The following is a 56,087-nucleotide window of genomic DNA, read 5'->3' as shown; positions in this document are numbered from 1 at the left end:
GTGATCCTGAGGACCACCCTCCCCCCGGCCTCCCTCCTGGAGCGCGCCCACGCCGTGGAGGAGGCCTTCCACCGCGTACGGGAGGAGCGCTGGGGCCCGCGCACCCTGGACGTCGACATCATCGCCTACGCCGACGTCGTCTCCGACGACCCGCGGCTCACCCTGCCCCATCCCCGCGCCCACGAGCGCGCCTTCGTCCTCGCCCCCTGGCACGACGTGGACCCCGACGCCACGCTCCCCGGCCGCGGCCCGGTCGCCGACCTCCTGGACGCCGTCGGGCGCGAGGGCGTGTCCCCCCGCGCCGACCTGGAACTCCGGCTGCCCGAGTAGTCGTTAAGGTCAGCACGACGACACGTGCGAGGACGGCCGGGACGACCCCGCGCGGGAACCGAAGGGACACCGTGAAAGAGCTGCGCATCAGGGTGCTGGCCGGCGTCTTCGTCGTGGCCGGGATCCTCTCCTGGGCGGGCGCCCGCCTGTGGAACTCGGTCGGGACGCTGCCCAGCGTCCCCCTGGCCGCCCCGATCGTGCTGGCCCTGATCGCCGTGGTCCTGCTGGCCACGGCCCTCTCCCTGCGCGCCCGCCTCAGGGCCCAGCGCGACCGGGTGCCCGGCGCCAAGGGCGTCGACCCCCTGATGGCGGCCCGCGCGGTCGTCTTCGGCCAGGCCAGCGCCCTGGTCGCCGCCCTGGTCGCCGGGATGTACGGCGGCACCTGCGTCTTCCTGCTGGAACAGCTCGACGTCCCCGCCCGCCGCGACCAGGCCGTCTACGCCGGCTTCGCCGTCCTGGCGGCCATCGGCGTGATAGCGGCGGCCCTCTTCCTGGAACGCGTCTGCAAGCTCCCGGAGGACGAGGACGACAACCCCCGGGGCGCGGCCTCGGCGGCGTGACGCCAGACCTCCCGCGGCCGCCTCGTCACACACCCGTCGACCGGGGACCCCGGGCCCGGGCCGAGCGGCGGCCGTGGCGGGCGAGGGGCCCGGCACCGGCCGCGGGACGGCGAGGCCGGCGTGGACGGCCCGGTCGCGACGGGCGGGCCGTCCACGCCCGCCGCCACCGCGGACACCCACCCGGCCGAGGTCCACGGCTCCCGCCCCACCGCCGCCACCGCGGACACCATCCGGTCGGTCACCACGCCGACGACCTCACGGGTCTTCGACGCCGCCGCCACCCCGACGACTCCCGTCGGCGCTGTGCGCGCCCCGTCCGGACTCCCGGGCTCGTCCCCCGCCTCGGCGCCCCCGGCCTGCCGCGCGCCCGCGACGACGCTCACCGGCTGTCCGCCCGGCCGCCCGTACACCACCGGCCCTCACCGGCTGTCCGCCCGGCAGCCCGTACACCACCGGCCCTCACCGGCTGTCCGTACACCGCCGGTCTCCCCTCGGCCGGTGAACAGCTCACCGGCCGAGGAAGGCGTCGGCTCCCCTGGCGATGGGGTCAGCGCGCCAGTATCAAACTCATCGCCTCGGCCCGGGTCGTGGAGTCCCTGAGCTGGCCCCGCACCGCGGACGTCGTGGTCTTGGCGCCGGGCTTGCGCACCCCCCGCACCGACATGCACATGTGCTCGGCCTCGATGACGACGATCGCGCCACGGGCTTCGAGGATCTTCATCAGGGAGTCGGCCACCTGCGTGGTGAGCCGCTCCTGCACCTGCGGCCGCCGGGCGAACACCTCGACCAGCCGCGCCAGCTTGGACAGGCCCGTGATCTTGCCGGTCTCGGCCGGGATGTACCCGATGTGGGCCACGCCGTGGAACGGCAGCAGGTGATGTTCGCAAAGGCTCACGATCTCGATGTCCTTCACCAGGACCATTTCGTCGTGCCCCAGATCGAACGTGGTCGTCAGCACGTCCTCGGGTTCCTGCCGCAGACCGGCCAGAAGCTCCCGGTACGCCCGTGCCACCCGCGCCGGAGTCTCCTTCAGCCCCTCGCGGTCCGGGTCCTCGCCGACCGCGATCAGCAGTTCGCGTACGGCGTTCTCGGCGCGCTTCTCGTCGAACTCGCCGATGAAACCCTCGCCGTCCAGCGTCACGGGGTCGGTCATGTGGTGCCTCGTTCCTGTCACTGTCCTGCTCGGCGGCATATGGGACTGCCGCGCCCCCCAGGCTAGAACCTGGGGGGCGCGGCAGTCATTCCGGTCCTGGTGGGACCTCGGACGGAGCGGTCAGCTCTCCGGGCGGTCCTCCGGGGCGCGCTCCGGAGCCGGGGACGGCTCCGTCGTCGTGCTCTTGACCGTGGTGCTCTTGGCGGTGATCGCCGCCGTGGAACCGTTGGCTCCGTTCGTCAGGGCCAGCTCCTTGGGGGAGAGCACCGGCGGACGGGTGGACGGCGTACGGCGCGAGGAGCCGGTCCAGGCGGGCCTGGCCGGGCGCTTCACGATCTGCGCGAAGATCTCGGCGATCTCCTCCTTGCCCAGCGTCTCCTTCTCCAGGAGGGCCAGCACCAGGTTGTCGAGGACGTCGCGGTTCTCGACCAGGATCTCCCACGCCTCGTTGTGCGCGGTCTCGATGAGCTTCTTGACCTCTTCGTCGACCAGCGCCGCGACCTCTTCCGAGTAGTCGCGCTGGTGAGACATCTCACGCCCGAGGAACGGCTCGGTGTTGTCGCCACCGAACTTGATCGCGCCGAGCCGCTCGGTCATGCCGTACTGGGTGACCATCGCGCGGGCCAGACCGGTGGCCTTCTCGATGTCGTTGGCCGCGCCGGTGGTCGGGTCGTGGAAGACCAGTTCCTCGGCCGCCCGGCCGCCCAGCATGTAGGCGAGCTGGTCGAGCATCTCGTTGCGGGTGGTGGAGTACTTGTCCTCGTCCGGCAGGACCATCGTGTAGCCCAGGGCGCGGCCCCGGGACAGGATGGTGATCTTGTGGACCGGGTCGGAGTTGGGTGAGGCCGCCGCGACCAGGGCGTGTCCGCCCTCGTGGTACGCGGTGATCTTCTTCTCCTTGTCGGACATGATCCGGGTCCGCTTCTGCGGGCCCGCCACGACGCGGTCGATCGCCTCGTCGAGCATCTTGTTGTCGATCAGCTTCTGGTCGCTGCGGGCCGTCAGCAGCGCGGCCTCGTTCAGCACGTTGGCGAGATCGGCACCGGTCATGCCGGGGGTGCGCCGGGCGACGGCCGACAGGTCGACGTCCGGGGCGACCGGCTTGCCCTTCTGGTGGACCTTGAGGATCTCCAGGCGGCCCTGCATGTCCGGGCGGTCGACGGCGATCTGCCGGTCGAAGCGGCCGGGGCGCAGCAGCGCCGGGTCGAGGATGTCGGGCCGGTTCGTCGCGGCGATGAGGATCACGCCGCCCTTGACGTCGAAGCCGTCCATCTCGACGAGGAGCTGGTTCAGGGTCTGCTCGCGCTCGTCGTGCCCGCCGCCGAGGCCGGCGCCGCGGTGGCGGCCGACCGCGTCGATCTCGTCGACGAAGACGATCGCCGGGGCGTTCGCCTTGGCCTGCTCGAAGAGGTCACGCACACGGGAGGCGCCGACGCCGACGAACATCTCGACGAAGTCGGAACCGGAGATCGAGTAGAACGGGACGCCCGCCTCGCCCGCGACGGCCCGCGCCAGCAGCGTCTTGCCGGTGCCGGGAGGACCGTAGAGCAGGACGCCCTTGGGGATCTTGGCGCCGACGGCCTGGAACTTGGCCGGTTCCTGGAGGAACTCCTTGATCTCGTGGAGCTCCTCGACGGCCTCGTCCGACCCGGCGACGTCGGCGAACGTCGTCTTGGGGGTGTCCTTGGTGATGAGCTTCGCCTTCGACTTCCCGAAGTTCATCACCCGGGAGCCGCCGCCCTGCATCTGGTTCATCAGGAACAGGAAGACGACCACGATGAGGACGAAGGGCAGCAGGGAGAGCAGGATCCCGACGAAGGGGTTCTGCTTGGACGGCGAGACGGTGTAGCCGTCCGGGATCTGCTTGTCCTGGTACTTGTTCTGCAGCGTGTTGGCGATGTCCACGCCCTGATCGCCGATGTAGCTCGCCTGGATCTTCGAGCTGCCCTCGACCTTCTCACCCTCCTTGAGCTGGACCTTGACGGTCTGCTCGTCGCCGGTGGTGAGTTTGGCCGATTCGACCTTGTTCTGGTTGATCGCCTGGACGACCTGGCCTGTGTCCACCGTCTTGTAGCCGCCGGACGAGCCGACGACCTGCATCAACACGACCACGGCAAGGACGGCCAGCACGATCCACATGACCGGCCCACGGAAGTATCGCTTCACGTCCATCCACACGGAGCGGTGCCGCCCCGTCCCTCCTGCCATAGTGAGTTTGATAAGACAGTTCTTCTGACGGTACCCCAGCATGGCGGCCCGCAGCCGCACGGGATGACTGGCATCCCCGTCTGCATGCTCCAACGGCGCGAGGGGCTCCGGGGTTCCCGGCCGCCCCGCGTGGGCCGGTCAGCCGCCGTAGACGTGGGGCGCGAGCGTACCGACGAACGGCAGGTTCCGGTACTTCTCGGCGTAGTCGAGGCCGTAGCCGACGACGAACTCGTTGGGGATGTCGAAGCCGACCCATTCCACGTCGATGGCGACCTTGGCGGCGTCGGGCTTGCGCAGCAGCGTGCACACCTTCAGGGAGGCGGGCTCGCGCGAGCCGAGGTTGGACAGCAGCCAGGACAGGGTCAGCCCGGAGTCGATGATGTCCTCGACGATCAGGACGTGCTTGCCCTTGATGTCGGTGTCGAGGTCCTTGAGGATGCGTACGACCCCGGAGGACTGGGTGCCCGCGCCGTAGGAGGACACGGCCATCCAGTCCATGGTGACCGGGGTGGACAGGGCCCGGGCGAGGTCGGCCATGACCATCACCGCGCCCTTGAGGACCCCGACGATGAGCAGGTCCTTGCCCGCGTACTCAGCGTCGATCTTCGCCGCCAGCTCGGCCAGCTTCGCGTCGATCTCTTCCTTGGTGATGAGTACCTGCTGGAGATCGGCACCCATGTCGTTCGCGTCCACCCGCATCACTTTCGGTCGTCCCGCACTTACGGCCTCCGGCTGTCCGGTCCGGCCGCCGGGGTCTGTTCCGGGCGGTCGGCCTCAGCCTTGCCGGATCACCAGTCTGCCACCCTGGCGCCGGGCGACGACCTTGCCGGGCAGGTTGATGGCCCCCTGGCCGCGCCAGCCGGTGATCAGCTTGTCGACTTCCTCGATGTGGCGGGCGAAGAGGGAGCCGGCCGGGGCGCCCGCCTCGATGGCGGCCCGGCGCAGGACGCGGCGGCGCACGGCGGGCGGCAGGGCGTGGAGCTTGCCGCACTCCAGGAACCCCGCGGCGTCGCGGACGCCGGCCTCGGCCTGCCGGGCCCAGCCGTCGAGCGCGTCGGCGTCGTCGCGGGAGAGCCGGGCGGTGCGGGCCAGGGCCTCGACGACGCCCTTGCCGAGGGCTTTCTCCAGGGCGGGCAGGCCCTCGTGGCGCAGCCGGGAGCGGGTGTAGGCGGGGTCGGTGTTGTGCGGGTCGTCCCAGACCGGGAGGGACTGGGCCATGCAGGCCTTGCGGGCGGTCTGCCGGTCGAGCTGGAGGAAGGGGCGCCGGTAGCGGCCGCCGGCCCCCGAGACCGCGGCCATGCCCGACAGGGAGCGGATGCCGGAGCCGCGGGCGAGGCCCAGCAGGACCGTCTCGGCCTGGTCGTCCCGGGTGTGGCCGAGCAGGACGGCGGCGGCGCCGTGCCGTTCGGCGGCGGCGTCCAGGGCGTCGTAGCGGGCGTCGCGGGCCGCCGCTTCGGGGCCGCCGTCGCGGCCGACGGTCACGGCGACGGACTCCACCGGGTCGAGGCCGAGCGCGCGCAGCCGCTGGACGACCTCCTCGGCGCGCAGGTCGGAGCCGGGCTGGAGGCCGTGGTCGACGGTGACGCCGCCGGCGCGGACGCCGAGCCGGGGCGCCTCGAAGGCGAGGGCGGAGGCGAGCGCCGTGGAGTCGGCGCCGCCGGAGCACGCCACCAGCACGAGCGGGGGCGGTGCCGGGCGCCCGGGTGCCGGGGAGCAGGCGTGGGCGGGATGCCGGCCGTGGTGTTCGGTGAGGATGTCGTGGAGGACGCGGCGGACCGCCAGGCGTATCGCCGCGACCGCAGGATGGGGACCCATGTCCGGTGCCCTTCATGAAGTTTTCTTGGGGGGATGCCCGCTGACCGGTCACGCAGAGTGTGTAGATGGTGACAGAAACGGGCCGTTCCCCGAGCATCGCACGCCCGCCGGGGCCTCACGGTCCCTCGGACGGGTGATTGATAGGGGTGTTGCTCTGCCGCGCACTCCCCGTTTCACGACGCGGGCCCGGTTTCACGACTCCGGCTTGCGGTGCACCCGTGCGATCCAGTCCGCCGGTTTGGCGATCTCCGTCCTGGTGGGGAGGGTGTTGGGCGAGGTCCACACGTGGTTGAAGCCGTCCATGCCGACCTCGTCGACGACGGCCCGCACGAAGCGTTCGCCGTCCCGGTACTGGCGCAGCTTGGCGTCCAGGCCGAGCAGTTTGCGCAGGGCCTGGTCGAGGCGGGAGGCGCCCTTGGCGCGGCGCTGCTGGAACTTCTCGCGGATCTCGCCGACGGTCGGCACGACCTGCGGCCCGACGCCGTCCATGACGTAGTCGGCGTGGCCCTCCAGCAGGGACATCACGGCGGTGAGGCGGCCGAGGATCTCGCGCTGGGCCGGGGTCTGCACCAGTTCGACGAGCGAGCGTCCGCCGTCGTCCTCCTCGCCCTCGGGGCGCCCCCCGGCCAGGGTCTGGGCGGCCTCGCGGACGCGTTCGAGGACGGTCATGGGGTCGACGTCGGTCTCCCCGAGGAACGACTGGATCTCGCCCTGGAGGTGGTCCCGCAGCCAGGGCACGGCCGTGAACTGGGTGCGGTGGGTCTCCTCGTGCAGGCACACCCACAGGCGGAAGTCGTGGGGGTCGACGTCGAGTTCGCGCTCGACGTGGACGACGTTGGGGGCGACGAGCAGGAGCCGCCCGCCGCCGTCGCCGGCGGGCAGGTCGCGGGTGGCGGGGGCGAAGGTCTCGTACTGGCCGAGGACCCGGGAGGACAGGAACGACAGCAGCATGCCCAGTTCGACGCCGGTGACCTTGCCTCCGACGGCGCCGAGGACCGCGCCGCCGGCCGAAGTGCTCCGGCGCTCCTCCATCTTGTCCAGCAGGGGTTTGAGCAGTTCCCTGAAGCCCGCGACGTTGGCCCGCACCCAGCCGGGGCGGTCGACGACGAGGACGGGGGTGCCGGCGTCCTCCTCGGAGACCATGCGGGTGAACCCGCGGACGTGTTCCTCGGATGCCTTGGCGTGCCGGCGAAGTTCCGCGACGACGGCCCGGGCCTCGTCGCGGCTGACTTCGGGGCCCGGCCGCACCAGGCGGGTCGCGGTCGCCACCGCGAGGTTCCAGTCGACCATCCCGGAAGAAGCAGCACCACCGATGCTCGTCATGCGTCAACCGTACGTGAGCCCCGGCGCCGGGGGCAGGCCGTGCGCGGCGGACGGGAGCCCGCCCCGCTCAGCGGCAGCCGCACTCCGCGAGGGCGGTCGCCATGCGGTCCAGGGCCGCCTGGGCGGCCTGGGCGTCGGTGGTGCCGGAGGCCAGGAAGGCGAAGCCGAGCGCCCGGCCGTCCTGGGTGACGACGGTGCCGGCCAGGGTGTTGACGCCGGTCAGCGTGCCCGTCTTGGCGCGTACGAGGCCGGCGGCGCCGTCGGTGTAGCGGCTGCTGAGCGTGCCGGTGAAGCCGGCGACGGGCAGCCCGGTGAGGACGGGGCGCAGCTCGGGGCGGCCGGGGTCGGCGGCGGCGGCCAGCAGGCCGGTGAGCAGGCCGGCGGTGAGCCGGTCGGCGCGGTCGAGCCCGCTGCCGTCGTGGAACGAGGCGCCCGCGACGGACACCCCGGCCTGTTTCAGCCGGGCGGCGACCGCGGCGGCGGCGCCCTGGAAGTCGGCCTTCTTCCCGCTCGCCACGGCGGTGTGCCGGGCCAGGGCCTCGGCGAGGTCGTTGTCGCTGTCGGTCAGCATCCGCTCGACCAGGGCCGACAGCGGCGGGGAGGAGACGGTGGCGAGGGTGTCGGCGCGGCCGGTCGCCTTGGAGGGGCCGGGCGGCGACGCCTCGATGCCGCGCTCGGCCAGGAGGTCCGCGAAGGCGCGGGCGGCGGCTTGCGCCGGGTCGCTCTCGCGCGGGGCGGGGCCGCTGGTGGAGCCGTCGGTGCGGGCCTCGTCGGCCATCAGGGCGGTGACGGTGGCGAGGTTGTCGTTGACCCCTATCGGGTGCGCCCCGGAGCCGGCGTAGAGCGTGGTGTCGTAGGACAGCGTCACCTCGCGCACGCCGCGCTTCTTGAGGGCCTCGGCCGTCTCGGCGGCGAGGGTGCGCAGGCTGGCCGGGCCCTCGGCGTCCTCGCGGGCGGTGAGGGTGGGGTCGCCGCCGCCGACCAGGACGAGTTCGCCGGTGTCGGCCTCCAGGGCGGTGCGGGTGGTGAGGCGGTGGTCGGGGCCGAGGGCGGTGAGGGCGGCGACCGCGGTGGCGATCTTGGTGGTGGAGGCGGGGGTGAGGGAGGCGCCGGCGCCGGTGCCGTACAGGCGCGCGCCGGTGGCGAGGTCGACCACCGAGGCGGCGCGGCCGTCGCCGAGCGCGGAGTCCTCCAGCAGGGGGTCCAGGACGTCGGCGAGGGGGGTGCCCCCGGCCGCCCGGCCGGCGCCGGTGGCGCGGTCGCCGTCGAGGCCGGCCAGGACGGCGCCGGCGCTCGGGGCGGGCCGGGGCGGGCCGTGGGCGGCGGTGCCGCCGTGATCCGCGTCACCCGTGTGCCGCTGGGCGACGGCCCGGTCACGCTCGGCCGTACGCTGGCCGGTGGAATCCCAGGGGCCCGCGACGGTCACCGCGCCGGCGGCCAGCGCCAGCCCCGCGGTGGCGGCACCCGCGGTGTACCGCCAGGTCCGCGGCCCCGTGATCCGGGCCGCCGCGGCCCGGGCCGGCCGCGCGATCCGCGGTCCGGCGGCCCGCGCGGCGCGTGCGAGACGCGGACGCACCGCGTCCACGGCGCGTGCCACACCCGGGCGTACCGCGTCCACGGCGCGCGCCACACCCGGGCGTACGGCGTCCACGGCGCGCGCGACACGCGGTCCGGCGGACCGCCACGGTCTCGGTTCCGGCACGGTCGACCAGCCCCTTTCGCGATCATGTACCTGCGTGAGGGACACTTAACCACCAGAACTGTGTGCTGATCATGGAGGAGCGTCCGGTGGAGTTCGACGTCACGATCGAGATCCCGAAGGGTTCGCGGAACAAGTACGAGGTGGACCACGAGACCGGTCGTATCCGCCTGGACCGCCGCTTGTTCACCTCGACCGCCTACCCGACCGACTACGGCTTCGTCGAGAACACCCTCGGCGAGGACGGCGACCCGCTGGACGCGCTGGTCATCCTGGACGAGCCGACCTTCCCGGGCTGCCTCATCACCTGCCGCGCGATCGGCATGTTCCGGATGACGGACGAGGCCGGCGGCGACGACAAGCTGCTGTGCGTGCCGTCGACCGACCCGCGGGTGGAGCACCTGCGCGACATCCACCACGTCTCGGAGTTCGACCGGCTGGAGATCCAGCACTTCTTCGAGGTCTACAAGGACCTGGAGCCCGGCAAGTCGGTCGAGGGCGCCAACTGGGTGGGCCGCACGGACGCCGAGGCCGAGATCGAGCGCTCCTACAAGCGGTTCAAGGAGCAGGGCGGTCACTGACCCCCGCCGCCTCTGACGCCTCGCGGGGCGTGAGACGGGTAACGGGCCGTACGCGGACGCGTGCGGCCCGTTGGTGTTTATGTGCGCATACTGAGGGCTATCGGAGGTTGTGGTCGCAGGGAGCTTGGGACAGGTGACGGACGCGGAGGACCGAAAGCCGCAGTCGGACGAGGCGAGGAGCGCCTTCCGGCCGCCCAGCGGGGTCGCGGCACCGGCCGACGGGGAGTCGTCGACGACGTCCGAGTTCGCGGTGCCCGAGGGGCTCGCCGTGCCCCGGACGGGCCCGAGCGAGTCCGAGGTGACGTCGGAGTTCGCGATCCCAAAGGGGCTGGACGCGCCGCAGCCGGCGTCCGCGGAGCCGTACGGCGCGAGCGCCTTCACGCCGCCGAGCGGCATGCCCGCGGTGAACCTCGCCCAGGACGTGCCCTGGCAGGACCGGATGCGCACGATGCTGCGGATGCCGGTGGCCGAGCGGCCCGCGCCGGAGGCGCCCCAGCGGCACGACGACGAGACCGGCCCGGCCGTGCCGCGCGTGCTGGACCTGACGCTGCGCATCGGCGAGCTGCTGCTGGCGGGCGGCGAGGGCGCCGAGGACGTGGAGGCCGCGATGTTCGCGGTCTGCCGCTCCTACGGCCTGGACCGCTGTGAGCCGAACGTCACCTTCACCCTGCTGTCGATCTCGCACCAGCCCTCCCTGGTGGACGACCCGGTGACGGCGTCGCGGACGGTGCGCCGCCGGGGCACCGACTACACGCGGCTCGCGGCGGTGTTCCAGCTGGTGGACGACCTCAGCGACCCGGAGACGCACGTCTCGCTGGAGGAGGCGTACCGGCGGCTGGCGGAGATGCGCCGCAACCGGCACCCGTACCCCACCTGGGTGCTGACCTCCGCGAGCGGTCTGCTGGCCGGTGCGGCCTCGCTGCTGGTCGGCGGTGACCTGGTGGTCTTCGTGGCGGCGATGCTCGGCGCGATGCTCGGCGACCGGCTGGCGTGGTACTGCGCGGGGCGCGGGCTGCCGGAGTTCTACCAGTTCGCGGTGGCCGCGATGCCGCCGGCGGCGCTCGGGATCGCGCTGACCCTCGCCCACGTGGAGGTGAAGGCGTCGGCGGTCATCACCGGTGGGCTGTTCGCGCTGCTGCCGGGGCGGGCGCTGGTCGCGGGGGTGCAGGACGGTCTGACCGGCTTCTACATCACCGCGGCGGCGCGGCTCCTGGAGGTGCTGTACTTCTTCGTCAGCATCGTCGCCGGGGTGCTGGTGGTGCTGTACTTCGGGGTCCAGCTCGGCGCCGAGCTCAACCCCGACGCGGCGCTGGGGACCGGGGACGACCCGGTGGTGCAGATCATCGCGTCGATGCTGCTGTCGCTGGCGTTCGCCATCCTGCTCCAGCAGGAACGGTCCACCGTGCTGGTGGTGACCCTCAACGGGGGTGTGGCCTGGTGCGTGTACGGGGCGATGCACTACGCCGGGGACATCTCGCCGGTGGCGTCCACGGCCGCGGCGGCGGGTCTGGTGGGGCTGTTCGGGCAGTTGATGTCCCGGTACCGGTTCGCGTCCGCGCTGCCGTACACGACGGCGGCGATCGGGCCGCTGCTGCCGGGCTCGGCGACGTACTTCGGGCTGCTGGCGATCGCGCAGAGCGAGGTGGACCGGGGACTGGTGTCCCTGTCGAAGGCGGTCGCCCTCGCCATGGCGATCGCCATCGGGGTGAACCTGGGGTCGGAGATCTCGCGGCTGTTCCTGAAGGTGCCGGGGGCCGCGAGCGCGGCGGGGCGCCGGGCGGCGAAGCGGACGCGGGGTTTTTAGGGGCCTTCAGGCGGGCGGGCGGTGGGCGGCGAGCCCCGCGCCCGCTCCGGGGCGGTTCAGTACCCCTGGTTGTACGGGTTCTGTCCGTTCTGGGGGTGCTGCTGCTGGCCGTGGCCCTGCGGGTGCTGCGGGTGCTGCGGGTGCTGCTGCTGACCGTGGCCCTGCGGGTGCTGCTGCGGATACTGCTGCTGACCGTGGCCCTGCGGGTGCTGCTGCTGCGGATACTGCTGCTGACCGTGGCCCTGCGGGTGCTGCTGCGGGTACTGCTGCTGACCCTGGCCCTGCGGATACTGCTGCTGACCCTGGCCCTGCGGATACTGCTGCTGGCCGTGACCCTGCGGGTACTGCTGCTGCGGGTACTGCTGGGCGTACGGCTGCTGGGCGTACGGCTGCCGGTCGGGGGTGGCGTTCCCGTGGTGCTGCTGCCGCGGGGGCTGGTCGGCCTGGGGGACGCGGCGCAGCTGGGTGGTGGCGTCGTCCATGACCGGCGGTTCGTGGCGGGCCGGGGGCTCGTGGCGCTGCCGCGGGTCCTGCGGCGGGTTCTTCTTGTTCTTGGAGCGGGCGCGCAGGAACTCGATCGCGATCGGGACGACGGAGACCAGGACGATCAGGATGAGGATCGCCTCGATGTTCTCCTTGACGAAGTCGATGCCGCCCAGCCAGGAGCCCAGCAGGGTCACGCCCGCGCCCCACAGGACGCCGCCGATCACGTTGAAGGTCAGGAACGAGCGGTACCGCATGCCGCTGACACCGGCGATGATCGGCGTGAACGTGCGCACGACGGGCACGAAGCGGGCCAGGACCAGGGACTTGGGACCGTACTTCTCGAAGAACTCGTGCGCCTTGGTGACGTTCTCCTGTTTGAACAGCCGGGAGTCCGGGCGCTTGAACAGGGACGGCCCGACCTTCTTGCCGAACATGTAGCCGGCCTGGTCACCGAGGATCGCGGCGACGCAGATCAGCGCGATCGCCCCCCACAGCGGGAAGTCGAGCTGCTCGGAGGTGATCAGCAGTCCCGCGGTGAACAGCAGTGAGTCGCCCGGCAGGAAGAACCCGATGAGCAGGCCCGACTCGGCGAAGACGATGAGGAGCAGGCCCCAGATGCCGAACGTGTCGAGGAGATAGTTCGGATCCAGCCAGCTCGGGCCGAGGGCAAGCGTCGTCACGGTTCCGGGCTCCTGAGGGATGAGGGCGGTGAGGCGTTCGGATACGGCCGCACAAAGCTATCAACGCCTTGTGCCCACCCCGGGTTCCACCGGTGGGGCCAGGATGCGCTGTGGCCCCCTCGGACCGGGCTGTGAGTGGCCGGGATCACCCGGCGCGGCGGTCCGCGTCCGCCGTGACCGCGTCCTCGAGGTGCTCGGCGAGGCCGGGGCGCGTCGCGTCGTGGATCCGGTCGGGGACTCGCGGAAGTGCGTCGACGCCGGCGGGACCGGCCCTGGGACGGCCCGCGGCGGTGTTCAGCGCCACCGGTTCCCGGGCGGTCTCCGCCAGGTCGCCCGCCCCTCCCCGCCACGATGGGGGTACGCGGCAAAGGCGCGTCCACTGTGCGGCACGGCGCGTGTCCGCTCCGTGGCTCCCCCGGCAGCCGCGGCGGCCCTCAGAACGGGAAGCCGCTCCGGCCGTGCTGCACCGAGATCCACTTGTGGGTGGTGAAGGCGTCCAGCATGGTGTCGCCGTTGAGCCGGCCCAGGCCCGAGTGCTTCTCGCCGCCGAACGGCACGATCGGCTCGTCGTGCACGGTCCCGTCGTTCACGTGGAACATCCCGGAGTCGATCCGCTTGGCGAAGCGCACCCCGCGCTCGACGTCCCCGGTGTGCACGGCGCCGCTGAGGCCGTAGGGGGTGTCGTTGACCAGGCGCACCGCCTCCTCCTCGTCGTCGAAGGGGACGACGAAGGCGACCGGTCCGAAGACCTCCTGGCGCAGCAGGGCCGAGTCGGCGGGGACGCCGGTGAGCACGGACGGCTCGACCAGGTTGTCGGTGCGCCCGCCGCGCACCAGGGCCGTCGCGCCCTGGGCGAGCGCCTGCTCGACGACGCCCGCGACGGCGTCCGCCTGGCGGGAGTTGATCAGCGGGCCGATGACGGTCTCGGGGTCGCTCGGGTCGCCGGCCTTGAGGGTCTTCACCTTGGCGACGAACTTCGCCGTGAACTCCTCGGCCACCGAGCGGTCGACCAGGACCCGGTTGGCGGCCATGCAGACCTGGCCCTGGTGGACGTAGCGGCTGAAGACGGCCGCGTCGACGGCGTAGTCGAGGTCGGCGTCGTCGAGGACCACCAGGGCGCTGTTCCCGCCCAGTTCGAGGACGGAGCGCTTGAAGCGCGCGGCGCAGACGGTGGCGACGTGGCGGCCGACCTCGTCGGAGCCGGTGAAGGAGATGACCTTGGGAACCGGGTGTTCGAGGAAGGCGTCGCCTATCTCCGCTATGTCGGTGACGACGACGTTGAGCAGGCCGCCGGGCAGTCCGGCGTCCTCGAAGATCTTCGCGAGCAGGGTGCCGCCGACGACCGGGGTGTTCTGGTGCGGCTTGAGGACGACGCCGTTGCCCAGGGCGAGGGCGGGGGCGACCGACTTCAGGGAGAGCAGGAAGGGGAAGTTGAAGGGGCTGATGACGCCCACGACGCCGACCGGGACGCGGTAGACGCGGTTCTCCTTGCCCTCCGTCGGGGAGGGCAGGATGCGGCCCTCGGGGCGCAGCGCCAGGTGGACCGCCTCGCGCAGGAACTCCTTGGCGAGGTGCAGTTCGAAGCCGGCCTTGGTGCGGGTGCCGCCCAGCTCGGCGGTGATCGCCTCGGCTATCTCGCCCTCGCGCTCCTCCACGATCCGCAGCGCCTTCTCGAACACCGCGCGGCGGGCGTACGGGTTGGTCCGCGCCCACTCCCGCTGGGCGCGCTCGGCGGCCCGGTAGGCGGCGTCGACCTCGTCGACGGTGGCTATCGTGATCGCGGCGAGCTTGGTGTCGTCGTACGGGTTGAAGTCGATGATGTCCCAGGACCCCGAGCCGGAGCGCCACTCGCCACCGATGTACTGCTGGGCCAGGTCGGTGAAGTACGACGACGACATGCGATCCCTCAATCCCTTGCTGCCGGGGCAGGCGGAGCCGGCGACCGGTCACCTTCACGGTCCGTCCACGCGGCATCCTACTTAGGAGCAAAGGGAGTTGGCGCTTCCTTCCGCCATCAGGCGCCGTCGCGCACCGGCACGCGCCGCCAGGCACCGGCGGGAGCCGTCGCACGCCGCCGGGAGCCGTCGCATGTCGCCGGGAGCCGCCGGGAGCCGTCCGGCGCCCTCAGGAGAGCTGGAGCAGCCCGCGCAGGATGTCGCGGCTCTCGTCCGGCCCCGGACTGTCCCGCTGGAGCTCCTCGAGGGCCTTCTCGTACTGGGCGACGTCCTCGGGCTTGTCCAGGTACAGCGCGCTGGTGAGCTGCTCCAGGTAGACCACGTCGGAGAGGTCCGACTCGGGGAAGCTCAGCAACGTGAACGCGCCGGACTCGCCGGAGTGGCCGCCGAAGCCGAACGGCATCACCTGGAGGCGGATGTTGGGCCGCTCGGACATGTCGATCAGGTGCTGGAACTGGCCGCGCATCACCTCGCGGTCGCCGTAGGGGCGGCGCAGCGCGGCCTCGTCCAGGACGATGTGGAACTCCGGCGCGTTCTCGGCCACCAGGTACTTCTGGCGCTCCAGGCGCAGCCTCACCCGGCGCTCGACGTCGGCATCGCTCGCGCCGCGCGCCCCGCGGCGCACCACCGCGCGCGCGTACTCCGGCGTCTGCAGCAGCCCGTGCACGAACTGCACCTCGTAGACGCGGATGGCGGAGGCCGCGCCCTCCAGGCCCACGTAGGTGGGGAACCAGCTGGGCAGCACGTCCGAGTAACTGTGCCACCAGCCCGCAACGTTGGCCTCCTTGGCCAGTGACAGAAGGGACGCGCGCTCCTGCTCGTCGGTGATGCCGTACAGCGTCAACAGATCTTCCACATCGCGTGTCTTGAAGCTCACCCGGCCCAACTCCATGCGGCTGATCTTCGATTCCGAGGCGCGGATCGAGTAGCCCGCCGCCTCCCGTGTGATCCCCCGCGCCTCACGCAGTCGCCTGAGTTGTGATCCGAGCAGCATGCGCCGCACCACCGATCCGGGCTCTCCCGCGCTCACGTTCGCCAGCCTCCCCAACCGTCTTCAGAGGCCGAAGTCTGCCACTAAAACACTTCGAGCAGTACTCGTCCGGTTACGGAAACGGAGACCTCGCCAAGAAAACGCACAGGCAGTGGCAAGGAGTCTCGGAGGCGGCACTCAGGATGAGAGGTGAAGATGGTGGAAAATTTGACCAACAAGCGGTACGCGCAGGCCCATTTCGGTCACGTGCACGTGCATCTGCCCTTGCATCTGCCCTACGCATCCGAAACCATGGTGCCGCACCACCGCGCCGCATCGCTACGACCGCGAACTCCCGGGAGTGCCTCGCATGGGGACGAATGGATCGACCATGCTCGAGCCGTTGAGGCAGGGCCTTCCGCCGCTGGACCCCGCCCACGTCTCCAGCGCCGCCTCCTGCGCCCTGCCGTCCCGTTACGAAGCGGTGCGCGAGGCCCGCCGGTTCACCCGCCGCACCCTCGACGGCTGGCACACGGGCGACCGGTTCGACGACATCTGCCTGGTCGTCTCCGAACTGGTCACCAACGCCCTGCGGCACGCGCTGCCGCCCTGCGGCACACAGCCGGCGGACGGGCCGGGCCAGGTGCGGCTGCATCTGATGCGCTGGACCGAGCGACTGGTGTGCGCGGTGCGCGATCCGAGCCACGACAGCCCGGTGACCCACGGGACGGAGGACTTCGTGGCGGAGTCCGGCCGCGGCCTGTTCCTCGTCGAGTCCTTCAGCGACGGCTGGGGCTGGTACCCGCTGGCGGGCACGTTGCACGGCAAGGTGGTCTGGGCGCTGTTCCGGCTGCCGGACCCGCCCGTCGAGTGACCCGCCGCACCCCTTCGCCGCGCCGGGTTTCTACGCGCGTCGCGGCGGACGCATCCGGGCCGCGTGTTCCTGCGGGCGGCATGGCGGACGCGCCCGGGCCGTCTCGGGAGCGGTGACGGCGGTGACGGCGGTGACGGCGGGAGCGTCGCGGGGCTGACGGGCGGGCGCGGCAGGCGCGGCGGGCGCCTCACAGCGGGCGCGTCGCGGCGAGTACGCCCCGGCGGGCCCGGGTCACGGCGGGCGCGGGCCGGGGCAGGCTGGGGCCGGGGCAGACACGCGTCGCGGGGCCGACGGGCGTACGCGGCGCGCGCCGCCGGGGCGGTGCGGTGCGGTCAGCCCGCGACCAGGTGGTCGAACTCCCCGTCCTTGACACCCAGCAGCATCGCCTCGATCTCGCCGCGCGTGTAGACCAGCGCCGGACCGTCGGGGAAGCGGGAGTTGCGCACGGCGACGTCCCCGCCGGGCAGCAGCGCGAACTCCACGCAGGACCCCTGCGAGTTGCTGTGCCGACTCTTCTGCCAGGCCACTCCGTGCAGTCGCGTCGCGGCGATGCCGTTGTACACCTCGTGGTTCACAGGCCGCTCCCCGGAGTCGCACTAGTGGCTGGTGTGGCCATTGATGCATTGGTCAACTGATGCGGATCATAGCTCTGTTCACGTGCATCTGCATGCGCAAATGCACGTGCACGGGGGGTGGTCCCTCGGTTACAGCCCCGTCCTGTGGAGGACGCCGGGCCGTCGCCGGTCGTTCCCGCGTCTGCCCCGGCTTTTGTTGATCATGCAACAACATCAGGGACCCGCCTGGTCAGGCGGGTCCCTGATGCGAACGGGGCCGCGGTGACGACGCCGCGGCGGTCAGCGACCGGCGTAGGGCAGCAGCGCCATCTCCCGCGCGTTCTTGATCGCCGCGGCGAGCCGCCGCTGCTGCCGGGAGGTGACGCGGGTGACCCGGCGGCTGCGGATCCTGCCGCGGTCGGAAATGAACTTCCGGAGCAGATCGACGTCCTTGTAGTCGATGTACGTGACCCCCGCCTGGTCCAGAGGGTTCGGGCGGGGCCCGGCGGGCTTGCGGTCGCTCTTGCGGGGCACGGCGGTTCAGACCTCCAGGAGGGTGTCGAAGCCGGACGGCAGCCGCTTCCAGGCGCCCGGTCCGGCGGCGTACTCGGCGTCGGTGAGCAGGCAGGACTCCAGCAGCCGTACGAGCCCCTCCCGGTCGAGGCCGGGTGAGGTGAAGACCAGGTGCTGGCAGCGGTCGCCGTGCTCGGGGTGCCAGTCGAGGGCGGCGGCGGCCCGGCGTACGGGAGGCACCATCTCCCAGGCCGCGTCCGGCAGCGAGGCGAGCCACGGGCCCGCCCCCTCCACGCACAGGGCCCCGCCCGCGGCGTCCCAGTGCAGCAGCGTGTCCGGCTTGTCGGCCAGCCAGAACCGTCCCCGGCTGCGGGCCGCGGCGCAGGTGAGGTCCTCCAGCGCGGCGTACAGCCGTTCCGGGTGGAAGGGCCGGCGCCGGCGCCACACCAGGGTCGCGACGCCGTGCGCGTCGGCCTCGGCGGGCAGCAGGGCGCAGGCCGGGTGCTGGGCCGCCGCCGCGGCCTCCACGTCGAACCCGGCGAGCGCGGCCCGCACCAGGTCCGGGGAGGAGCCCGCCGGGTCACCGTGGCCGATGGGGACCCGGCGGGCGGTCGGGTGGAGCTGCGCCAGCAGCTCACGGTCCTCGTCGTCGGCCTCCGGGGAGTCGGCGACGGCCAGGACGGGGGCGTACTCCAGTTGCCGCGCGAAGGTGTCGGCGACCGTGCGCCGGTCGGTGGCGGCCGCGGCGAGGCCGCCCTCGGCGAGGTCGTCGCCGTTGCCGAGGTACGGCAGCACCAGCGCCGGGTCGACGGCGGTGATCACGCCGGTGACGGTGAAGCCGCCGGCCGTGACCGCCTCGGCCATCGCCTTGGGCTCGACGGAGTCCCACAGTTCGACGACGGCCAGCGGGGCGGTCCCGGCGTCCGCGAGCCGTTCCAGCTCGGGGACCAGGTCCTCGCGCAGGGCGCAGCAGGCGCAGTCGTCGACCAGCGGCGCCTCCCCGGCGGAGAGCAGGCCGGTGGCGTCGCGGACCGTGCGCACGACCGTGCCCGCGGTGGCGGTCGCCAGGTCGTGATGGAGGACGACGCTGCCGGGGACGTCGGCCAGCAGCCGGGCGACGGCGGCCTGACGGGCGTCGGAGTGCAGTCCGCCGACGATGACCACGGGGAGCATCAGCCCTGCTTTCCGGTCCGGCCGTACCGGCGCTCGAAGCGCTCCACGCGGCCGGCGGTGTCCAGGACGCGGGCGGTGCCGGTGTAGAAGGGGTGACTGACGTTCGAGATCTCGACGTCGACGACGGGGTAGGTGTGCCCGTCCTCCCACTCGATCGTCTTCTCGCCGGCCATGGTGGACCGGGTGAGGAAGGCGTAGTCGGCGGCGCGGTCGCGGAAGACGACCGGGCGGTACTCGGGGTGGATTCCCTCGCGCATGGCGGTGCTCAGCGCTCCTCTCGGAAGTCGACGTGGCGGCCGGCGACCGGGTCGTACTTGCGCAGGGTGAGCCGGTCGGGGTCGTTGCGGCGGTTCTTGCGGGTGACGTAGGTGAAGCCGGTCCCCGCGGTGGACCGCAGCTTGATGACCGGGCGGAGTTCGTTGCGTGCCATGCTGCTATCTTACTGAAAATGAATTCCATTAACAGCCGTGTCCGTCAGGACTGACCGAGAGGTACGTCACCGTGTCCGCGCACTGCATGCTGACCGGCGCCCAGCCCGGCTTCGGCAACCGCATCTCCCACTCCCACCGGCGCACCTCGCGCCGCTTCGACCCCAACATCCAGACCAAGCGCTACTGGCTGCCGAGCGAGAACCGGCACGTACGGCTGCGGCTGAGCACCAAGGCGATCAAGACCGTCGACACGATCGGCGTCGAGGCGGCCGTGGCCCGGATCCGCGCCCGGGGAGTGAAGGTCTGATGGCGAAGAAGAGCAAGATCGCGAAGAACGAGCAGCGCCAGGAGACCGTCGCCCGGTACGCCGCGCGCCGCGCCGAGCTGAAGGAGATCATCCGCCGCCCGTCCTCCACGGACGCCGAACGCCTCGCCGCCCAGCGGGAACTGCGCCGCCAGCCCCGGGACGCCAGCGCCACCCGCGTCCGCAACCGCGACCAGACCGACGGCCGCCCGCGCGGCTACTTCCGTACGTTCGGGCTCTCCCGCGTCTCCCTGCGCGAACAGGCGCACGCCGGGCATCTCCCTGGGGTACGCAAGTCCTCCTGGTAGCTTGCGACTTGTCGTGGGGCGCCCTCGGCCGTCCGCTACAGCAGCTTGGAGCTTCCGGTGACATGGATGACGTGGGTGACTGTGGACGGTATGGCGTGTACGGGGAGTACGGGGAGTACAGAAATTCCCAGGGGTGCGACGCGTACAGGGGCTCCCGGGGGCGCGGCGCGTACGGCGACTTCCGGGAGCAGGGCGCGTACGGGGACCAGGGCTGGGGGCGGGCGTCCCGCGCCTCGGCGGGGGCGGGGGCGTCCGCGGGGCGTGGCGGTGGCCGCCGGGGTGGCGGGTGCGCTGGTGCTCACCGGGTGCGGTGACAGCGGCGGTCCGGACGAGGGGGCGGCGGGGGGCGCGTCCGCCTCCGCCTCCGTGTCCCGCTTCGCGTCCGCGGCTCCTTCCGCGTCCGTGTCCGCGTCGGCGTCCGCGCCCACGTCCGCCTCCGCTCCGGCGTCCGCTCCGGCGTCCGCTTCGGCACGGGCGTCGGCACGGGCATCGGCGTCTGCGTCGGCGTCCTCCGGTGGCGGGGCGGGCGGCGGAGCGGGCGGCGGGGGCGGCGCCGGGGGACCGTCGTCCGCCGCCGTCGGCGCCGACGAGGTGGAGGGCAGCTGGCTGACCACCGGCGGGGGCAAGGCGGTCGCCCTGGTGGTCACCGGGAAGCGGGCCGGGCTCTTCGCCACGGGCGGGACCGTGTGCAGCGGCAGTGTGGACGAGGCCGGCGGCACCCTCGCGATCCGTCTCTCCTGCACCGACGGGACGGCCGACCGGGCGTCCGGAACGGTCGCGTCGGTCGACGGCTCCACCCTGGAGGTCGACTGGGCGGGCCGCCTGGGGACGGAGACGTACCTCAAGGCCGAGGGCGCCGGGCTGCCGAGCGGGCTGCCGACGGAGGGGCTGGATTCCTGAGCCGGGCCGGGCCGGTAACCTCTGCTGATCCCTGTCCCTCTCCCGGCGACCGCCGGGACTCCGTTCACACCCGTCTCCAGAGGAACCCGTTCATGCGCGCCACCCGGCCGACCGTCGCCCTCGCCGCAGCCTCCGTCGCCGCGGCGCTCCTCCTGACCTCCTGCGCCGACGAGAGCGGCGGCGCCGACGAGAGCGGTGACGGCTCCGCCTGCCGGATCGGCGGGTCGGGCACGGAGGTCGCGGCGAGCCCGGCGCCGGCCGCCGGGGACACCGGCACCGTCACCGTCACCCTGACCAACCGCGGCACGGAGTGCGTCCTCGAGGGTTTCCCGACCGTGACGCTCCTCGTGGACGGCGCCTCGAAGGAGACCGGCCGGGAGGAGGGCGCCTCGGCGCGGCGGCTGACCCTGGCCGAGGGCGCCGCCGCCTCCTTCACCATCACCTACGTGCGCGGGGAGGAGGACGGCACGAGCCTGGACGTCCGTACGGCGCGCTTCGCCCTGCCCGGCGCCTCCGCCACGCAGGACATCCCCTGGTCGTACGGCGCCGTCGCGACGAAGGACGGCGAGGACGGCGAGGACGGGCCGGACGCGACGGTGAGCGCGTTCCAGCAGATGGGCGACTGACGGCCGCTCCCACGTCTCCTAAGGCAGCGGGCGCCGGCGGCCGACCCGGGCCCGGTCGGCCGCGCGGACGCCCTCCGCCCAGCCCGCCTCGTCCGAGACGCCCCGCAACCGGGTGGTGGTCGTCTCCGGGAACATCCGCTCCAGGCGGCCGGTCACCGCGGCCTCGCGGGAGGCGAGCACGGGCAGCAGACCGGCGTCCTCGCTGACCGGGGCTTCGGCGGCGGCCCGCAGCCGGGCGCCCACGCGGTGCGCGTAGGCCGCCAGGAACGACTGGCGGAACGTCTTGGTCCGCTTCCGCCCGCCCGCGCGCTGGGCGGCCTCCGCCCGGGTCATGGCCGTCTCGGCCTGCACCAGCAGCGACGTGTGCAGCAGCTCGACCGCCGCGAGGTCGGTCTCGAAGCCGACCACGGTGGAGAAGCCGAGTTCCTCGTTCCACACCGCGCGGCAGTGGTTGGCGGCGGCCACCGCGTCCAGCAGTACCGCCTTGGCCTGCTCGTACGGCGGCTCCACCCCGATCCGGCAGGCCCCGGGGGTGCCGGGCGCGGGCGCGCGGGCCGCCAGCAGCGCCTCGTCGACGCTGTGCCGGGCCATCAGCTCCTGCGCCTTGGCGCTCAGGGCCTCGGCCTCCTCCGGGTACCCGGTCGCCTCCGCCTTGGCCAGCAGGGCCCGGATGCGGGCGAGGGCGCGTGACTCGGGGCGGTCGTCGGCGTGGCCCCCGGGGGACGGCGTACCGGGCTCGGGCTCGTCCAGCGGCTCCAGGCGGGGCAGGCGCAGCAGCAGGCGGTACAGCTCCAGGACGGTGGTGGCGCGCGAGAAGCGGTCGCCGCGGGCCGCCGGGCGCGCGGGCGGTCCGGCGGGGAGGTCGTCGAGCTGGGCGCTCCAGCGCGGGCCGCGCGGACGGTCGTGTGCCGCCTGCGCCCGGATCAGGTCGGCGGCCAGCCGCAGGTGCGCGTCCCCGAGTTCGCGCCGCACGACGCGTACGACGTCGGCGGGCTGCCAGCCGCGCCGCCAGGCGCCGGCCACGAACTCCTGTCCGCGCCGGGCCAGTTCGGCGTCGGCCGCCGGATCGGCCGCGAGCAGGGAGGCCGCCGTGTCGAGGGCGGTGCCGGCGGTGTCCGCGGCGGCGTACAGGGCGGTCCGGAAGGCGCTGTCGACGGTGCCGGGGGCGCCGGCGGCTCCGGGGGCGCTGGACGTACCGGGGTTGCTCACCCGGCGATGGTGCCACGGCCGCCGTCCCCCTTTCCTCTCCGCACGGAACTGTCAACCGGCGGTTGACGCCCCTGGGGGCGCAACCTACGGTTGACACATGACGACGAACCCGAACATCACGGCATCCGTACGTCTCGACGACCTGATCGCCGCCATCAAGAAGGTCCACGCCGAACCCCTGGAGCAGCTCCAGGACGCCGTTCTCGCCGGTGAGCACCTCGGGGAGGTCGCCGACCACCTGATCGGCCACTTCGTCGACCAGGCCCGGCGTTCGGGCGCCTCCTGGACGGACATCGGCCGGCGGATGGGCGTCACCCGGCAGGCGGCCCAGAAGCGCTTCGTGCCGAAGGAGGCCGCGGGCCCGGACGCGAGCGAGGGCTTCAGCCGCTACACGCCCCGGGCGCGGAACACGGTGATGGCCGCGCACAACGAGGCCAGGAACGCCCGCAACGCCGAGGGCGTGCCCGCGCACCTCGTCCTCGGCCTGCTCGCCGAGCCGGAGGGCTTCGCCGCGAAGGCGATCGCCGCGCAGGGCGTGCCGCCGGACGCGCTGCGCGGGGCGGCCCTCGCCGCGCTCCCGCCGGCCGCCGACGAGGTCCCGGAACTCGTGCCGTACGGCCCGGCCGCCAAGAAGGTCCTGGAACTCACCTTCCGCGAGGCCCTCCGCCTCGGCCACCACTACATCGGCACCGAGCACATCCTGCTGGCCCTGCTGGAGCACGAGAACGGCGACGGGGTCCTCAGCCGCCTCGGCGTCACCAAGGAGGCGACGGAGCGGTTCGTCACCGGGGCGCTGGCCCAGTTCGTCACGGCGGAGGAGGCGGGGGACGCGGAGGCGGAGGGTGCGGAGGCCGCAGAAGCGGTGGGCGCGGAGGCGGGAGACGCGAAGGACGCGGAGGCGGGGAACGGCGCTTCCACGGGGGAGGCGGCCAAGGCCACGGGGTCCTGACCGGGCGCCCCGGGTCCCGCCGTCCCGCCCTGCGGGGGCGGGCCCGCCGGGCGGGGGCGGGCCCGCCGTCGGATCCGCCGTCGTCAGGCCTGCTGGTGTCGCGTCCACCGCCGTCGCGCCCACCGCTGCCGGATCCGCCGCCGTCGCGCCCACCGCTGCCGGATCCGCCGCCGTCGCGCCCAACCGCTGTCGCGCCCACCGCCGTCGGATCCGCCGCTGTCAGACCCTGCTGCGAGACTCGTCGGGTGGCCGGCCGGTGGATGCTCGCGGTGGCCGAGGACGGTGGTGCGGACGTCGCCCCCCTCGGTCCCGACGGGCTGCCCGCCGGCCCGGTACGACGGGAGGCGGACGCCGCCCAGGCGGTGCGGGCCCGCCCGGACGTGGCCCGGTGGGTGTGGCGCTCCACCGCCGAGCTCTACCCGCGGCTGCTCGCCGCCGGGGTCCGGGTGGAGCGGTGCTACGACATCGAGGACGCCGAGGGCCTGCTCCTCGGCCACGAGGGCCGCTTCGGTGAGCCGAGGTCGGCCGCCGCCGCCCTGGCCAGACTGCGCGGCGCTCCCGTACCCCCCGACCCGCCCCAGCGCCCCGCCGCGCCGGGCGCCCAGTCCCCCCTCTTCGAACCCCAAGGCCGCCACCTCCCCCTCCCCGACCTGGCCGCCGTCCACGCCGACCAGCAGCGGCGGCACGACCGCGCCGAGCACCCGGACCGGATGCGGCTGCTGACGGCGAGCGAGTCGGCGGGGACGCTGGTGGCCGCCGAGATGGACCGGGCCGGGCTGCCCTGGCGGGCCGACGTGCACCGCGAGGTGCTGCACGGCCTGCTGGGCGAGCGGTACGCGGGCGGCGGCGAGCCGCGCCGGCTGGCCGAGCTGGCCGGCGAGGTCTCCGCCGCCTTCGGGCGCCGGGTCCGGCCCGACCTGCCCGCCGACGTCGTCAAGGCGTTCGCGGAGGCCGGCGTCACCGTCCGCTCCACCCGCCGCTGGGAGCTGGAGTCCCTCGACCACCCGGCCGTGCAGCCGCTGATCGAGTACAAGAGGCTGTACCGGATCTGGGTCGCCCACGGCTGGTCCTGGCTCCAGGACTGGGTGCGCGACGGCCGCTTCCGCCCCGGGTTCCAGGCCGGCGGCACGGTCACCGGCCGCTGGGTCACCAACGGCGGCGGCGGTCTGCAGATCCCCAAGGTCATCCGGCGGGCCGTGGTCGCCGACCCGGGCTGGCGGCTGGTGGTCGCCGACGCCGACCAGATGGAACCGCGGGTGCTGGCCGCGATCTCCCGCGACCCGGGTCTGATGGAGGTCGCCTCCCACCCGACCGACCTCTACCAGTCCGTCTCCGACCGCGCCTTCTCCGGCGACCGCGCCCAGGCCAAGCTGGCGGTGCTCGGCGCGGTGTACGGCCAGACCTCCGGTGACGGCCTGAAGAACCTGGCCGCGCTCAGACGCCGCTTCCCGCGCGCCGTGGCCTACGTCGACGACGCCGCCCGCGCGGGCGAGGAGGGCCGCCTGGTGCGCACCTGGCTGGGCCGCACCTGCCCGCCGGCGGCCCGGCCGGGCGACGCCGGCACCGGCGAGGCCGGCCTGCCCCAGGACGAGCCGCCGGGGAGCCGGCCCGGCGAGGCGTCCGGCGCCCGTGCCCGGGGCCGTTTCACCCGCAACTTCGTCGTCCAGGGCAGTGCCGCCGACTGGGCCCTGCTGATGCTGGCCGCCTTGCGGCAGAGCTGTGCGGGGCTCGCCGCCGAGCTGGTCTTCTTCCAGCACGACGAGGTGATCGTGCACTGCCCGCGGGACGAGGCCGACACGGTCGTCACGGCGATCCGGGAGGCGGCGGACCTGGCGGGACGGCTGACGTTCGGGCGGACGCCGGTGCGGTTCCCGTTCAGCACGGCGGTGGTGGGGTGTTACGCGGACGCGAAATGAGCCCCGCCGGTCCGGGGCGGGCCTCTGACGTCCGGAGCCGCCCCCGGACCGCGTCCGCACCACCCCGCGCCGGATCACCCACGGGCCGCCCCGCGCCGGTCGCCCTCGGGCCGGACCGCCCACGGGCCGCCCCGCACCGCCAGGCGCCGGGCCGGGACGCCTGGTCGTTCGTTGACGAGTGGGCGCCCGCCCGCTACGGTGACCACATGCCCACTCAACCGCAGGAACCAGGTTCTTCCTCCGGGAGCGCACTGCACCGGAACCGCACGACCGCCGAGTCGTTCGGCTCGGACACGGAACGCTACGACCGGACGAGGCCGGGCTACCCCGACGCCCTGGTCCGGCGGATCGTCGACAACAGCCCAGGCCGCTCCTTCCTCGACGTAGGCTGCGGCACCGGCATCGAGGCCCGCCAGTTCCAGGCGGCGGGCTGCTCCGTGCTCGGGGTGGAGCCCGACGCGCGGATGGCCGACTTCGCGCGGGGCACCGGCGTCGAGGTGGAGGTGGCCAAGTTCGAGGACTGGGACCCGGCCGGCCGCGCCTTCGACGCGGTCGTCGCCGGCACCGCGTGGCACTGGATCGACCCGGTCGCCGGAGCGGCCAAGGCGGCCGGGGTACTGCGCCCCGGCGGCCGGCTGGCCGGGTTCTGGCACACCTTCGAGCTCCCGGACACCGTGGCGCGCGCCTTCGCCGAGGTCTACCGGCGGGTGGTGCCGGACTCCCCGTTCGACTTCCAGGCGTCGCCCCAGGGACTCGCCGCCTACCAGGGGATCTTCACCAAGACCGCGGACGGTGTCGTCGAGGCGGGCGGCTTCGGCGAGCCGGAGCAGTGGCAGTTCGACTGGGAGCGCACCTACACCAGGGACGAGTGGCTCGCACAGCTGCCCACCCACGGCGCGCTCACCCCGCTCACGGAGGAGCAGCGCGCACAGGTGCTCGCGGGCGTCTCCGACGCCATCGACGCGATCGGCGGCAGCTTCACGATGCCGTACATCACGGTGGCGGTCACCGCGGCCAGGACGGCCTGATCCGCTCCCCGCGGTCCGCGGCCAGGACGGCCCGGCGCGCTCCCCGCGGTCCGCACCCGGACGCCGCCGGCGCCGCCGCCCGGTACGGGCCGGCAGCGCCGGGGCGCCCTCAGCGGTGGGACACGACACCCAGGCCGACCGCCCAGCCGACCAGCTGGGTCTTGGTGGCCGCCCCGACCCGCAGCCGCGCCTCACGCAGGTGCTCGTCCACGGTGTTCTTCGAGATGCCCAGCCGGCGGGCGGTCTCCTTCGCGGTCAGGCCGAGCACCGCGAGTTTCACCACGTCGGTCTGCCTGGGCGTCAGTACTGGTGTTTCCTCCGTGTCGTCGCCCGGGATTCCCTGAGGTACAGGGTTCGCCGTGTGCGACCTCTCGGCACGCGGAATGTGAATCATGCTCCCTCTCCTGGCCAGACGGCTGATTCCACGAGAAGACGTTTCGCACTGGAAAGTGGTGACAGCGTTGTCACCACCCGCTTGCCGTCCCGCAATACCGGCACTTTCGGCCGGCACCCGCTGGCGGCGGACCCCCTTGCGCAAAAGGAGAATCAAGGGAATCCCGGCCGGAGGTAAAAAATTTCCTGACGCTGGATTCGATCATTTCCACACCCCGTTCACCAGCACGGAAGAGCGGAGAAGCCATGCGTCAGGAGAATCCCTCAGGAGTCGGCCCGTGAACTTCCCGCGCAGATCCCGGGAAGTCGCGGTCACAGGCCGAGATGTAGTCCCCGTGTAACCCCCGTATGCGAGGCCGCCCCCTCGTATCGCCAGTCTCTTTTCTTTTTCCAGCACCCGTCAAGACCTCAGCGGAGATCTCCAGTTGTGCGCCGGAGTGCGCTCACCGCGGTGCCGGCTCTCGGCATACGCACCCCCGGGACTCAACCCCTGATTTGTCAGGGTGACCCTCCGGACGGACCCGTGCCACCCTGAGGCGGAATAACCCTGCCGGTTGTTCGAATACATACGGATCACTCGCCCTGCCGATTTCCTTCACGAAAGGGGAGGAAGGCCCGTGTCGACCGTCCGTACGACAGGACCGCAGCCCGCCGGCACGGCCAGGGTCGAAGGGCGTTGGCGGCAGCTCTCGCTCCTCGGCGGGACGATGCTCGTCGACAACACCGAGACGAGCCTGGCCAACCACCTCTTCCCGGCGATCAGACAGAGCCTCGGCCTGTCGCTGGGCACGCTCGGCGTCCTGACCGCCGTCGGCAAGGTCGTCGGAGTCGTCACGGGCCCGCTGTGGGTGTGGGCCGCCCGGCGCTGGTCCCGCAAGGCGGTCCTGGTGCTGGCCACCGGGTTGTGGGGGGTGTGGGGCGTGGCGGCCGGGTTCTCCCAGAACGCCGCGCAGCTCCTCGTCCTCTACACGGTCCTGGCCGCCGGGTACGCCGCCGCCCACCCGCTCGTCAACGAGGTCGTCGGCGACCTGTTCGACGGCTCCGCGCGCGGCCGGGCCGTCGGTGTGCTGTACGGCACGATGGCCCTGGTCAGCGCGTTCGCCGGACCGCTCCTGGGCCGGCTCGCCGACGTGCCGGACGGCTGGCGCCGAGGTTTTTGGGGGGTGGGCGCGTTCAACGTCGCGCTGGGCCTCGCCCTGTGGGCCTGGTACCGCGACCCGGGCGCCGGCGCCGCCGAGCGGCAACTCGCCGACCTCGACGCCGCCACCCGCGCGGCCCACACGAAGCTGACCTGGGACAAGGTCGCGGACCTGGTCCAGATCCGCACCTTCACCGTGCTGCTCGCCTCCCGGCTGCTGTCCGGACACCTGCTGGTGCCGGCGTTCGGCGTGGTGTTCCTCGTCGACGTGCACGGCTTCACCACGGCGACCGCCTCCCTGGTGCTGCTGCCCTTCGGCCTCGGCTACTGCCTGGGCATCTTCGGGGGCGGCCTGGCCGGTGACCTCGCCGCGCGCCGCGGCCCGCGCCGCCGCACGGTGTGGCTGCTCCAGTCCGCGCAGTTCGGCTTCGCCGCCGTCGCCCTCCCCGGCACGCAGGTCGACTACGCCGGGCTCGGGCCGTACGCCCTGTTCTTCGGCCTGATGGGCGTCCTGCACGGGGTCAACCCCGGCATCAACCGGCCCATGGTCATGGCCGTCACCCTGCCGGAACAGCGGGGTGCCGCGTTCGCCGTCCACGTCTCCGTCTTCGAGGCCCTCTCCTGGACCGTCTTCGGCCTGGGCGCGGGCTTCCTGGGCGACGTGTTCGGGCTGAAGGCCGTCTTCCTGTGGGTGCTGGTGGTGCTGATGGCCGTCAACGGCGCCTTCCTGTCCCTGCTGCACCGGTCCTACGACGCCGACGTGGCCCGTGTGCAGCGGGAGCTGGACGCGCGTCGCGCCGCCGCCCTGTCCTAGGGGGCTTGCGCCGGACCTCCCCCGGCGTTTGCGGCCGTCTCCCCGGCCTCGGTCCCGGCGTCCGCGGCCGTCTCCTCGGCCTCGGTCCCGGCGTCCGCGGCCGTCTCCTCGGCCTCGGTCCCGGCGTCCGCGGCCGTCTCCCCGGCCTCGGTCAGCCGGAGGGCCTCCTCGATGAGCGTCTCCACGATCCGGGACTCGGGGACGGTGCGGACGACCTCGCCCCTGACGAAGATCTGGCCCTTGCCGTTGCCGCTGGAGACGCCGAGGTCGGCCTCGCGGGCCTCGCCGGGACCGTTGACGACACAGCCCATCACCGCGACCCGCAGCGGGTGCGGGAAGCCCTCGAAGGCGGCCTGGACCCGCTCGGCCAGGGTGTAGACATCGACCTGGGCCCGGCCGCAGGAAGGGCAGGAGACGATCTCCAGCCGGCGTTCGCGCAGGCCCAGCGACTGCAGGATCTCGATGCCGACCTTGACCTCCTCGGCCGGCGGGGCCGACAGCGACACCCGGACGGTGTCCCCGATGCCCTCGGCCAGCAGCACCCCGAAGGCCACCGCCGACTTGACCGTGCCCTGGAGCAGCGGTCCCGCCTCGGTGACGCCGAGGTGCAGCGGGTAGTCGCAGCGCTCGGCCAGCAGCCGGTAGGCGGCGATCATGGTGACCGGGTCGTGGTGCTTGACGGAGATCTTCAGGTCGGTGAAGCCGTGCTCCTCGAACAGCGAGCACTCCCACAGCGCCGACTCCACCAGCGCCTCGGGGGTGGCCCTGCCGTGCCTGCGCAGCAGCCGGGGGTCGAGGGAGCCGGCGTTGACGCCGATCCGGACGGGGATGCCGGCGGCCGTGGCCGCGCGGGCGATCTCGCCCACCTTGTCGTCGAACTTCCGGATGTTGCCGGGGTTGACGCGGACGGCCGCGCAGCCGGCGTCGATGGCGGCGAAGACGTACTTGGGCTGGAAGTGGATGTCGGCGACGACCGGGATCCGGGCCTTGCGGGCGATCAGCGGGAGGGCGTCGGCGTCGTCCTGGGAGGGGACGGCGACGCGGACGATCTGGCAGCCGGCCGCGGTCAGTTCGGCGATCTGGCGCAAGGTGGCCTCGACGTCGGCGGTGGGCGTGGTGGTCATCGACTGGACCGACACGGGCGTGCCGCCGCCCACGGGCACGGGGCCCACCATGAGCCGGCGGGACGCGCGGCGCCGTGGCGTGGCCGGCCGGCGTCCGGGCAGGGGGAGGTCGACCGCGGTCATGACGGGGAGCCGCCTTCCTGGGCCGAGGCCCTCGGTGCCGGACCGCGGCCGGGTGGCCGGGCGGCCGGTTCCGCTTCCGGTGCCGGTGCCGGTGCCGGTGACGGCACCGGTGACGGTGATGGTGATGGTGATGGTGATGGTGACCGCACCGGTGACGGTGACGGTGACGGCGCCGTCGTTCCCCGGCCGAGGGTCCGGCGCAGTGCCCGGCCGAAGGGTCCGGGCAGTTCCTGGAAGCCCGTGTGCCCGCCGGGGAAGTCGGCCACGGGGGTGCCGAGCCGGTCGGCGAGCGCGCGCGTGGTCCGGTGGTAGAGCTGCCCCACGGAGGTGGTCCCGCCCGCCACCACGACGGGGGTGCCCGCCGCGCGCAGCGCGTCGAGGTCCGGCCGGTAGCGGGTGGTCGGCCGCAGGATGTGCCGGAAGAAGCGGTCGAGGATGGCCCGCACGTCACCGGGCGGGGTGAACTCCGCCGCATCCGCCGCCTCCCGCCCGGCGCCGCCCGGCGGTGCGAAGCCGATGCCGGTCAGCGCGGTGTACTTCCTGAGCCCCGCGTCCCGTCCGACGCCGGTGTACGTCTCGCAGATGTCGTCGATCGCGTCGCGCACCGCACCGGCGTCGGGCAGCAGTTCGGTCAGCGGCGGTTCGTGGGCGACGAGGCCCCGCACCAGGTGTGGGTACCGGGTGACCAGCGCGAGCCCGGTGACGGCTCCGCCGCTGTTGCCGAACACGTACGCCGGTGCGCCGCCGAGCGCCAGGAGCAGCCGCTGGACGTCGTCGGCCAGCAGGTCGGGGTCCGCGTCCTGGGCCGGGTCCGCGAGGGTGCTGCGCAGGATGCCGCGCGGGTCGTAGGTGATCACGGTGTGGTCGGTGGCGAGCAGCGGCGCCAGGGCCCGGAACCCCCTGCTGCCCATCGGAGAACCGATCATGAGCAGCGGCGGCCCCGAGCCGCGGACCTCGTAGCACAGGCGGGCGCCCGGCACGTCCAGGGTGCGGGTCGTCGCGTCCAGGGTGCGGGTGGTGTCCGGGGTGTGGGTGGTGTCCGGGGTGTGGGTGGTGTCCGGGGTGTGGGTGGTGTCCGGGGTGCGGGTGGTGGTGTCCATCGTCGTCCTTCTCCTCAGGCCCACTCCAGGCGCAGCGGCAGCCGTTTGACCCCGAAGATCCCCCGGGGGTCGTGGAACTCGACGCCGGGACCGGCCGCCATCGCGCTCCAGCGGGTGAACATCGTCTCCAGGGCGATCCGGGCCTCCAGCCGGGCCAGCGGGGCGCCGACGCAGAAGTGGATGCCGTGTCCGAAGCTCAGGTGCGGGTTGGGGGTGCGGCGGACGTCGAAGCCGTCCGGCTCGGCGAACTGCCGCTCGTCCCGGTTGGCCGAGGCGAGCCAGGTGACGACCAGCTGTCCGGCCGGGACCCTCCGGTCGCCGATCCGGACCTCCCGGGTGGTCCTGCGGGTGACCGGGGCCAGCGGGGTGCGGTAGCGCAGTACCTCGTCGATCGCGGTGGGCAGCGCGCTCGGGTCGGCCCGCAGCGCCTCGGCCGCCCGCGGGTGCTCGTCGAGGGACACGATGCTGTTGCCCAGCAGCGCCGTGGTCGTGATGTGTCCGGCGAGCAGCAGCAGCCCCACGAATCCGACGATCTCCTCGTCGTCCAGGCGCTGTCCGTCCACCTCCGCCGCGACCAGGTCGCTGATCAGGTCGTCCCCGGGGCGGGCCCGGCGGGAGCGGATGTGCTCCAGGCAGTAGGGGTTCATCTCGCGCATGACCAGGGCCATGGAGTTGACGCGCTTGGCGTTCGGGATGAAGCCGGTCTGGCTCTCCGGTGACACCAGGGCCTCCGACCACCGCCGGAACAGCGGACGGTCCGCGGCCGGGATGCCGAGGAGTTCGGTGATGACGATCACCGGGAGGGGGTACGCGAAGTCCGAGATCAGCTCGATCTCCTCCGCCCCCTCCATCGCGTCCAGCAACTCGCCGGTCACGGTGGCGATCCGGGGCGCGAGCCCGGTCACCGTGCGCGGGGTGAACGCCTTGCTGACCAGGGTGCGCAGCTTGCGGTGCTGGGGCGGGTCCTTGCGCAGGACGTTGCCCTTGCGGAAGAGGTCGACGTCCTTCTGGGACGGGGACAGCGTGCTGGTGTCGGAGGAGAAGGCGGCCGTGTCGGCCAGTACCCGTACGGCGTCGGCGTGGCGGAAGACGTGCCAGACGCCGGCCTGTTCGTCGTGGCTGACCGGCGACTCGTCCCGCATCCGCCGGAACCAGGCCAGCACCGAGGCGCTGTCGGCGGACTGGTCGGCCAGCCCCGTGCCGCGTTCTGTCGTGTCCATGGGGCGCCCTCCGGCGTCAGTAGGCTTCCTTGGCGTTGATCCGGTCCGGCGCGTACCGCTCCCCCGGCTTCGGCCGGTAGGGCTCCCACCGCGGCGGGTTCCCGGTGGGGTCGTCGCCGAGCACCACGACCCGCAGCCCGGTACGGCGTTGCGTGTAGTCGTCGACGGCGTAGTGCTGGGTGACCCTGTTGTCCCAGATCGCCACGTCCCCCTCGTTCCACCGGTAGCGGCAGGTGAACTGCGGGGAGGTGGAGAACTCGGCGAGGTACTGCAGGAGCGCGTCGCTCTCGTTCCTGCTGAGCTGGACGATGTGCGAGGTGTGGGTGCGGTTGACGAACAGGGCGCGGCGGCCCGTCTCCGGGTGGACCCGCACCACGGGGTGTTCGGCCCGGCTGTCCAGCCCGGGGATGTGGACGGCGTGCACGGCGGTGAGGCCGTCGAGCAGGTCGCGCAGGGGCGCGGAGAGGGACTCGTAGGCCAGGTACTGGTTCGACCACATGGTGTCGCCGCCCTGTCCGGGGCTGCGGACGATCTGCAGGACCGATCCGATGGGCGGGTTCGGGGAGTACGTCATGTCGGTGTGCCAGATGGGGATCTTGCCGTCCTGCTCCGAGTCGATGATCTGGATCTCCGGATGTCCCTCGGGGTGCGGCAGATAGGGGTGGACCTCCAGCTCGCCGAACCGGCGCCCGAAGGCGACCCGGGACTCCGGCGTCCACCCCTGCTGGCCCGGGACGAAGATCACGAGGTACTCCAGGAGCAGGCGGCGCAGTTCGGCGAAGTCCCCGTCGGTGATGTCCTCCAGCCGTACGCCGTGCACCTCGGCGCCCAGCGCGCCGGTCAGCGGCCGGACGTCGAAAGCGGTCCTGAGTGGTCGCGTCATCGTTCGTTCGCCCTTCTTCGGTCATGTGGCGGTCACGGCGGCGGTCACGGCGGTGGTCGCGGCGGTGGTCGCGGCGGTGGTCGCGGCGGTAGTCACTGTGGCGGTGGTTTCGGCGGTGGTCGCGGTGGTGGTTTCGGCGGTAGTCACTGCGGCGGTCGTGGTGGTGGTCAGGCCGGTGGGCCGGACGTCCGCCGGCCGGGCAGCAGACCGAGCTGCACGAGCCGGTCCAGCGGGGTGAGCGGGCGCATCCCGAGGCCCGACATGTTGTAGGTGGTGAGGTAGCGCAGCCGGGTGTCGCGGGCGGTCCCGCTCAGCAGGCGCCGGCCCAGCGTCCGGCCGCCGCGCGAGGTGCTGGTCATCATGCGCGCGGCGTTGTGGCTCATGACGTGGATGTCCTTGATCCGGCCGAGGCGTTCGTCCTCGTAGGCGCGCAGGGCCCGGTCGACGGAGGCGCCGTCGGAGAAGTCGGCGTGGGCCAGGTGGGGGGCGAGCGCGTGGGCGTCGCCGATGGCCGTGTTCATCCCCTGGGCGGCCAGCGGGTGCACGCAGTGCGCCGCCTCACCGGTCAGCACGATGCCCGGCCGTACGAGACAGGGCGCCCGGTACCGGTGGACGGGGAGCAGCTGCCGGGTTCCCAGGGCGGCTTCGAGGTCCGCGGCGAGCGGGCCGAGCGCGGGTACCTGCGCGACCAGGCGCTCGCACCACTGCCGCAGCCGCGCCGTGTCGGCCCTCCTCAGCTCGTCGGCCGCCACCTGGACGTAGAGGCGTGCCCGGTCGCCGGGCAACGGGTAGATCATGACCAGCCCGCGGCCGGTGACGTGGGCGGACACCTCGTCGGGGGCGACCGGCGCGCCCGACAGTTCGAGGGACAGCAGCCGGTGGGGGTAGGCGACCGGGCCGACGCTCACCCCGGACAGTCCGCGCAGCCGCGAGGACTTGCCGTCGGCGGCCACGACGAGCCGGCCGAGGATGTCGCCGTCACGGGTCCGGACGCCCGTGACGCGCCCGTCCGGGTCCTTGACGAGGCCGTCGACGAGGACGCCGCGCCGCCAGGAGACCGTCGTGCCCAGACCGTCCCCGAGGCACCGGAGGATCGTGGGGTAGTCGTGCGACAGCATCCAGGACCGCTCGGCGCCGAGGAGTCCGAAGTCCATGGTGAGCAGTTCGCCGCCGTCCGCCGTCCGGGCCACGAGCCGGTCGAGCCGGACCGCCTTCCTGGCCTCCAGGGCGGGCAGTACGCCCCACTCGCGCAGTATGTCCAGGGACCCGGGCTGGAGCACCTCGCCCTTGGCGACCGGGGGCTGCCGCTTGTTCTTGTCCAGCAGGACGACGTCCAGCCCGAGCCGGCCCAGCGCGTGGGCGACCGCCAGGCCGGCCACCCCGGAGCCGCAGACCACGACGTCCGCGTGCTCCGGGTGCTGTCCCTGCTCCAGGTGCTCCGGGTGCTGTCCCCGCTCCGGGTGCTGTCCCTGCTCCGGGTGCTGTCCCTGCTCCGCGTGCTCCGGGTGCTGTCCCTGCTCCGCGTGCTCCGCGTGGCCGGAACCGGTCATGCCGCCCCGCCCTCCCCCGGCCGCGCGGGCCGGCCGGCCGCCGCCGTCGTCGCCGCCCGGTAGCTCCCGAGCGCCTTCAGCGCGAGTCCGTCGACGATCAGTCCGTCCACGTAGGAGGCGTGGTGCCGGATGTGCACACAGACCGGGCTCGCCGGCCACCGCCCGTCGGGCCGCTGCGCGCCGGCCAGCCACCACGCCGCCCGCCGCAGCCGCGGGTCGCCGGCCGGTACGCCCGCGGCGAGCAGGCCCCGCAGTGCCCAGGCCGTCTCCTCGACGGTGCCCCGCGCCGGGTCGTCACCCGCGACGCCGGTCGCACCGGGCCCCCACGAACCGTCGGCCAGCTGGGAGCCCAGCAGGTGGTCGCGGGCGCGTCGGGCGGCCGGGTGACCGGACACACCGGCGCGGCCGAAGGCCACCAGCGCCAGGGACGTGCCCGGGGTGAGGCCCCGGTACCACAGCGCCTCGTAGGCGCCGTCGTCCCGCTGGTGGGCCAGCAGCCAGCGCAGGGCCCGGGCGACCCGGGGGTCGTGCCGGGAGGCGCCGCCCTCGATCAGGACGTCGACGCTCTGCGCGGTCACGTAGGGACAGGGGCCGTCGTTGGCCAGCGTGGTGTCGGGGACGAAGGTCCCCCAGGAGCCGGCGCGGTCCTGCCGCGACCGGAGCCAGCGCAGCCCGCGGCGCAGCCGTTCGTCGCGGTCCCGGTCGGGGGCGGCCAGCAGGGCGCTGAGCACGTTGGCGCTGTCGAGGAAGTTGGGCCAGCCCCGCGGGCCCTCCCAGCCCCAGCCGCCGGGAGGGGCGCCGTAGACCGGGTACGGCTGGTCCTGCTGGCAGTCGCGCAGCCACTGCCGGGCGCGGGCCAGCCGGGGGTCGGCGGCGTGGCCGGCGTCCGCGAGGCCGCGGGCGACGTAGGAGCCGCCGATCAGGTCGAGGCCCTGCATGATGTGCCAGGAGCCGTCCGCCGTGACGTTGGCGCGCAGGTAGTCGACGGTGTCGGCGATCGCGCGGGGCGGGGCCTTCGTACAGCTCAGTCCCAGGCACACCACCGCCGCCAGCCAGTTGTCGCCGCCGTAGCCGCCGCGCCGCGTCTCGCCGCGCTCCACCTGCGCCAGGGCCCGCAGTCCGGCGGGCCTGGCCAGCCGGTCGAGCAGCCGGGCGAGGGGGCCCGGCCGGCCGTACCGGGCCTGGACGAACGCCATCGCCACGAAGGGCGCCACCCGGAAGGACAGCCGGCGGCGCCACAGCCGCGCGGGCAGGAGCAGCAGCTCCAGCGGGATGCGACGCGCCCCGCGCATCTCCGCCAGGCCCGCCGGCACGAGGAACGTCCGGGCCATCTGCGCCATGCCCGGGTCCGTGAACGCGGCCACCCCGCCCCGCGCCTCCAGCAGCTCCAGCGCACGGCGTACGGGCTCCTGGGGCGCCAGGGGGGCCAGCAGGCGCAGGGTCGCGGCAGCGATCACGGTGGGCACCGGCTGGGTGGCGGCACCGGCCACCCCGCCCCAGCCGCCGTCGTCGTTCTGGGCGCCGACCAGCCAGGTGACGCCCCGCTCGATCAGGTCGCGGGAGCGTTCGCGGTCGGCGGTGTGCAGCGCCGCCAGGGCGCCGGCCGTGCCCAGCACGGCGGTGGGCCGCCGGTTCGGCCAGGAGCCGTCGGCGCGTTGCGCCGCGAACAACGCGTCGGCCGCCCGCGCGAGCGCCGACTCGACACGGCTGTCCGGGGGCGGGGGCGGGGCCGGGGTCGGGGTCGGGCACATGGCGGACCGGTCCGCCTCTCCTCGGTCGTGGACGGTCATGTGAGGGGCTCCGGACGGAACGGCTCGGTCAGGGGCAGGTCGGCCGGGTTCTCCCCCGCCTGCGGCGAGAACTCGTGCCCGGCGCGCATCGATCGCTGGGTGACCAGGGTGAGGGCCAGCAGCGGGACGAGGACGGCGAGCGTCCACAGCGGCCCGAGCCCCGGCACCAGCAGGGCGCCCGCCAGCACCAGCCGCTCGGCCACCAGGACCTCGTGCGCGCGCAGCGCCGTCCGTGAGGTCAGCGCGGCCCCGGGGGCGAACAGTAGACGGAAGGCGTGGCAGCCGAGCGCGGCGGCGACCAGGAGGACGACGAGACAGGCCGCCCCGGCGGACAGCACCAGCAGCGCCCCGGCCATCGCCGTGCCCAGGGCCGCGGCGTAGAGGGCCAGCGCGGTCCGGGCCGCCGTGCGCACGCCGTGCCGGACGGTGAACGTCACGTATCCGCCCGCACGGTCCCCGCGGACGTCCCGCACCGTGCCGACGAGGTTGGAGGCGGCGTCGTGGGCCCAGAAGACCAGCACGAACACCAGCAGCCGCCACCGCGGGCACGGCTCGCTCGTCATCTGTCCGAAGACGAAGACCGCGCCGGTCAGCGCGCCGCGGACCAGGTTGCCGCCCAGGCCCCGGGCCTTGAACAGCCCGCTGTAGGCGAGCGCCCCGCCCACCCCGAAGGCCAGCACGAGGGCCGTGCGCGCATGGGTGGTCAGGGCGAGCGCGCAGGCCGCGCAGACCAGCAGCGCACCGCACCACAGCGCGGTCGCGGGCCGCATCCGCCCGGACGGCAGCGGGCGCTGCGGTTTGCTGACGGCGTCGAGTTCGCGGTCGAGGTAGTCGCCCAGGTAGTGGGCGGCGATCCACACCAGGGTGGGCACCAGCCAGGCGACGGCCATCGTGCCGGGCGAGGGCCCGTCCGCGGTCCCGCCCGCGAGGCCGTCCGGGGCCCCGTCGGCGGCTCCGTCCGGGGCCAGCACCGCGCCGGCCAGGCCTACCAGACCGACGTACCAGAGCGTGTAGGGCCGCCACGTCGACACGTGCGCGGCGACCGTCCGGGCGGCCCGGCTGCCGCCCATCTCAGGCTTTCCTCGCCGACGCGTAGTCCGCGATCCGTGCCAGGGCGTCGGCGCTCGCGGCCGACGGCAGGCCGGTCAGGCACTGTTTGGCCCGCTCGACGAAGTGCGCGGCGTACCGCCCGGCCGCGCCGCGGGCGTCGGTCGCCTCGATGATCCCCCGTATCCGCGCGGGGGTGTCCTCGTGTACGGGCGTTCGGCCGAACGCCCGCTCCAGCTCCCGCCGTCCGCTGTCGTCGGCGTGCCGGTAGGCCATCAGCAGCGGCAGCATGGGGCGGCGGTTGCGCAGGTCGCTCTCGGCGGGCTTGCCGGTGAGCTCGGGAGTGCTCTCGAAGGCCAGCAGGTCGTCCCGGATCTGGAAGGCGGTGCCCAGGTGCCGGCCGAACTCGCCGAGGCGGTCCGCCCATTCGGGCCGGCCGCCGCCGAGGACCGCGCCGATCCGGCAGGCCGACTCGAACAGCTCGCCGGTCTTCAGCCGGGCCATGGTGAGGTACTGCTCCACGGTGCAGCCCAGGTCGCCGGTCAGCTCGGCTTCGAGCAACTGCCCACGGCACATGTTCAGTCCGGCCGAGGCGACGGCGGCCACCACCGTCGCGACGGCGGCGGCGGAGACGCCCGGGGGCCTGGGGCCCGCCAGCACGGCGAAGGTCTCGAAGATCAGCCCGTCGCCGACCAGGATGGCGGTGGGGACGCCGAACGCGGCCTGCACCGAGGGGCGTCCGCGCCGCAGGTCGTCCTCGTCGATGATGTCGTCGTGCACCAGCGTGGCGACGTGCAGGTACTCGACGGCCAGCGCCAGTTCGGTCAGCTCCTCCGGACGGCCCCCGACGCAGCGCGCCGCTTCGAGCAGCAGCAGGGGGCGGAGCATCTTGCCGGGCGGCAGCAGGGCGTACTCCGAGATCTTGCTCAGCTGGTCGGCCTCGCGTCCGCGCCGGCGGCTGAGGAGGTCGAGGTTGAGCCGGTCCCGGTCGGTCAGGAGCGAGTCGGGGTCCGTCGCCTCCGCGTCCTGTATGCCGGCTCGTTCTTCAATGGGCCGCATCGCGTGCATGACCTTTCTCGCTCGCCGCGTGACCGGCCGTCGCCGTCTCGGTGGGTGCTGTCTTGGTGGGTGCCGTCTTGGTGGGTGCCGTCTTGGTGGGTGCCGTCTTGGTGGGTGCCGTCTTGGTGGGTGCCGTCTCGGTGGGTGCCGTCTCGGTGGGTGCCGTCTCGGTGAGTGCTGTCTCGATGGGGGCCGTGGCGGTGGATGGCGTGGCGGTGGGTGCCGTGACGGTGGGTGCCGTGACGGTGGTGTGGAGGGTGCCGATGCCGGTGATCGACACCTCGACCCGGTCGCCGGCGGTCAGGGGACCGGAGCCCGCGGGGGTCCCGGTGAGGATGACGTCGCCGGGCAGCAGGGTCATGTGTTCGCTGACCAGGGCGATGACGTCGCGGACCGGCCGCAGGAGGGACCGGGTGGTGTCGCGCTGCCTGGTCTCGCCGTTCACGGTGCAGGTGATCACGGCGTCGTCGGGGTCCAGTTCGGTCGCCAGCCAGGGGCCCAGCGGGGTGAGACCGTCGAAGTGCTTGGCCCACACGGGCGGGAAGGCCGCCGGCCCCGGCGCGCGGGCGTACGCCGTGAGGTCGTTCGCGCAGGTGTAGCCGGCCACGACCCCGGCCGCCTCGTCCGGCCGGACCCGCTTGCAGCGCGTCCCGATCACGACCGCCAGCTCGGCCTCGTGTCTCAGCTCCCAGGAGGCGCCCGGATGAGGGACCGGGGCGCCTGAACCGGCCAGCGAGGACGGCGGTTTGAGCAGGACGGCGGCCGACGCGGCGCCCGCCGTCGCCCCGTTGCCCCCGGTGTGCCCCGCCGCCGGGTAGTTGAGGGCGAGGCAGACGATCTTGCTCGGTTCGACGGGCGGCAGCAGGGCGATCTCCCCGACCGGCCTGGCGGGACCGGTGCGCCCGGTCCAGGTCCCGGTGCGCGGGTCGTGGTCCACGGGGACGACGACGCCGAGGCCCTCCGGGCCCTGTTCGACGCGCCCGTGTCCGCGGTGACCGCCGTCCGCGTACCTGCAGATGAGCATGGATCCTGCCTTTCTCGCGCCTGCGGCCGGGGAGGAGGGGTCACCAGGTGACGGGCAGTTCCCGAAGGCTCAAGGTGACGTGGCCGCCTCGCCAGCGCAGGCTCCGCGGTGGCACGGCCAGGCCGATCCGCGGGAAGCGCCGCAGGACCGTCGAGAACGCCACCCGCATCTCCAGGCGCGCGAGGGCGGCGCCGAGACAGTGGTGGGCCCCGTGCCCGAAGGCGAGGTGCGGGTTCGGCTGCCGGGTGATGTCGAAGCACGCCCCGTCGGGGAAGACCCGCTCGTCGCGGTTGGCGGCGTTCACGGAGATCTGCACGAGGTCGCCCGCGGCCACCAGCTGACCGTCCAGCCGTACGTCGCGCGTGGCCACCTGGAGACGGTTGACGTCGATGACCGGCTGGTGGCGCAGCACTTCCTCGATCGTGGAGTCGAGGAGCCGCGGGTCGCCGCGGAGCCTGTCCAGCTGGTCCGGGTTCTGGAAGAGCCTGAACAGTCCGGCGGCGATGGCGGTCTGCGTCGTCTCCAGGCCGCCGGCGAGGATGACGACGGCGAGCGAGACCAGCTCCTCCCGCGTGAGCTTTCCCGCCTCCTCGGCCCGCACCAGCGTGCTCAGCAGGTCCGCGCCGGACCCGGCCGGACCACCCGCACCGGATTCGGCCGGACCGCCCGCACCGGACCCGGCCGGACCACCCGCACCGGATTCGGCCGGATCACCCGTACCGGACCCGGCCGGACCACCCGCACCAGGCCGCACCGATCCGCCCGCGCCGGACCCCACCGATCCGCCGGAGTCGGACCCCACCGATCCGCCGGGGCCGAGCCGCGCCCGCTTGGCCCGTGCCGCCTCGGCGACGTAGGCGCCGAGTTCCCGCCAGGCCGAGGGGTCGGCCTCGCGGCCCACCACCGTGATCCGGTCGCACCAGCCGTTCAGCCGTTCGTGGTCCTCGGCGGGGAAGCCGAGCAGCTCGCAGATGACGACGGCGGGCAGGGGCGCGGCGAACCGGCCCATCAGGTCCCCCGGCGGGCCGTCCCGCTCCAGGCCGTCGAGCAGGTCGTCCGCCAAGCCTTGGACGAACGGCCGCATCGCCTCGACGCGCCGGACGGTGAACGCCTTCGCCACCAGGCCGCGCAGCTCCAGGTGCGGACGGCCGTCCATGTTCACCGTGCGCGGGCCAAGGACGGCCCCGTCGGACCGGGGCGCCCGCGCCCCCGCGATGTCCCGGGTGAACCCGTCGCCGGACAGCACGGCCCGGACGTGGTCGTAGCGGGTCAGCAGCCAGGCGGTCCTGCCGTCCGGCAGACGTACCCGGGACAGCGGCTCCGTCCGGCCCGCGCCGGCCAGGGCCACGGGCAGCTCACCCGCGTGATCCGCGCAGCTGGGATATTCGACAATACGGTCCACACGGTCCACACGGTCCACACGGTCCATTGAAGAATTCCCCAGTCCACTCCGGCCCAGTTCAGTCCGGTCCAGCCCGGTCCGGTCCGGTCCAGTCCGTCCGCCCGGCTCGAACACCCGATTTCCGCTGAAAACGCTAGGGATCCGCCGGTGCGGCCAGCAACCCCTGATTTGTGGGGGGTACCGGGGCCGGGGTGCACGTGATACCTGTTTATGGATGGACCCAAGAAGTGCCGGCCGAGATCACATTCTCATTCGTCTCGAATCCCTGCTGAAAGAAGTCTGCGACCGGTGCCCCGCCGATCTGTCCACAGCCGGTGACGTGCCGCTGCCGAGTCTCGGGGTCGACTCCCTCACCTTGGTGCTCCTGCTCGACAGAGTGGCGGCCGAATTCCACGTCAGCTGGGATTCCGGCACCCCGACGGCCGCCGTCGGCTCGTTGCACGCGCTCGCTGATTTCGTCGCGGAAAAGATGTCGCACGAACACGGATAGCTCTTCGAGAACTCTGCGAGGACGTCTTCGAGGGTGGAGGAAAGTGCGAACGCGAAACACCTACCTGGCCGGAATCGGAGTGTTCCTGCCCGAGCCGCTGAGCGTCCCGGCGGCGGTCGCGCGGGGGCTGGTTCCCGCGGACCGGGCGGAGGAGCACGGGATCACCGGGGTGGCCGTGGCCGGCCGGATCCCCGCGCCGGAGATGGCGCTGCGGGCCGCCGCACGAGCGCTCGCGGACAGCGGGCTGAGGGCCGAGGACATCGGGCTGCTGCTGTACGCGTCGGTGTGGCACCAGGGCCCCGACGGCTGGGGCACGCCGTACTACCTGCAGCGGCACCTGCTCGGCGACGACGTGCTCGCGGTGGAGATCAGGCACGGCTGCAACGGCGTCTTCAGCGCGCTGGAACTGGCCGCGCCGTACCTGTCGGCCCTGCCGGAGGGCCGCGCGGCCCTCGTCGCGGCCGGCGACAACTTCGGCACCCCGCTGATCGACCGGTGGGACCAGGGCGACGGGATCGCGTACCTGGGTGACGCGGCGGGCGCCGTGGTGCTCAGCAGGTCCCCCGGCCGGGCGGAGGTGCTCTCGCTGTGCACGGACAGTTTCTCCGAGATGGAGGAGGCGCACCGGTCCGGCGAACCGCTGTTCCCGCCGGGCGCCACCACCGGAACTCCTCTGCATTACGGCGCGAGGGCCGAGCTCTTCCAGAAGGAAGCCGTCGCGAAGGACCACTGGATCCGGTTTCTCATCGGCCACCAGCGACGCAATGTCGCCTGTATGACGCGCGCGCTGGAGGAGGCCGGTGTGACGGCCGCCGAGATCAAGAACGTCCTCGTCCATGGAATGCCGCGCCAGGCCGCCGTCTCCTACCTCAAAGTCCTCGGTTTCCCCCTCTCCCGGTCGACCTGGGATTTCACGAGGACCGTCGGTCATCTCGGCGCCGGCGACCATCTGGCCGCCCTGCACCACCTCATGTCCACCGGCCGGCTGGTACCCGGGGACACCCTGTTGCTGTGCGGATTCTCTCCGGGCCTGACCTACAAGGCGGCGGTCGTCCGGATCCTCGATGCACGTCCGGTCCAGGAATCCCCGTCCCCATTCCCATTCCCATTTCCGTCCCCGTCCTCATCACCGTCCCCATCCCCGTCCCCGCTCTCATCCCCATCCCCGCCCTCATCCCCACCCCCATTCCCGTCCCCGGACGCGAAGGAGTGACCCGGTGGATTTCGACCTCACTCCACGCCAGCTGAAACGGACCGAGCGGGTGCGCGGCGCCGCCGCCGCCCCGGTCTTCGCGCCGTCGGACGCCGTGGCCGGCCGCGCTGCCTGGCGGGCGGCCGGAGAGCTGGGCCTCACCGGGCTGTGCCTGCCCGAGGAGCACGGCGGCGGCGGACTCGGCGCCCTCGACACCGCGCTGTGCCTGGAGGCGTTCTGCGCCGGCGGCGCGGACGCCGGCCTCGCCTTCGCGATCGCCGCGCACCTGCTGGCCTGCGGCCGGGTGCTCGCCGAACACGCCCGGGACGCCGAGACCCGCCAGGGCGCCGAGGACTCCGTGGCGGCTGCCCTGCTGCCCGGACTGAGCGCCGGCACGCTCGTGGCCGGCAACGCGATGACCGAGGACGAGGCCGGTTCGGACGTCGGCGGGCTCGGCACCACGGCCGTGGCCGACGGCGACTGCTACGTGCTGAACGGCACCAAGTCCTTCGTGAGCAACGCCCCGTCGGCCGACGTCCTCCTCACCTACGCGGTGACCGCGCCCGGCGCCGGCTTCCTCGGCATCTCGGCCTTCGCGGTCCCCCGCGACCTGCCCGGCGTCCGGGTCGGCACGCCCCTCGCCAAGACGGGCCTGGCGGGCTGCGCCGCCGCACGGGTCGAGTTCGCGGAGTGCCGGGTCCCCCGGCGCTGTCTGCTGGGCGCCGAGAACGAGGGCAGCCGCGTCTTCCAGCGGTCGATGACCTGGGAGCGGGCCTGTCTGCCGGCGATCTACCTCGGGGTGATGGACGTCCAGCTGCGCCGCTGCCTGGCCCACGCGCGGCAACGCCGGCAGTTCGGCAGGAGCATCGGGGACTACCAGGCGGTCTCGCACCGGCTCGCCACCATGAAGCAGCGCCTGGAGAGCAGCCGCCTCCTCCTCTACCGCGCCTGCTGGTACGTCGACCGGGACCACCCGGACGCCCCCGGGGCCGCCGCCCTCGCCAAAGTCGCGGTCACGGAGGCCGCCGTCGCCAACGGCCTGGACGCGGTGCGGACGTTCGGCGCCAGGGGCTGTCTCACCGACGACGGGATCGAACGGCAGCTGCGGGACGCCGTACCCCTGCACGTCTTCTCCGGCACCACCGACGTCCAGCGGGAGATCATCGCCAAGGGGATGGGCACATGAGCGCGACGGCCGGCCACCGGGACGACGGGCACACCGGCGGACCCACCCACCGCCACCCCGGCCCGACTCACCCGACTCATCCGACTGGCCCGGATCGCCAGACCCACCCGGACCCTCCGACCCGTTCGACCGACCCGCACGCCCCGCACAACCCGCACGCCCCGCACGCCCTGCACACCCTGCTGGCCGCGTCCGCCGCCCGCACCCCGCACGCCCCCGCCGTCGCCGGCCCCTGCGGCGAGGCGAGCTACGCGGAGCTGGACGACCGGGCCGACGCCCTGGCCCACGCGCTGGCCGCCCACGGAGTGGGACGCGGCGACCGGGTGGTCGTATGGAGCCCGAAGTCCGTCGACGCGATCGCCGCGGCGCAGGCGGCCCTGCGGCTCGGCGCGGCCTACGTCCCGGTGGACCCCCTGACGCCCCCGGAGCGGGCCTCGCTGATCGCCCGGGACTGCGGGGCGCGGGCGCTGTGCGCGCCGGCCGGCCCGCTCGGCCGGCTCCCCGGCCGTCCCGGCCGCCCCGGTCACCCGGCCCTCGTCGACCTCGCCGACGCCGGCCGACCCGCCCGGTCCGGCCCGCGTCCGCACCCGCCGGTCGCCGCCCGCGTCGACCCCGACGACCTCGCCTACATCCTCTACACCTCGGGATCGACGGGTGCGCCGAAGGGCGTCTGCGTCAGCCACCGGGGCGCCCTCGCCTTCGTCGACTGGGCCGTGACGGAACTCGCGGCCGGCCCCCACGACCGGTTCGCCAACCACGCCTCGTTCACCTTCGACCTCTCGGTCCTCGACCTCTACGCGGCGTTCGCGGTCGGGGCGGCGGTCTGCCCGGTGCCCGCCGAGTTCGCCTACGCGCCGCAACGGCTCGTGGAGTTCCTGCACCGGGAGCGGATCAGCGTCTGGTACTCGGTGCCGTCCGCGCTGATCCTCATGGAGCGCGACGGCGGCCTGCTGGACCGGCCGCCGCCCGCCGCGCTGCGGGCGGTGCTGTTCGCGGGCGAGCCGTTCCCCGTCCGCTACGTCCGCCGGCTCGCCCGCTGGACCGGGGCCCGGCTGCTCAACCTCTACGGCCCCACCGAGACCAACGTGTGCACGTACCACGAGGTCCGGCCGGCCGACCTGCGCCGTGACCTGCCCGTCCCCATCGGGACGGCGTGCTGCGGCGACCGGGTCTGGGCCCGTGCGCCCGACGGCACCGTCGTGGGCCCCGGCGCGGAGGGGGAGCTGGTGGTCGACGGGCCGACCGTCTTCCTCGGCTACTGGGGCGGGCCCCCGCACACCGGCCCCTACGCCACCGGCGACCGCGTCCGGGTCCGGCCCGACGGCGCCTTCGACTACCTGGGGCGGACCGACGACATCGTCAAGGTGCGCGGCCACCGCATCGAGCCGGGCGAGGTGTCGGCGGTGCTCCAGGCCCACCCCGGGGTCGCCGAGGCCGCCGTCGTCGCCGTGGGCGAGGGCCTGCAACGGCGCCTGGCGGCGTACGTGGTCCGGTACGTGGCCGGAGACGCCGGGCCCGGCGCGGTCGCGCTCAGACGCCACCTCGCCCGGTGGCTCCCCCCGCACATGATCCCGGACGAGATCCACTTCGTCCCGGACCTGCCCCGCACCGCCCGGGGCAAGCTCGACCTCGGCGCCTTGCCGGCCGTACGACGACCAAGGGGTGACAGTGACAACGGCACACACACGGGACGAGATCACGGGACACCTGCTCCGCTTCGTCCGGGAGAACTTCCTCGCGGGTGACCCGGACGGCGAACTCGACGAGGACACGCCCCTGCTGGAGTACGGAATCCTCAACTCCCTGAACACCGCGACCCTCATCGGCCACATCCGCGACGAGTTCGGCATCGTCGTACCGCTGGCCGACGTCACCGCGGAGAGCTTCAGGACCGTCGCCAGTCTGAGCACCATGCTGCACGAGAGGCGAGTGCGCGCCGATGCCCGAACTGACAGCTGACCTCTTCCTGCTGCACGCCCCGAGCGTGTACGACTTCCGCGACCGCGACGACATGCTGTTCGCCTACCTGAGCGACAGCGACAGCGTCAACGTCACCTCGGTCTACGAGATGTACCCGGTCGGCTGGTTCTCCATCAGACAGCGGCTGGCCGAGCACGACTTCGACTGCCGGATCGTCAACGTCGCCTCGCTGATGCTGATGCACCCCGGCCTGGACGTGGAAGCGCTCATCGCCCGCCTCGACGCGCCGGTCTTCGGTTTCGACCTGCACTGGATGACCCAGTGCCACGGCGCCGTCGAACTGGCCCGGGCCGTCAAACGCGTCCACCCCCACGCCCTGACCGTCTTCGGCGGCATCTCCGCCACCTACTACGCCGAGGAACTGATCCGGTACGACGCGGTGGACGTCGTCGTCCGGGGCTACGACACCCTGGAGCCCGTCACCCGCCTCATGGAGACCGTGGTGCGGGGCGAGCGGGACCTCGGGTCCGTCCCGAACCTCCTGCACACCTCCCCGCGCGGCATCGAGTCCACCGGCTTCACCCACAAGCCCGCCACCGGCTACAACAACGTCGTCAACGACTGGTCCTACTACCGGGCCGCGCCCGTGACACCGCTGTCCAGCAAGCTCATCATGACGCTGCCCAACACCGGCTGCGCCCACGACTGCGGCTGGTGCGGCGGCTCCCGCTTCGCCTACCGGAACATCATGGACGTACGCCGGACGCTGGTGCAGAAGGACCACGACCTGATCGTCGAGGAACTCCGGACCATGGGGGAGGCGGCCCGGCACACCTCCATCTACGCCCTGCAGTGCTACTCGGAGAACAAGAACCGGATGCACCGCTACCTCGACGCGGTCAGCGAGGTCGGGTACCGCAGCGTCTACTTCGAGCAGTTCCACCTGACCCCCGAGGACACGCTGAGGAAGATGGGCGAGTCCACCGACGCCTACATCATGCTGTCGCCCGAGTCGCACGACCCCAGGATCAGCAAGGCGGCCGGGCGGGGCACCTTCTCCATGCGGGAGATGGAGGAGTGGATCCCGCGCGCGCTGGACGCGGGCGTCAAGGGCGTCATGGTGTGGTTCTTCATCGGCATGCCCTACCAGGACCGCCGCTCGGTGCTCGACACGGTCGCCTACTGCGAGGAGCTGATCCGGGGGTTCCGGGGGCAGCCGGTCCTGCCCCTCATCTGCCCGATGGTGCCCTTCCTGGACCCCGGCTGCCGCTTCTTCGAGGAACCCGACCGGCACGGCTACCGGATCCACCACCGCACCCTGGAGGAACACCGGCGGGCCATGGTCGAGCCGCTGTGGCACCGGCGCCTCAACTACGAGACGCGGTGGCTCAGCCGCCGGGAGCTGCAGGACGTCTCCTACGAGGCGATCGCCCGCCTGGTCTGCGTCAAGGGCGAGTACGGCGTCCTGTCCGCCGAGTTCTGCGAGGGCGTGCTGAGCACGATCGACCAGACGCGCCGGCTGCTGGCGGAGATGGAGCACGCCCTGGAGCTGGACGGACGGCTGCCGCCGGGCCTGCGGGACGAGGTACGCGCGTACAACCGCAAGATCCTCGCCTACTCCAGCGACCAGATCCTGCCGATGCCGAGGCCCTTCGGCGGACGCTGGTTCGACGACGCCACCGTGCCGGCCGAACTGATCCGCGAGGTCTCGGCACACCCCGGCGGCTGACGCGGCGGCTGACGTGACGGCGCCCCTCGGCCGCGAGGCCGGGGGCGCCGTCCCTGCGCCGCCGCGTCAGCCCGCCGCCGCGATCCGGTCCAGTACGTCCGCGGCCCGGCGTACGTCCTCGTCCAGCGCGCGGTCCTCGACGATCGGCTCGACCGCCGCCGCCAGCTCGTCCATCACCCGCACGCAGCCAGGGGCCGTCAGCCCGCGCTCCGAGACGTGGACCGCCTGCCGCAGCGCGACGGCGAGCGAGCCGTGCAGCAGGCGCAGCCAGCGCGCCTGGTCGAGCGCGTTCAGCGCGGCCTGGGTGCCGAACGGGACCACGTCCTGGTTGTGCCAGTTGGTGGGCAGGCTCTGGACCGATGCCGGGGCCGCGCCGCGGCGCATGTGCGCGATCAGGGCGGTCGCCGTGAGCTGCATGCCCTGCACCGCGTGCTGGCGCCCGGGGTCGGCCGACAGCATGGGCGGCAGTCCGCCGTTGCGGCCCGGGTCGATGAGCAGGTCCAGCTGCCGTTCGGCGAGGTTGCCCAGCTGGGTGGCGACCAGGGACAGCAGGTCGGAGGCGAAGGAGACGTGCTGCCCGAAGAAGTTGCCGCCGTGCGCCACCTCGTCCCTCTCCGCGAAGAAGAGCGGGTTGTCGCTGACACCGCCGAGGTCGTCCCGGACCACGGAGTCCGCGTACCGGATCGCCGACCCCACCGCGCCGACCAGCTGCGGCACGCAGCGGATCGAGTACGGCTCCTGCAACGGCCTGGCCGTGGCCGGGACCACCCCGTCCAGGTACGCGCGCAGCTCGGTGCCCACGGCGGCGCTGTCGGGGTGGCCGAACGCCGACAGCAGCGAGGCCGACAGATGGCCCGGCGCGGCCCCCACCACGTCCGCCAGCAGCGCCGACAGCACCGTACCGGCCCTGCGCGAACGCTCCAGGCTCACCAGGGCCAGGGCCGCCGCCGCCAAGGTCACGGACGTGCCGTTGACCAGTGCCAGCGCGTCGCGGCCGGTGAGGGTCAGGGGCCGCAGACCGGCCCGGCGCAGGGCCTCGCCGGCGGGCAGGCGCTCGCCGTCCAGGTAGGCGTGTCCGCGTCCGCGCAACGCCGAGACGAGGGCGGCGAGCGGAACGAGATCGCCGCTGGCGCCCAGCGACCCGAACCGGGGCACGGCGGGGGCGAACGCCGAGCCGAGGGCTGCGGCCAGGCACTCGACCACCTCGCACGACACCCCGCTGCGGCCACGGCCCAGCGACACGAGCCGCACCAGCATCGCCGCCCGCACGACGGCGGGCTCCAGGTCCGGTCCCTGCCCGGCGCCCAGGTGCGCCAGTACGTTCTCGCACTGGTCGGCGGCCTCCGCCCGGCCGGGGAAGCCGGCCAGCGCCCCCAGCCCGGTGGTCGCCCCGTACACCGCGGGCCCGCCGGACACCCGCTCCCGCACGAAGCGGTGGCAGTCGGCCAGCCGGGTCAGCGCCTCCTCGTCGAGCACGACCCGCAAGGGGGCGCCCGCCCGTTCCAGATGGGCGGGTTCGAGCACGGTGCGGCCGAGCCGGAAGGCGACACCGGCGGAATCGGCGACGACGGACACGGTGCCTCCTGGGAGAAGTGCCTTCGGGGGGAAGTGCCTCCGGGGGGAAGTGCCTTCGGGGGGAAGTGCCTCCGGGGGGAAGTGCCTCCGGGGGGAAGTGCCTCCGGGGGGAAGTGCCTCCGGGGGGAAGTGCCTCCGGGGGGAAGTGCCTCCGGGATGGTGGGGAACGCCCGTCACGGCCGTCCGGCCGGCTGCGGTTCGACCCAGCGCCGTCCGTCGGTGGAGGCGGTGAGCCCGCCCTCGAACATGGGCGGCTCGGCCTGGCCCGTGCCCAGCAGGGCGCGCAGCTGCAGTTCGGTGCCGGCCGACAGCACCTCGCGCACGGTGCTCGTGCGCAGCATCCCCGTCACGTCGCCGGACGCGTCGGGAGCGGCGATCGCCTCCCGCATCGAGGTGACCGCGGCACCCACACCGCCCGGCCCGCCGGGGGCCTGCCCGTCAAGGCCGCCCCGCGGCTCCTGCGCGCGCGCGAAGTCCGCTCCGGAGACCCCGCCCACCAGGTCGACGAACGCCTCCTTGGACACGCCCTCCTGCCCGGTGACCTTGCGGGCCTGCCAGAAGTAGGACTCCTCGTCCACGTGCGTCTGGTAGAAGGCCGTCAGGAAGTCCCGGAACAGCGCGAACTCGCGGCGGTAACGCGCCTCGAACTCGCCGAAGGCGCGCTTCTCGTCCACCTCGTCCGCCAGCACCGCGTTGACCGAACGGGCGGCCAGCAGCGCCCCGTAGGTGGCCAGGTGCACCCCCGAGGAGAACACCGGGTCGATGAAGCAGGCCGCGTCCCCGACCAGGGCCATGCCGGGCGACCACAGGGCGGTGCGGTCGTAGGAGTAGTCCTTGCGCACGCGCAGCCGGTCGTAGGGCTCGTGGGTGGCGCGACGCGCCCCGGACAGGAAGTCCCTGATCATCGGGCACTCGTCGATCAGCGCGTCGAACGCCGCCTCCGGATCGCCCTGCACCTTGGCCGCCAGCTCGCGCTTGACCACGGCGCCCACGCTGGTCAGCGTCTCGGACAGCGGGATGTACCAGAACCAGCCGGACGGGAACGCGGCGCACAGGATGTTGCCCGCGTTGGGCTCGGGCAGGCGACGGCCGCCCTCGAAGTAGCCGAACAGCGCCAGGTTCCGGAAGAAGGGCGAGTACTCCCGCCGCCCCTCCACGGCGTTGTGCAGCCGGCCGCGGTGCCCGGAGGCGTCGATCACGTAGCGCGCCCGTGCCTCGTGCTCCCGCTCCTGCCCGTCCGAGGCGTCGCGGTAGCGCACCCCGCCGACGCGGCCGTCCTCGCGCAGCACGTCGACGACGGTGTGGCGTTCGCGCACGTCCACCCCGGCCCGGCGCGCGTTGTCCAGCAGGATCTTGTCGAACTTCGTGCGCTCGACCTGGTAGGCGAAGGAGGTCGGACCGGCCATCCGGCGGGACAGCGCGAAGGAGAACGTCCAGGGCTCGGGATTGGCGCCCCAGCGGAACGTGCCGCCCCGCTTGCGGGTGAACCCGGCCCGCTCCAGCTCCTCGGCCACGCCCAGCAGCGGGCAGATGCCGTGCACGGTCGACGGCAACAGGGACTCCCCGATCTGGTACCGGGGGAAGCTCTCCTTCTCCAGCAGCAGGACGCGGTGGCCGTCCAGCGCGACCAGGGTGGCCGCGGTCGACCCGCCCGGCCCGCCGCCCACCACGATGAGGTCGTACGTGTCTGTGCTCATGGTCGTGTGACTCCGTTCTCCGGGGAGGTGTCGGCCTCTGGGCCCCCTGGGGCCGGGAGCGCGGCGCTCAGCTCCGCGATCGTCGGGTGTTCGAGCACGTGCTGGAGCCGACAGGCGAACCCGGCCCCACGCAGCCGGGCGGCCAGCTGCGCCGCCCGCAGGCTGTCCCCGCCCGCCTCCAGGAAGTCCTGGTGGACGTCGGTCACGGTGGTCCCCAGCACCTCCCGCCAGTGCGCGGCCACGCTCCGCTCGGTGGGCGTCCGCGGCGGCGTCGGCGCGGCCTGGCCGGTCCGGGTGCGGACGGGCGCGTCGTCCCGTACCGCCGGCAGCGCGGCCCGGTCGATCTTGCCGTTCGCGGTCAGCGGCAGCCGGCGGACCACGGTGATGCGGCTCGGCAGGAGGTAGCCGGGCAGCCGCTCCCGCAGGCGTTCGCGCAGCAGCTCGGCGGTGCCGGCCGGGGCGGGATCGGCGACGACGTAGGCGACGAGCCGCCGGTCGAGGCCGTCACCCGTGGCCACGACCGCCGCCTGCCGCACCTCGGGGCAGGACAGCAGCAGGTGCTCGGCTTCGCCCGGCTCGGCCCGCTGCCCGCGGATCTTGACCTGTCCGTCCAGCCGGCCGCGGAAGTCCAGCCGGCCGTCCGGCAGGAGACGGCACAGGTCACCGGTGCGGTACCAGCGTCCGGACCCGCCCGGTCCGGAACCGTCCGGACCAGAGCCATCCGGACCGGACCCGCCCGGACCGAACTCATCCGGACCGGACCCGCCCGGACCGAACTCATCCGAACCGAACTCATCCGGACCGGACCCGCCCGGACCGGTCACGAAACGCGAGGCGGTCAGTTCGGGCCGGCGCCAGTAGCCGAGGGCGACGTTCGCCCCGCCCAGCCACAACTCGCCGGTGGCGCCCGGCGCCACGGGACGTCCCTCCTCGTCGGCCAGCCGGAGCGCGGTGTTGGCGATGGGCCGGCCGATGCCGGGCACCGGATGCTCGTCCAGGCGGCAGGCGGTGGCGAAGACCGTGCACTCGGTGGGGCCGTACAGGTTGACCGAGACCATGTCGGGCACCTCGCGCAGCCGGTTCCACAGCCCGGCGCCGATCGCCTCGCCGCCCATCAGCAGGGCGCCCGGCCGGGTGTCGGCCGCCAGCAGTCCCGCGTCCACCATGGCGCCGGCCACCGTGGGCACCGCCTCGACGACGCTCAGGCGTCGGGCGCGGACCGTGTGGACGTACAGCTCCGGGTCGGCGCGCTCCTCCTCGCCGAGGACGTGGAGTTCATGGCCCCCGACCATCCACAGCAGCGGGTTCCAGGACGCGTCGAACGACCAGGGGACGCCGTGCGCGACCCGCTCGGCGCCCCGCTCGGCAGGGGACCGCCGGCCGCCCGCCAGGCCGAAGAAGTTCTCCTCCAGTTCGCCGTGGAGGTTGACGAGACCGCGGTTGCCGACGAGCACCCCCTTGGGGCGGCCGGTCGATCCGGAGGTGTAGACGAGGTAGACGGGCACGTCACCGGAGCCGGCCGGGCCGGCCGCCGGCGTCGGCGCCGTGTCCCGTGGCCGTCGTGACAGCAGGCACCGTCCGAGGTCGGCGGGCGCGTCGCGCTCGGGCGGGGCGAGCCGCGTCCAGGGACCGGTGCCCACGTCGGGCGGGTCCGCCAGGTCCGAGAGCACCGCGACCGGCTCCGCGTCGCGGACCAGGCCGGCCAGCCGGTGGCCGGGGGCGTGGGCGTCGAGCGGCAGGTAGACGGCGCCCAGCTTCGCCAGCGCCAGGACGGCCATCACGGCTCGCGCCGAACGGTCCATCACACAGGCGACGATGTCGCCCCGGCCCACCCCCCGCGCGGCGAGCAGGGCGGCCAGCCGGTCGGTCGCCCCGTCCAGCGCCCCGAACGTCCACGCCGCGCCGCCCGCCACCAGCGCCGTACGCCCCGGTGTCTCGCGCGCCCTGCGGACGAACGGCTCCCACCACGCGCGCTCGGGCCGTGCACGCCGCGGCCCGCGCAGCACGTCCCCGCCCGGTACGGCGATCCGCCCGTGCGCCGGCTGCCTCATGACGACGACCGCCTCGCCGCGACGGACACATGCCCCGGCACGACCACGCCCCCGCCCACGCCTCCACCTCCGGCCACGCCTCCAGCTCCGGCCACGCCTCCGGTCCCGTCCCCGCCCCCGCCTCCGGTCCCGTCCCCGGCCACGTCGAACCCTTCGCGGCCGAGGCCGGTCAAGGTCCGCCAGAACGTTCTGGCACCGTCCGCGGTGAGCACGTCGAGATGGGACCCGGGCAGCACCCGCGCGGCGAACCGGCCCCCGGCCCACCGCCGCCAGGATTCGGCGGAGCTGTCGTCCAGCCGCGGATCGTCGGCCCCGTACATGGCCACCAGGTCGCACGACAGCGCACCCGCACAGGCACCCGCGCCCGCGCCCGCACCGGCCTCCGCACCCGCACCCGCGCCCGCCGCCGTATCCGCACCCGCACCCGGACTCGCACCCGCCGCCGTATCCACACCCGGCCCCGCACCCGGCCCCGCGCCCGGCCCCGCGTACTCCCCGGTCATCCGCAGATCGGCGCGCAGGGTGCGCAGCGCGTAGTCCAGCATCTCGGGATGCTCCCGCAGCCGCGCGGTGTCCAGCAGCCTGCTGCCCTCGATCAGCCGGAGCAGCTCGGCGTCGGTGAGCGCGGTGGTGCGCAGCCGGCCGTGCGCCGGGGCGCCCACCCCCACCACGACCAGCGCGGCCGGTGGACGGTCCAGCAGCCGCGCCGCCTCGAAGGCCACGAAGCCCCCCATGCTGATGCCCACGAGCACGGTCCGCGGCAGCCGGTGCGCGCCGACGGCGGACGGCAGTTCCGCGCTCGCCTCGGCGGCCAGGGAGAGCAGCGAGTCCGCCGCCGGGAGGCCGGCCCGCGCGCCCCGGCCGGGGTACTCCACGCCCCACACCTCACCCGGAGCCGCGCCCCGCGCCAGGGGCCCGCAGGTGGCGCGGGAGCCCCCCGCCGGCGGGAACACCACATAGCTGAAGGGGCTGTCGCCCGGTCGAAGACAGCGCAGCACGCGAAACGCCATGATCTCACCATCTGAAGTCGGCGAAGGCTGGTCGCGCCCGCTCGGCAGCCCGCGGCCGGGCCGGGAACTAGTAGATGCCTTCGGGCGCGGTGTCGGTGATCTGGAGGGGCCGGACGTTGGCGACGCCGTCACAGGGCCAGTCCGGACCGGTGTCGTAGCGCATCGCCTGGTCGCGTTCGAGGATGTTGGGGAGGAAGAGGTCCTCGTGCAGGACCGTCAGACGGACCCGGCCCAGCGCGCCGTACGGTACGGTCCGCCGCCAGTCGTTCCGGTCGGTGACGGCCATGACGACCTGCGGATGGTGCGGTACGTACGGCAGCACCCTGCCGTCCGCCGAGGCGGGCAGGCCGGCCGCGCTGCCGAACGTGTTCCCGTAGGTGCGTCCGAGGGCCCCGCCGGCCAGGACCTCGGTGAACGACCGGTACATGCCGGGAGTGATCTGGGTGCCGCCCAGCCAGACGCCCTTCAGCGTGCCCGCGAGGTCGGGCGCGGTCCGCGCGAAGGCGTCGAACAGGACGGACGTGGTGGTCAGGTAGTCGACCGGCTGCCCCCGCACCACATGGGCCATCTGCTCGACGACGTGCCGGGTGTACGCGTCCGCCTCCGCCCGGCGCCCCTGCCTGACCAGGGTCTTGACCCACCGCGGGTCGATGTCGACCGTGTGGACGCGCGCCCCGTGGTGATCCGCGAGGTCCCCGATGCCGCTGCCGATGACGTGCGGCCCGGTCGGCGTGGCCTGCAGCCAGACGCGCCCCGGCTCGAACCCCGCGGCTTCCAGCCCCCGGCGGCGCCACAGCACGCGGTGCCGGTGCATCGCGTCGGTGTACAGGACCCGGCAGGGATCGCCGGTCGTGCCGCCGGACTCGTAGACGCGGCCGGCCAGTGGCCTGGGCACCGCCCGCGGCACGAGGTCGGCGGGGTCGCGCGTGCGCAGGTCGGCCAGCGGGAACGGACCGAACTCGATCAGTTCCTCGTGACGCTTGACGTCCCGCGGGTCGAAGGGCAGGGCCGCCGCGCGTTCCAGCCAGTAGGGGCTGCCCGTGTCCGGATCGAAGTGGCGGGCCACCACCCGGCGCGTCCACTCGTCGAGGTCCTGGCCGAGCCATCGGTTCAGGTCTTCCACCATGGGCTCCTCACAGGCCGCGCAGGGGCGTTCCGGATTCGTGGACGGAGTCGAGCGCCTCGGGGATGTGGTCCTGGTGCTGGATGTGCACGACGGCGTGGTCCAGCGCGCCGAGATAGCGGTCCACCATGGCCGGACCGATCAGGAGGGACAGCCGGGTACGGTGCTCCGCCAGGCGTCCGGCCAGCCGGGGCACGCTGATGGGGTGGGTGTGGTTGCGGCGGAACATCTCCCGCACCTGCCCCGCGGTCGCGTACCGCCCGGGTTCGGTGCCCCCGACGAGCGGGACCTCGGGGTCCCGGAACGCCGTGGCCTCGGCCCAGACCCCGACGAACCGGCTGACGTGGTCCTGCAACGGCGAGTGGAAGGCCCGGGTCGCGGTCGGCGAGACGCGCAGCGCCTCCCGGTCGGGGATCCGCTCGGCCAGCCGCCGCAGGGCGTCGCGGTATCCGGACAGCAGCACCACCCGCGCCCCGCCGTCCGGGGTGAGCCCGATGTCCGCCGCGAGGTACACCCCGTCCGGGAACCCGCCGGCGTACTCCTCCGCCGTCATCCCCGCGGGCAGGCGCAGTCGGGCGATTCCCTGGGCCGGGTCCGGCTCCCCCCGCGGCCTGGCCGGCCGCGGCACCTCACGCATGCCCGCGAGCAGCTCGCACAGCTCCCGCCTGCCCACGGCGCCGGCGACCGCCGCGGCGATCAGGCCGCCCAGGCTCATCCCGCCGACGACATCGGGCCGCACGCCCTGCCCGGCCAGCACGTCGCACGTCCCGAACACCACGGCCGCCCGCCGGACGGCGCCCACCTCCCGGTGCTCGACGGCCTGGTCGGGTTCCCACCTGAGCAGCCGTTCCACGGGCACGCCGGTCCACTCGGCGGCACGCGCGTACGCCTCGCGGACCGCCGGGTGGCCGTCGTACAGGTCGGTGCCGGTGCCGGGCGGATCACCCAGTCCGCCGTCGATGATGTACGCCAACGCCATGGTCACCTCTGCTCGTGGACGCCGGTCGCCACCCAAGGTGTCACAGATGGGCACCCGGCCGTCACCCTCAGAAATCAGGGGTTGAGGCGGACGCGGTTCACCGGCATGGACGACGCGCA

General features: G+C 73.6%; 51 protein-coding genes and 2 pseudogenes (1 of these 53 only partly in view). 20 read left to right on the top strand and 33 right to left on the bottom strand.

From position 1 onward, the window contains the following. Both folK and ACY1JF_RS11190 read left to right on the top strand, forming a co-directional pair. Window positions 1-330: the 3' portion of a 2-amino-4-hydroxy-6-hydroxymethyldihydropteridine diphosphokinase gene (gene folK / locus ACY1JF_RS11195; protein WP_462704872.1), read on the top strand. 282 nt of this gene lie to the left of the window's left edge; the window shows 330 of its 612 coding nt (coding positions 283-612); its start codon lies off the left edge, out of view; it ends in the stop codon at window positions 328-330. Between the two features lie 71 nt (window positions 331-401). Next, complete coding sequence (locus ACY1JF_RS11190) at window positions 402-890, top strand: DUF3180 domain-containing protein (RefSeq protein WP_462704871.1); 489 nt, start codon at window positions 402-404, stop codon at window positions 888-890. Window positions 891-1,437: 547 nt separating this feature from the next. Here the strand turns inward: ACY1JF_RS11190 and folE are convergent. The 6 genes from folE to dacB form a co-directional block, all read right to left on the bottom strand. After that, a complete protein-coding gene (gene folE, locus ACY1JF_RS11185) occupies window positions 1,438-2,043 on the bottom strand; it encodes a GTP cyclohydrolase I FolE (RefSeq protein WP_462704870.1) in 606 nt (201 codons plus the stop codon). A gap of 120 nt (window positions 2,044-2,163) precedes the next feature. Beyond that, complete coding sequence (gene ftsH, locus ACY1JF_RS11180; protein WP_462704869.1) at window positions 2,164-4,215, bottom strand: ATP-dependent zinc metalloprotease FtsH; 2,052 nt, start codon at window positions 4,213-4,215, stop codon at window positions 2,164-2,166. Window positions 4,216-4,389: 174 nt separating this feature from the next. Then, the gene (gene hpt / locus ACY1JF_RS11175) at window positions 4,390-4,950 is read right to left on the bottom strand and encodes a hypoxanthine phosphoribosyltransferase (protein WP_462704868.1); all 561 of its coding nucleotides are present in this window, start codon (window positions 4,948-4,950) and stop codon (window positions 4,390-4,392) included. A gap of 75 nt (window positions 4,951-5,025) precedes the next feature. Then, window positions 5,026-6,066 (bottom strand): tRNA lysidine(34) synthetase TilS, encoded by a 1,041-nt coding sequence (tilS, locus tag ACY1JF_RS11170; RefSeq protein WP_462704867.1) that lies wholly within the window; start codon window positions 6,064-6,066, stop codon window positions 5,026-5,028. Window positions 6,067-6,258: 192 nt separating this feature from the next. Beyond that, a complete protein-coding gene (locus ACY1JF_RS11165; RefSeq protein ID WP_462704866.1) occupies window positions 6,259-7,389 on the bottom strand; it encodes a zinc-dependent metalloprotease in 1,131 nt (376 codons plus the stop codon). A 67-nt stretch (window positions 7,390-7,456) separates the two neighbouring features. After that, a complete protein-coding gene (gene dacB / locus ACY1JF_RS11160; RefSeq protein WP_462704892.1) occupies window positions 7,457-9,040 on the bottom strand; it encodes a D-alanyl-D-alanine carboxypeptidase/D-alanyl-D-alanine endopeptidase in 1,584 nt (527 codons plus the stop codon). A gap of 137 nt (window positions 9,041-9,177) precedes the next feature. On the opposite strand from dacB, the gene ACY1JF_RS11155 reads away from it, so the two are divergent. Both ACY1JF_RS11155 and ACY1JF_RS11150 read left to right on the top strand, forming a co-directional pair. Continuing rightward, on the top strand, window positions 9,178-9,669 hold the full coding sequence (locus ACY1JF_RS11155; RefSeq protein ID WP_189422007.1) for an inorganic diphosphatase: 492 nt from the start codon (window positions 9,178-9,180) through the stop codon (window positions 9,667-9,669). A gap of 133 nt (window positions 9,670-9,802) precedes the next feature. Next, the gene (locus ACY1JF_RS11150) at window positions 9,803-11,473 is read left to right on the top strand and encodes a threonine/serine exporter family protein (RefSeq protein ID WP_462704865.1); all 1,671 of its coding nucleotides are present in this window, start codon (window positions 9,803-9,805) and stop codon (window positions 11,471-11,473) included. Between the two features lie 56 nt (window positions 11,474-11,529). Here the strand turns inward: ACY1JF_RS11150 and ACY1JF_RS11145 are convergent, their stop codons facing one another. From ACY1JF_RS11145 to ACY1JF_RS11135, 3 genes are all read right to left on the bottom strand, one after another. Further along, window positions 11,530-12,639, bottom strand: a complete 1,110-nt coding sequence (locus ACY1JF_RS11145; protein ID WP_462704864.1) for a DedA family protein — start codon at window positions 12,637-12,639, stop codon at window positions 11,530-11,532. A gap of 434 nt (window positions 12,640-13,073) precedes the next feature. After that, complete coding sequence (locus ACY1JF_RS11140; protein WP_462704863.1) at window positions 13,074-14,537, bottom strand: aldehyde dehydrogenase family protein; 1,464 nt, start codon at window positions 14,535-14,537, stop codon at window positions 13,074-13,076. Window positions 14,538-14,763: 226 nt separating this feature from the next. Further along, on the bottom strand, window positions 14,764-15,588 hold the full coding sequence (locus ACY1JF_RS11135; protein ID WP_462704891.1) for a helix-turn-helix domain-containing protein: 825 nt from the start codon (window positions 15,586-15,588) through the stop codon (window positions 14,764-14,766). Window positions 15,589-15,955: 367 nt separating this feature from the next. Here ACY1JF_RS11135 and ACY1JF_RS11130 point away from each other — a divergent pair, with 367 nt between their 5' ends. Next, entirely contained in the window at window positions 15,956-16,438 is a 483-nt protein-coding gene (locus tag ACY1JF_RS11130) for an ATP-binding protein (protein WP_462704862.1), read from the top strand. 332 nt (window positions 16,439-16,770) lie between these two features. On the opposite strand, the gene ACY1JF_RS11125 is transcribed toward ACY1JF_RS11130, so the two are convergent. The 5 genes from ACY1JF_RS11125 to rpmG all read right to left on the bottom strand — a co-directional run bounded on the left by ACY1JF_RS11125 (window position 16,771) and on the right by rpmG (window position 19,108). Next, window positions 16,771-17,013: a DUF397 domain-containing protein gene (locus ACY1JF_RS11125; protein ID WP_462704861.1), complete on the bottom strand. Its 243-nt coding sequence runs from the start codon at window positions 17,011-17,013 to the stop codon at window positions 16,771-16,773. Between the two features lie 279 nt (window positions 17,014-17,292). Continuing rightward, entirely contained in the window at window positions 17,293-17,526 is a 234-nt protein-coding gene (gene rpsR / locus ACY1JF_RS11120) for a 30S ribosomal protein S18 (RefSeq protein ID WP_462704860.1), read from the bottom strand. Window positions 17,527-17,532: 6 nt separating this feature from the next. After that, window positions 17,533-18,678 carry a CobW family GTP-binding protein gene (locus ACY1JF_RS11115; RefSeq protein ID WP_462704859.1) on the bottom strand — a complete coding sequence of 382 codons (1,146 nt, stop codon included), beginning with the start codon at window positions 18,676-18,678 and terminating at the stop codon, window positions 17,533-17,535. Then, window positions 18,678-18,935 (bottom strand): type B 50S ribosomal protein L31, encoded by a 258-nt coding sequence (locus tag ACY1JF_RS11110; RefSeq protein ID WP_462704858.1) that lies wholly within the window; start codon window positions 18,933-18,935, stop codon window positions 18,678-18,680. The genes ACY1JF_RS11115 and ACY1JF_RS11110 overlap by 1 nt, the downstream gene beginning before the upstream one ends. Before the next feature lie 8 nt (window positions 18,936-18,943). Beyond that, entirely contained in the window at window positions 18,944-19,108 is a 165-nt protein-coding gene (gene rpmG, locus ACY1JF_RS11105; RefSeq protein WP_044382365.1) for a 50S ribosomal protein L33, read from the bottom strand. A gap of 71 nt (window positions 19,109-19,179) precedes the next feature. Between rpmG and rpmB the strand changes: the two genes are divergently transcribed. From rpmB to ACY1JF_RS11085, 4 genes are all read left to right on the top strand, one after another. Further along, window positions 19,180-19,416: a 50S ribosomal protein L28 gene (rpmB, locus tag ACY1JF_RS11100; RefSeq protein WP_215174563.1), complete on the top strand. Its 237-nt coding sequence runs from the start codon at window positions 19,180-19,182 to the stop codon at window positions 19,414-19,416. After that, entirely contained in the window at window positions 19,416-19,721 is a 306-nt protein-coding gene (gene rpsN / locus ACY1JF_RS11095) for a 30S ribosomal protein S14 (protein ID WP_215174561.1), read from the top strand. Before rpmB ends, rpsN begins: the two co-directional genes overlap by 1 nt. A 591-nt stretch (window positions 19,722-20,312) precedes the next feature. Then, window positions 20,313-20,621 (top strand): hypothetical protein, encoded by a 309-nt coding sequence (locus ACY1JF_RS11090; protein WP_462704857.1) that lies wholly within the window; start codon window positions 20,313-20,315, stop codon window positions 20,619-20,621. A gap of 92 nt (window positions 20,622-20,713) precedes the next feature. After that, window positions 20,714-21,247, top strand: a complete 534-nt coding sequence (locus ACY1JF_RS11085; RefSeq protein WP_462704856.1) for a DUF4232 domain-containing protein — start codon at window positions 20,714-20,716, stop codon at window positions 21,245-21,247. Between the two features lie 18 nt (window positions 21,248-21,265). Here the strand turns inward: ACY1JF_RS11085 and ACY1JF_RS11080 are convergent, their stop codons facing one another. Beyond that, on the bottom strand, window positions 21,266-22,456 hold the full coding sequence (locus ACY1JF_RS11080; RefSeq protein ID WP_462704855.1) for a DUF2786 domain-containing protein: 1,191 nt from the start codon (window positions 22,454-22,456) through the stop codon (window positions 21,266-21,268). 97 nt (window positions 22,457-22,553) lie between these two features. Between ACY1JF_RS11080 and ACY1JF_RS11075 the strand changes: the two genes are divergently transcribed. The 3 genes from ACY1JF_RS11075 to ACY1JF_RS11065 all read left to right on the top strand — a co-directional run bounded on the left by ACY1JF_RS11075 (window position 22,554) and on the right by ACY1JF_RS11065 (window position 26,349). Continuing rightward, a complete protein-coding gene (locus ACY1JF_RS11075) occupies window positions 22,554-23,405 on the top strand; it encodes a Clp protease N-terminal domain-containing protein (protein ID WP_462704854.1) in 852 nt (283 codons plus the stop codon). A gap of 245 nt (window positions 23,406-23,650) precedes the next feature. Continuing rightward, window positions 23,651-25,321, top strand: a complete 1,671-nt coding sequence (locus ACY1JF_RS11070) for a bifunctional 3'-5' exonuclease/DNA polymerase (RefSeq protein ID WP_462704853.1) — start codon at window positions 23,651-23,653, stop codon at window positions 25,319-25,321. Between the two features lie 206 nt (window positions 25,322-25,527). After that, entirely contained in the window at window positions 25,528-26,349 is an 822-nt protein-coding gene (locus tag ACY1JF_RS11065) for a class I SAM-dependent methyltransferase (protein ID WP_462704852.1), read from the top strand. A 109-nt stretch (window positions 26,350-26,458) separates the two neighbouring features. Here the strand turns inward: ACY1JF_RS11065 and ACY1JF_RS11060 are convergent, their stop codons facing one another. Then, on the bottom strand, window positions 26,459-26,743 hold the full coding sequence (locus tag ACY1JF_RS11060) for a LuxR C-terminal-related transcriptional regulator (RefSeq protein ID WP_462704851.1): 285 nt from the start codon (window positions 26,741-26,743) through the stop codon (window positions 26,459-26,461). A 616-nt stretch (window positions 26,744-27,359) separates the two neighbouring features. On the opposite strand from ACY1JF_RS11060, the gene ACY1JF_RS11055 reads away from it, so the two are divergent. Next, window positions 27,360-28,694 carry an MFS transporter gene (locus ACY1JF_RS11055; RefSeq protein ID WP_462704850.1) on the top strand — a complete coding sequence of 445 codons (1,335 nt, stop codon included), beginning with the start codon at window positions 27,360-27,362 and terminating at the stop codon, window positions 28,692-28,694. On the opposite strand, the gene ispG is transcribed toward ACY1JF_RS11055, so the two are convergent. Genes ispG through ACY1JF_RS11010 form a run of 9 tightly spaced genes read right to left on the bottom strand, consistent with a single transcriptional unit; the run spans window position 28,691 to window position 38,590 of the window. After that, the gene (gene ispG, locus ACY1JF_RS11050) at window positions 28,691-29,941 is read right to left on the bottom strand and encodes a flavodoxin-dependent (E)-4-hydroxy-3-methylbut-2-enyl-diphosphate synthase (RefSeq protein WP_462704849.1); all 1,251 of its coding nucleotides are present in this window, start codon (window positions 29,939-29,941) and stop codon (window positions 28,691-28,693) included. The genes ACY1JF_RS11055 and ispG overlap by 4 nt on opposite strands. Beyond that, entirely contained in the window at window positions 29,938-31,041 is a 1,104-nt protein-coding gene (locus tag ACY1JF_RS11045; RefSeq protein ID WP_462704848.1) for an alpha/beta fold hydrolase, read from the bottom strand. Before ACY1JF_RS11045 ends, ispG begins: the two co-directional genes overlap by 4 nt. A 14-nt stretch (window positions 31,042-31,055) precedes the next feature. Then, a complete protein-coding gene (locus tag ACY1JF_RS11040) occupies window positions 31,056-32,261 on the bottom strand; it encodes a cytochrome P450 (RefSeq protein WP_462704847.1) in 1,206 nt (401 codons plus the stop codon). A 16-nt stretch (window positions 32,262-32,277) separates the two neighbouring features. Beyond that, window positions 32,278-33,144, bottom strand: a complete 867-nt coding sequence (locus ACY1JF_RS11035) for a TauD/TfdA dioxygenase family protein (RefSeq protein WP_462704846.1) — start codon at window positions 33,142-33,144, stop codon at window positions 32,278-32,280. 21 nt (window positions 33,145-33,165) lie between these two features. Next, a complete protein-coding gene (locus tag ACY1JF_RS11030; RefSeq protein WP_462704845.1) occupies window positions 33,166-33,291 on the bottom strand; it encodes a hypothetical protein in 126 nt (41 codons plus the stop codon). A 20-nt stretch (window positions 33,292-33,311) separates the two neighbouring features. Further along, on the bottom strand, window positions 33,312-34,694 hold the full coding sequence (locus tag ACY1JF_RS11025) for an FAD-dependent oxidoreductase (RefSeq protein WP_462704844.1): 1,383 nt from the start codon (window positions 34,692-34,694) through the stop codon (window positions 33,312-33,314). After that, complete coding sequence (locus ACY1JF_RS11020) at window positions 34,691-36,484, bottom strand: prenyltransferase/squalene oxidase repeat-containing protein (RefSeq protein ID WP_462704843.1); 1,794 nt, start codon at window positions 36,482-36,484, stop codon at window positions 34,691-34,693. Before ACY1JF_RS11020 ends, ACY1JF_RS11025 begins: the two co-directional genes overlap by 4 nt. Further along, entirely contained in the window at window positions 36,481-37,554 is a 1,074-nt protein-coding gene (locus tag ACY1JF_RS11015) for a UbiA family prenyltransferase (RefSeq protein ID WP_462704842.1), read from the bottom strand. Before ACY1JF_RS11015 ends, ACY1JF_RS11020 begins: the two co-directional genes overlap by 4 nt. A gap of 1 nt (window position 37,555) precedes the next feature. After that, window positions 37,556-38,590, bottom strand: a complete 1,035-nt coding sequence (locus ACY1JF_RS11010) for a polyprenyl synthetase family protein (RefSeq protein ID WP_462704841.1) — start codon at window positions 38,588-38,590, stop codon at window positions 37,556-37,558. Here ACY1JF_RS11010 and ACY1JF_RS11005 point away from each other — a divergent pair. Continuing rightward, a pseudogene (locus ACY1JF_RS11005) lies at window positions 38,562-38,705 on the top strand (hypothetical protein); the annotation flags it as partial. The gene ACY1JF_RS11010 and the pseudogene ACY1JF_RS11005 overlap by 29 nt on opposite strands. Before the next feature lie 138 nt (window positions 38,706-38,843). Here the strand turns inward: ACY1JF_RS11005 and ACY1JF_RS11000 are convergent. Together ACY1JF_RS11000 and ACY1JF_RS10995 are read right to left on the bottom strand one after the other, a co-directional pair. Beyond that, window positions 38,844-39,614, bottom strand: a pseudogene (locus ACY1JF_RS11000) (fumarylacetoacetate hydrolase family protein); the annotation flags it as partial. 40 nt (window positions 39,615-39,654) lie between these two features. After that, window positions 39,655-41,016, bottom strand: coding sequence for a cytochrome P450 (locus tag ACY1JF_RS10995; RefSeq protein WP_462704840.1), 1,362 nt, complete (start codon window positions 41,014-41,016; stop codon window positions 39,655-39,657). A 214-nt stretch (window positions 41,017-41,230) separates the two neighbouring features. On the opposite strand from ACY1JF_RS10995, the gene ACY1JF_RS10990 reads away from it, so the two are divergent. The 6 genes from ACY1JF_RS10990 to ACY1JF_RS10965 are packed head-to-tail and all read left to right on the top strand — an operon-like array spanning window position 41,231 to window position 47,533. Then, window positions 41,231-41,506, top strand: coding sequence for a phosphopantetheine-binding protein (locus ACY1JF_RS10990; RefSeq protein WP_462704839.1), 276 nt, complete (start codon window positions 41,231-41,233; stop codon window positions 41,504-41,506). 43 nt (window positions 41,507-41,549) lie between these two features. Further along, window positions 41,550-42,719: a ketoacyl-ACP synthase III family protein gene (locus tag ACY1JF_RS10985; protein WP_462704838.1), complete on the top strand. Its 1,170-nt coding sequence runs from the start codon at window positions 41,550-41,552 to the stop codon at window positions 42,717-42,719. A gap of 4 nt (window positions 42,720-42,723) precedes the next feature. Further along, window positions 42,724-43,884: an acyl-CoA dehydrogenase family protein gene (locus ACY1JF_RS10980; RefSeq protein ID WP_462704837.1), complete on the top strand. Its 1,161-nt coding sequence runs from the start codon at window positions 42,724-42,726 to the stop codon at window positions 43,882-43,884. After that, window positions 43,881-45,629 (top strand): amino acid adenylation domain-containing protein, encoded by a 1,749-nt coding sequence (locus ACY1JF_RS10975; RefSeq protein WP_462704836.1) that lies wholly within the window; start codon window positions 43,881-43,883, stop codon window positions 45,627-45,629. The genes ACY1JF_RS10980 and ACY1JF_RS10975 overlap by 4 nt, the downstream gene beginning before the upstream one ends. Then, entirely contained in the window at window positions 45,553-45,843 is a 291-nt protein-coding gene (locus tag ACY1JF_RS10970) for an acyl carrier protein (RefSeq protein WP_462704835.1), read from the top strand. The genes ACY1JF_RS10975 and ACY1JF_RS10970 overlap by 77 nt, the downstream gene beginning before the upstream one ends. Then, a complete protein-coding gene (locus ACY1JF_RS10965; protein ID WP_462704834.1) occupies window positions 45,824-47,533 on the top strand; it encodes a cobalamin-dependent protein in 1,710 nt (569 codons plus the stop codon). The genes ACY1JF_RS10970 and ACY1JF_RS10965 overlap by 20 nt, the downstream gene beginning before the upstream one ends. 66 nt (window positions 47,534-47,599) lie before the next feature. On the opposite strand, the gene ACY1JF_RS10960 is transcribed toward ACY1JF_RS10965, so the two are convergent. From ACY1JF_RS10960 to ACY1JF_RS10935, 6 genes are all read right to left on the bottom strand, one after another. Then, window positions 47,600-49,108 carry an HAL/PAL/TAL family ammonia-lyase gene (locus tag ACY1JF_RS10960; protein ID WP_462704833.1) on the bottom strand — a complete coding sequence of 503 codons (1,509 nt, stop codon included), beginning with the start codon at window positions 49,106-49,108 and terminating at the stop codon, window positions 47,600-47,602. Between the two features lie 173 nt (window positions 49,109-49,281). Then, window positions 49,282-50,805, bottom strand: coding sequence for a tryptophan 7-halogenase (locus tag ACY1JF_RS10955; RefSeq protein WP_462704832.1), 1,524 nt, complete (start codon window positions 50,803-50,805; stop codon window positions 49,282-49,284). Further along, window positions 50,802-52,856: a non-ribosomal peptide synthetase gene (locus ACY1JF_RS10950; protein ID WP_462704831.1), complete on the bottom strand. Its 2,055-nt coding sequence runs from the start codon at window positions 52,854-52,856 to the stop codon at window positions 50,802-50,804. The genes ACY1JF_RS10955 and ACY1JF_RS10950 overlap by 4 nt, the downstream gene beginning before the upstream one ends. After that, window positions 52,853-53,866, bottom strand: a complete 1,014-nt coding sequence (locus tag ACY1JF_RS10945) for a thioesterase II family protein (protein WP_462704830.1) — start codon at window positions 53,864-53,866, stop codon at window positions 52,853-52,855. The genes ACY1JF_RS10950 and ACY1JF_RS10945 overlap by 4 nt, the downstream gene beginning before the upstream one ends. A 67-nt stretch (window positions 53,867-53,933) precedes the next feature. Next, complete coding sequence (locus tag ACY1JF_RS10940; protein ID WP_462704829.1) at window positions 53,934-54,992, bottom strand: acyl-CoA synthetase family protein; 1,059 nt, start codon at window positions 54,990-54,992, stop codon at window positions 53,934-53,936. Window positions 54,993-54,999: 7 nt separating this feature from the next. Further along, window positions 55,000-55,968 (bottom strand): acyltransferase domain-containing protein, encoded by a 969-nt coding sequence (locus ACY1JF_RS10935; protein ID WP_462704828.1) that lies wholly within the window; start codon window positions 55,966-55,968, stop codon window positions 55,000-55,002. Window positions 55,969-56,087 lie beyond the last annotated feature (119 nt).

This window comes from Streptomyces sp. SYSU D01066-1, from assembly GCF_054956795.1.
The sequence above is the reverse complement of the archived record's forward strand: the minus strand, read 5'-3'. Positions and strand labels throughout refer to the sequence as shown.

Excerpts from the sequence above, each read along its gene's own strand:
- ACY1JF_RS11020 (WP_462704843.1), bottom strand. The coding sequence starts at position 36,484 with ATGACCGTCCACGACCGAGGAGAGGCGGACCGGTCCGCCATGTGCCCG.
- ACY1JF_RS10945 (WP_462704830.1), bottom strand. The coding sequence starts at position 53,866 with ATGGCGTTTCGCGTGCTGCGCTGTCTTCGACCGGGCGACAGCCCCTTC.
- ACY1JF_RS10955 (WP_462704832.1), bottom strand. The coding sequence starts at position 50,805 with ATGAGCACAGACACGTACGACCTCATCGTGGTGGGCGGCGGGCCGGGC.
- folE (WP_462704870.1), bottom strand. The coding sequence starts at position 2,043 with ATGACCGACCCCGTGACGCTGGACGGCGAGGGTTTCATCGGCGAGTTC.
- ACY1JF_RS11085 (WP_462704856.1), top strand. The coding sequence starts at position 20,714 with ATGCGCGCCACCCGGCCGACCGTCGCCCTCGCCGCAGCCTCCGTCGCC.
- ACY1JF_RS11035 (WP_462704846.1), bottom strand. The coding sequence starts at position 33,144 with ATGACGCGACCACTCAGGACCGCTTTCGACGTCCGGCCGCTGACCGGC.
- ACY1JF_RS11075 (WP_462704854.1), top strand. The coding sequence starts at position 22,554 with ATGACGACGAACCCGAACATCACGGCATCCGTACGTCTCGACGACCTG.
- hpt (WP_462704868.1), bottom strand. The coding sequence starts at position 4,950 with ATGCGGGTGGACGCGAACGACATGGGTGCCGATCTCCAGCAGGTACTC.
- ACY1JF_RS10965 (WP_462704834.1), top strand. The coding sequence starts at position 45,824 with ATGCCCGAACTGACAGCTGACCTCTTCCTGCTGCACGCCCCGAGCGTG.
- ACY1JF_RS11130 (WP_462704862.1), top strand. The coding sequence starts at position 15,956 with ATGCTCGAGCCGTTGAGGCAGGGCCTTCCGCCGCTGGACCCCGCCCAC.
- ispG (WP_462704849.1), bottom strand. The coding sequence starts at position 29,941 with ATGACCGCGGTCGACCTCCCCCTGCCCGGACGCCGGCCGGCCACGCCA.
- ACY1JF_RS11065 (WP_462704852.1), top strand. The coding sequence starts at position 25,528 with ATGCCCACTCAACCGCAGGAACCAGGTTCTTCCTCCGGGAGCGCACTG.
- ACY1JF_RS10935 (WP_462704828.1), bottom strand. The coding sequence starts at position 55,968 with ATGGCGTTGGCGTACATCATCGACGGCGGACTGGGTGATCCGCCCGGC.
- ACY1JF_RS11060 (WP_462704851.1), bottom strand. The coding sequence starts at position 26,743 with ATGATTCACATTCCGCGTGCCGAGAGGTCGCACACGGCGAACCCTGTA.
- tilS (WP_462704867.1), bottom strand. The coding sequence starts at position 6,066 with ATGGGTCCCCATCCTGCGGTCGCGGCGATACGCCTGGCGGTCCGCCGC.
- ACY1JF_RS11040 (WP_462704847.1), bottom strand. The coding sequence starts at position 32,261 with ATGGACACGACAGAACGCGGCACGGGGCTGGCCGACCAGTCCGCCGAC.
- ACY1JF_RS11045 (WP_462704848.1), bottom strand. The coding sequence starts at position 31,041 with ATGGACACCACCACCCGCACCCCGGACACCACCCACACCCCGGACACC.
- ACY1JF_RS11015 (WP_462704842.1), bottom strand. The coding sequence starts at position 37,554 with ATGGGCGGCAGCCGGGCCGCCCGGACGGTCGCCGCGCACGTGTCGACG.
- ACY1JF_RS11025 (WP_462704844.1), bottom strand. The coding sequence starts at position 34,694 with ATGACCGGTTCCGGCCACGCGGAGCACGCGGAGCAGGGACAGCACCCG.
- rpmG (WP_044382365.1), bottom strand. The coding sequence starts at position 19,108 with ATGGCACGCAACGAACTCCGCCCGGTCATCAAGCTGCGGTCCACCGCG.
- rpsN (WP_215174561.1), top strand. The coding sequence starts at position 19,416 with ATGGCGAAGAAGAGCAAGATCGCGAAGAACGAGCAGCGCCAGGAGACC.
- ACY1JF_RS11135 (WP_462704891.1), bottom strand. The coding sequence starts at position 15,588 with ATGCTGCTCGGATCACAACTCAGGCGACTGCGTGAGGCGCGGGGGATC.
- ACY1JF_RS10950 (WP_462704831.1), bottom strand. The coding sequence starts at position 52,856 with ATGAGGCAGCCGGCGCACGGGCGGATCGCCGTACCGGGCGGGGACGTG.
- ACY1JF_RS11010 (WP_462704841.1), bottom strand. The coding sequence starts at position 38,590 with ATGCGGCCCATTGAAGAACGAGCCGGCATACAGGACGCGGAGGCGACG.
- ACY1JF_RS10940 (WP_462704829.1), bottom strand. The coding sequence starts at position 54,992 with ATGGTGGAAGACCTGAACCGATGGCTCGGCCAGGACCTCGACGAGTGG.
- ACY1JF_RS11115 (WP_462704859.1), bottom strand. The coding sequence starts at position 18,678 with ATGCTCCCCGTGGTCATCGTCGGCGGACTGCACTCCGACGCCCGTCAG.
- ftsH (WP_462704869.1), bottom strand. The coding sequence starts at position 4,215 with ATGGACGTGAAGCGATACTTCCGTGGGCCGGTCATGTGGATCGTGCTG.
- ACY1JF_RS11110 (WP_462704858.1), bottom strand. The coding sequence starts at position 18,935 with ATGCGCGAGGGAATCCACCCCGAGTACCGCCCGGTCGTCTTCCGCGAC.
- ACY1JF_RS10975 (WP_462704836.1), top strand. The coding sequence starts at position 43,881 with ATGAGCGCGACGGCCGGCCACCGGGACGACGGGCACACCGGCGGACCC.
- ACY1JF_RS11165 (WP_462704866.1), bottom strand. The coding sequence starts at position 7,389 with ATGACGAGCATCGGTGGTGCTGCTTCTTCCGGGATGGTCGACTGGAAC.
- ACY1JF_RS11140 (WP_462704863.1), bottom strand. The coding sequence starts at position 14,537 with ATGTCGTCGTCGTACTTCACCGACCTGGCCCAGCAGTACATCGGTGGC.
- ACY1JF_RS10990 (WP_462704839.1), top strand. The coding sequence starts at position 41,231 with ATGGACCCAAGAAGTGCCGGCCGAGATCACATTCTCATTCGTCTCGAA.